Annotated in this window: 56 protein-coding genes (1 of these 56 running past the window's edge); 18 read left to right on the top strand and 38 right to left on the bottom strand. The window is 43.9% G+C overall.

The genetic code is table 11. From position 1 onward, the window contains the following. The 5 genes from glnG to typA form a co-directional block, all read right to left on the bottom strand. Positions 1-136: the 5' portion of a nitrogen regulation protein NR(I) gene (glnG, locus tag IEY48_RS04170; protein WP_188917570.1), read on the bottom strand. The gene continues 1,277 nt to the left of window position 1, outside the view; the window shows 136 of its 1,413 coding nt (coding positions 1-136); the start codon lies at positions 134-136; its stop codon lies beyond the left edge, outside the window. A 35-nt stretch (positions 137-171) separates the two neighbouring features. Then, positions 172-1,209 carry a nitrogen regulation protein NR(II) gene (gene glnL, locus IEY48_RS04165; RefSeq protein ID WP_188917567.1) on the bottom strand — a complete coding sequence of 346 codons (1,038 nt, stop codon included), beginning with the start codon at positions 1,207-1,209 and terminating at the stop codon, positions 172-174. A 137-nt stretch (positions 1,210-1,346) separates the two neighbouring features. Continuing rightward, positions 1,347-1,874: a DUF4124 domain-containing protein gene (locus tag IEY48_RS04160; RefSeq protein ID WP_188917565.1), complete on the bottom strand. Its 528-nt coding sequence runs from the start codon at positions 1,872-1,874 to the stop codon at positions 1,347-1,349. Between the two features lie 141 nt (positions 1,875-2,015). Continuing rightward, on the bottom strand, positions 2,016-2,327 hold the full coding sequence (gene ppnP / locus IEY48_RS04155; protein WP_188917563.1) for a pyrimidine/purine nucleoside phosphorylase: 312 nt from the start codon (positions 2,325-2,327) through the stop codon (positions 2,016-2,018). A gap of 194 nt (positions 2,328-2,521) precedes the next feature. Next, a complete protein-coding gene (gene typA / locus IEY48_RS04150; RefSeq protein WP_188917561.1) occupies positions 2,522-4,333 on the bottom strand; it encodes a translational GTPase TypA in 1,812 nt (603 codons plus the stop codon). 575 nt (positions 4,334-4,908) lie between these two features. On the opposite strand from typA, the gene glnA reads away from it, so the two are divergent. The 4 genes from glnA to IEY48_RS04130 all read left to right on the top strand — a co-directional run bounded on the left by glnA (position 4,909) and on the right by IEY48_RS04130 (position 9,355). Further along, positions 4,909-6,318 carry a glutamate--ammonia ligase gene (glnA, locus tag IEY48_RS04145; protein WP_188917559.1) on the top strand — a complete coding sequence of 470 codons (1,410 nt, stop codon included), beginning with the start codon at positions 4,909-4,911 and terminating at the stop codon, positions 6,316-6,318. A gap of 209 nt (positions 6,319-6,527) precedes the next feature. Further along, positions 6,528-8,111, top strand: coding sequence for a sensor domain-containing diguanylate cyclase (locus tag IEY48_RS04140; protein WP_188917556.1), 1,584 nt, complete (start codon positions 6,528-6,530; stop codon positions 8,109-8,111). 29 nt (positions 8,112-8,140) lie between these two features. Continuing rightward, complete coding sequence (locus IEY48_RS04135) at positions 8,141-8,680, top strand: type II secretion system protein (protein ID WP_188917546.1); 540 nt, start codon at positions 8,141-8,143, stop codon at positions 8,678-8,680. A 201-nt stretch (positions 8,681-8,881) separates the two neighbouring features. Continuing rightward, positions 8,882-9,355: an Lrp/AsnC family transcriptional regulator gene (locus IEY48_RS04130; protein WP_229786323.1), complete on the top strand. Its 474-nt coding sequence runs from the start codon at positions 8,882-8,884 to the stop codon at positions 9,353-9,355. A gap of 76 nt (positions 9,356-9,431) precedes the next feature. Here the strand turns inward: IEY48_RS04130 and IEY48_RS04125 are convergent, their stop codons facing one another. Next, a complete protein-coding gene (locus tag IEY48_RS04125; protein ID WP_188917542.1) occupies positions 9,432-10,079 on the bottom strand; it encodes a DUF2959 domain-containing protein in 648 nt (215 codons plus the stop codon). 61 nt (positions 10,080-10,140) lie between these two features. Further along, the gene (locus IEY48_RS04120) at positions 10,141-10,365 is read right to left on the bottom strand and encodes a hypothetical protein (RefSeq protein WP_160051946.1); all 225 of its coding nucleotides are present in this window, start codon (positions 10,363-10,365) and stop codon (positions 10,141-10,143) included. Between the two features lie 105 nt (positions 10,366-10,470). On the opposite strand from IEY48_RS04120, the gene IEY48_RS04115 reads away from it, so the two are divergent. From IEY48_RS04115 to IEY48_RS04090, 6 genes are all read left to right on the top strand, one after another. Then, positions 10,471-11,475, top strand: a complete 1,005-nt coding sequence (locus tag IEY48_RS04115; protein ID WP_229786313.1) for a virulence factor BrkB family protein — start codon at positions 10,471-10,473, stop codon at positions 11,473-11,475. 85 nt (positions 11,476-11,560) lie between these two features. Further along, the gene (gene dtd, locus IEY48_RS04110) at positions 11,561-11,998 is read left to right on the top strand and encodes a D-aminoacyl-tRNA deacylase (RefSeq protein WP_188917540.1); all 438 of its coding nucleotides are present in this window, start codon (positions 11,561-11,563) and stop codon (positions 11,996-11,998) included. Positions 11,999-12,031: 33 nt separating this feature from the next. Next, positions 12,032-12,514, top strand: coding sequence for a thioesterase domain-containing protein (locus IEY48_RS04105; RefSeq protein WP_229786312.1), 483 nt, complete (start codon positions 12,032-12,034; stop codon positions 12,512-12,514). A gap of 135 nt (positions 12,515-12,649) precedes the next feature. After that, positions 12,650-13,243 carry an FMN-dependent NADH-azoreductase gene (locus IEY48_RS04100; protein ID WP_188917538.1) on the top strand — a complete coding sequence of 198 codons (594 nt, stop codon included), beginning with the start codon at positions 12,650-12,652 and terminating at the stop codon, positions 13,241-13,243. A 263-nt stretch (positions 13,244-13,506) separates the two neighbouring features. Beyond that, a complete protein-coding gene (locus tag IEY48_RS04095) occupies positions 13,507-14,118 on the top strand; it encodes an SCO family protein (protein WP_188917536.1) in 612 nt (203 codons plus the stop codon). Positions 14,119-14,126: 8 nt separating this feature from the next. Next, the gene (locus IEY48_RS04090; RefSeq protein WP_188917534.1) at positions 14,127-15,629 is read left to right on the top strand and encodes a methyl-accepting chemotaxis protein; all 1,503 of its coding nucleotides are present in this window, start codon (positions 14,127-14,129) and stop codon (positions 15,627-15,629) included. A 385-nt stretch (positions 15,630-16,014) separates the two neighbouring features. On the opposite strand, the gene IEY48_RS04085 is transcribed toward IEY48_RS04090, so the two are convergent. The 30 genes from IEY48_RS04085 to gmk all read right to left on the bottom strand — a co-directional run bounded on the left by IEY48_RS04085 (position 16,015) and on the right by gmk (position 46,308). Then, complete coding sequence (locus IEY48_RS04085; RefSeq protein ID WP_229786311.1) at positions 16,015-16,785, bottom strand: hypothetical protein; 771 nt, start codon at positions 16,783-16,785, stop codon at positions 16,015-16,017. Between the two features lie 29 nt (positions 16,786-16,814). Then, positions 16,815-18,041 (bottom strand): beta-ketoacyl-ACP synthase, encoded by a 1,227-nt coding sequence (locus IEY48_RS04080; protein ID WP_188917532.1) that lies wholly within the window; start codon positions 18,039-18,041, stop codon positions 16,815-16,817. Continuing rightward, positions 18,038-18,763 carry a 3-ketoacyl-ACP reductase FabG2 gene (locus IEY48_RS04075; RefSeq protein ID WP_188917530.1) on the bottom strand — a complete coding sequence of 242 codons (726 nt, stop codon included), beginning with the start codon at positions 18,761-18,763 and terminating at the stop codon, positions 18,038-18,040. Before IEY48_RS04075 ends, IEY48_RS04080 begins: the two co-directional genes overlap by 4 nt. A 29-nt stretch (positions 18,764-18,792) precedes the next feature. Beyond that, positions 18,793-19,290 (bottom strand): hotdog family protein, encoded by a 498-nt coding sequence (locus IEY48_RS04070; protein ID WP_188917528.1) that lies wholly within the window; start codon positions 19,288-19,290, stop codon positions 18,793-18,795. Between the two features lie 4 nt (positions 19,291-19,294). After that, a complete protein-coding gene (locus tag IEY48_RS04065) occupies positions 19,295-20,512 on the bottom strand; it encodes a beta-ketoacyl-[acyl-carrier-protein] synthase family protein (RefSeq protein WP_188917526.1) in 1,218 nt (405 codons plus the stop codon). 26 nt (positions 20,513-20,538) lie between these two features. After that, on the bottom strand, positions 20,539-21,135 hold the full coding sequence (locus IEY48_RS04060) for a DUF3261 domain-containing protein (protein ID WP_229786310.1): 597 nt from the start codon (positions 21,133-21,135) through the stop codon (positions 20,539-20,541). Continuing rightward, positions 21,128-22,390 (bottom strand): NAD(P)/FAD-dependent oxidoreductase, encoded by a 1,263-nt coding sequence (locus tag IEY48_RS04055; RefSeq protein ID WP_188917524.1) that lies wholly within the window; start codon positions 22,388-22,390, stop codon positions 21,128-21,130. The genes IEY48_RS04060 and IEY48_RS04055 overlap by 8 nt, the downstream gene beginning before the upstream one ends. Further along, positions 22,391-24,790, bottom strand: coding sequence for an MMPL family transporter (locus tag IEY48_RS04050; RefSeq protein WP_188917522.1), 2,400 nt, complete (start codon positions 24,788-24,790; stop codon positions 22,391-22,393). Beyond that, a complete protein-coding gene (locus tag IEY48_RS04045; protein ID WP_188917519.1) occupies positions 24,790-25,560 on the bottom strand; it encodes an outer membrane lipoprotein carrier protein LolA in 771 nt (256 codons plus the stop codon). Before IEY48_RS04045 ends, IEY48_RS04050 begins: the two co-directional genes overlap by 1 nt. Beyond that, positions 25,560-25,991, bottom strand: a complete 432-nt coding sequence (locus tag IEY48_RS04040; RefSeq protein WP_188917517.1) for an acyl-CoA thioesterase — start codon at positions 25,989-25,991, stop codon at positions 25,560-25,562. The genes IEY48_RS04045 and IEY48_RS04040 overlap by 1 nt, the downstream gene beginning before the upstream one ends. Next, the gene (locus tag IEY48_RS04035; RefSeq protein WP_188917515.1) at positions 25,992-27,551 is read right to left on the bottom strand and encodes an HAL/PAL/TAL family ammonia-lyase; all 1,560 of its coding nucleotides are present in this window, start codon (positions 27,549-27,551) and stop codon (positions 25,992-25,994) included. Positions 27,552-27,555: 4 nt separating this feature from the next. Next, positions 27,556-29,346 carry a glycosyltransferase family 2 protein gene (locus tag IEY48_RS04030; RefSeq protein WP_188917513.1) on the bottom strand — a complete coding sequence of 597 codons (1,791 nt, stop codon included), beginning with the start codon at positions 29,344-29,346 and terminating at the stop codon, positions 27,556-27,558. Next, positions 29,343-29,741: an ApeI family dehydratase gene (locus IEY48_RS04025; RefSeq protein WP_188917511.1), complete on the bottom strand. Its 399-nt coding sequence runs from the start codon at positions 29,739-29,741 to the stop codon at positions 29,343-29,345. The genes IEY48_RS04030 and IEY48_RS04025 overlap by 4 nt, the downstream gene beginning before the upstream one ends. After that, the gene (locus tag IEY48_RS04020) at positions 29,734-31,101 is read right to left on the bottom strand and encodes an AMP-binding protein (protein WP_188917509.1); all 1,368 of its coding nucleotides are present in this window, start codon (positions 31,099-31,101) and stop codon (positions 29,734-29,736) included. Before IEY48_RS04020 ends, IEY48_RS04025 begins: the two co-directional genes overlap by 8 nt. Next, positions 31,094-31,645 carry a COG4648 family protein gene (locus tag IEY48_RS04015; protein ID WP_188917507.1) on the bottom strand — a complete coding sequence of 184 codons (552 nt, stop codon included), beginning with the start codon at positions 31,643-31,645 and terminating at the stop codon, positions 31,094-31,096. Before IEY48_RS04015 ends, IEY48_RS04020 begins: the two co-directional genes overlap by 8 nt. Next, the gene (locus IEY48_RS04010; protein WP_188917506.1) at positions 31,645-31,893 is read right to left on the bottom strand and encodes an acyl carrier protein; all 249 of its coding nucleotides are present in this window, start codon (positions 31,891-31,893) and stop codon (positions 31,645-31,647) included. Before IEY48_RS04010 ends, IEY48_RS04015 begins: the two co-directional genes overlap by 1 nt. Before the next feature lie 8 nt (positions 31,894-31,901). Further along, on the bottom strand, positions 31,902-32,156 hold the full coding sequence (locus IEY48_RS04005) for a phosphopantetheine-binding protein (RefSeq protein ID WP_160051926.1): 255 nt from the start codon (positions 32,154-32,156) through the stop codon (positions 31,902-31,904). Continuing rightward, the gene (locus IEY48_RS04000; RefSeq protein WP_188917504.1) at positions 32,156-33,016 is read right to left on the bottom strand and encodes a lysophospholipid acyltransferase family protein; all 861 of its coding nucleotides are present in this window, start codon (positions 33,014-33,016) and stop codon (positions 32,156-32,158) included. The genes IEY48_RS04005 and IEY48_RS04000 overlap by 1 nt, the downstream gene beginning before the upstream one ends. Continuing rightward, positions 33,009-33,740 (bottom strand): beta-ketoacyl synthase chain length factor, encoded by a 732-nt coding sequence (locus IEY48_RS03995; protein ID WP_188917502.1) that lies wholly within the window; start codon positions 33,738-33,740, stop codon positions 33,009-33,011. The genes IEY48_RS04000 and IEY48_RS03995 overlap by 8 nt, the downstream gene beginning before the upstream one ends. Before the next feature lie 240 nt (positions 33,741-33,980). After that, on the bottom strand, positions 33,981-34,871 hold the full coding sequence (locus IEY48_RS03990) for a DUF3014 domain-containing protein (protein ID WP_188917500.1): 891 nt from the start codon (positions 34,869-34,871) through the stop codon (positions 33,981-33,983). 150 nt (positions 34,872-35,021) lie between these two features. Continuing rightward, positions 35,022-37,097, bottom strand: a complete 2,076-nt coding sequence (gene recG, locus IEY48_RS03985; RefSeq protein WP_188917498.1) for an ATP-dependent DNA helicase RecG — start codon at positions 37,095-37,097, stop codon at positions 35,022-35,024. Between the two features lie 132 nt (positions 37,098-37,229). Then, the gene (locus IEY48_RS03980; RefSeq protein ID WP_188917496.1) at positions 37,230-37,829 is read right to left on the bottom strand and encodes a response regulator transcription factor; all 600 of its coding nucleotides are present in this window, start codon (positions 37,827-37,829) and stop codon (positions 37,230-37,232) included. Continuing rightward, complete coding sequence (locus IEY48_RS03975; RefSeq protein WP_188917493.1) at positions 37,826-38,917, bottom strand: histidine kinase; 1,092 nt, start codon at positions 38,915-38,917, stop codon at positions 37,826-37,828. Before IEY48_RS03975 ends, IEY48_RS03980 begins: the two co-directional genes overlap by 4 nt. 64 nt (positions 38,918-38,981) lie before the next feature. Further along, on the bottom strand, positions 38,982-39,662 hold the full coding sequence (locus IEY48_RS03970; RefSeq protein WP_188917491.1) for a tetratricopeptide repeat protein: 681 nt from the start codon (positions 39,660-39,662) through the stop codon (positions 38,982-38,984). A gap of 177 nt (positions 39,663-39,839) precedes the next feature. Next, the gene (locus IEY48_RS03965) at positions 39,840-40,769 is read right to left on the bottom strand and encodes a calcium/sodium antiporter (RefSeq protein WP_188917490.1); all 930 of its coding nucleotides are present in this window, start codon (positions 40,767-40,769) and stop codon (positions 39,840-39,842) included. A gap of 141 nt (positions 40,770-40,910) precedes the next feature. After that, positions 40,911-42,566, bottom strand: coding sequence for an AMP-binding protein (locus IEY48_RS03960; protein WP_188917488.1), 1,656 nt, complete (start codon positions 42,564-42,566; stop codon positions 40,911-40,913). 245 nt (positions 42,567-42,811) lie between these two features. After that, complete coding sequence (gene ridA / locus IEY48_RS03955) at positions 42,812-43,195, bottom strand: deaminase RidA (protein WP_188917486.1); 384 nt, start codon at positions 43,193-43,195, stop codon at positions 42,812-42,814. 28 nt (positions 43,196-43,223) lie between these two features. After that, positions 43,224-45,332, bottom strand: a complete 2,109-nt coding sequence (gene spoT, locus IEY48_RS03950; protein WP_188917484.1) for a bifunctional GTP diphosphokinase/guanosine-3',5'-bis pyrophosphate 3'-pyrophosphohydrolase — start codon at positions 45,330-45,332, stop codon at positions 43,224-43,226. Between the two features lie 13 nt (positions 45,333-45,345). Then, on the bottom strand, positions 45,346-45,624 hold the full coding sequence (rpoZ, locus tag IEY48_RS03945) for a DNA-directed RNA polymerase subunit omega (protein WP_160051914.1): 279 nt from the start codon (positions 45,622-45,624) through the stop codon (positions 45,346-45,348). 60 nt (positions 45,625-45,684) lie between these two features. After that, positions 45,685-46,308: a guanylate kinase gene (gmk, locus tag IEY48_RS03940; RefSeq protein ID WP_188917482.1), complete on the bottom strand. Its 624-nt coding sequence runs from the start codon at positions 46,306-46,308 to the stop codon at positions 45,685-45,687. 373 nt (positions 46,309-46,681) lie between these two features. On the opposite strand from gmk, the gene IEY48_RS03935 reads away from it, so the two are divergent. From IEY48_RS03935 to yjjG, 3 genes are read left to right on the top strand one after another with little or no spacing between them, the layout of a single operon-like run. Further along, the gene (locus tag IEY48_RS03935; protein ID WP_188917480.1) at positions 46,682-47,965 is read left to right on the top strand and encodes a DUF805 domain-containing protein; all 1,284 of its coding nucleotides are present in this window, start codon (positions 46,682-46,684) and stop codon (positions 47,963-47,965) included. Positions 47,966-47,989: 24 nt separating this feature from the next. Then, positions 47,990-49,057: a phosphotransferase enzyme family protein gene (locus IEY48_RS03930; RefSeq protein WP_188917478.1), complete on the top strand. Its 1,068-nt coding sequence runs from the start codon at positions 47,990-47,992 to the stop codon at positions 49,055-49,057. Between the two features lie 40 nt (positions 49,058-49,097). After that, entirely contained in the window at positions 49,098-49,790 is a 693-nt protein-coding gene (yjjG, locus tag IEY48_RS03925; protein WP_188917476.1) for a pyrimidine 5'-nucleotidase, read from the top strand. A gap of 72 nt (positions 49,791-49,862) precedes the next feature. Here yjjG and IEY48_RS03920 read toward each other — a convergent pair whose 3' ends face one another. After that, a complete protein-coding gene (locus IEY48_RS03920; protein ID WP_188917474.1) occupies positions 49,863-52,457 on the bottom strand; it encodes a penicillin-binding protein 1A in 2,595 nt (864 codons plus the stop codon). A 185-nt stretch (positions 52,458-52,642) separates the two neighbouring features. Here IEY48_RS03920 and IEY48_RS03915 point away from each other — a divergent pair, with 185 nt between their 5' ends. Genes IEY48_RS03915 through IEY48_RS03895 form a run of 5 tightly spaced genes read left to right on the top strand, consistent with a single transcriptional unit; the run spans position 52,643 to position 57,496 of the window. Beyond that, positions 52,643-53,722 carry a pilus assembly protein PilM gene (locus IEY48_RS03915; protein ID WP_188917472.1) on the top strand — a complete coding sequence of 360 codons (1,080 nt, stop codon included), beginning with the start codon at positions 52,643-52,645 and terminating at the stop codon, positions 53,720-53,722. After that, positions 53,710-54,294: a PilN domain-containing protein gene (locus IEY48_RS03910; RefSeq protein WP_188917470.1), complete on the top strand. Its 585-nt coding sequence runs from the start codon at positions 53,710-53,712 to the stop codon at positions 54,292-54,294. The genes IEY48_RS03915 and IEY48_RS03910 overlap by 13 nt, the downstream gene beginning before the upstream one ends. Next, entirely contained in the window at positions 54,291-54,908 is a 618-nt protein-coding gene (locus tag IEY48_RS03905) for a type IV pilus inner membrane component PilO (RefSeq protein WP_188917468.1), read from the top strand. Before IEY48_RS03910 ends, IEY48_RS03905 begins: the two co-directional genes overlap by 4 nt. Then, complete coding sequence (locus tag IEY48_RS03900) at positions 54,908-55,426, top strand: pilus assembly protein PilP (protein WP_188917466.1); 519 nt, start codon at positions 54,908-54,910, stop codon at positions 55,424-55,426. Before IEY48_RS03905 ends, IEY48_RS03900 begins: the two co-directional genes overlap by 1 nt. Positions 55,427-55,447: 21 nt before the next feature. Next, positions 55,448-57,496 (top strand): type IV pilus secretin PilQ, encoded by a 2,049-nt coding sequence (locus IEY48_RS03895; RefSeq protein ID WP_188917464.1) that lies wholly within the window; start codon positions 55,448-55,450, stop codon positions 57,494-57,496. Positions 57,497-57,671: the final 175 nt, after the last annotated feature.

Below are 57,671 nucleotides of genomic sequence, written 5' to 3'. Positions count from 1 at the left end.
ATTCTAGCGCTTGCCACAATGATTCGGCGGCGGCAAAGCTTGCAGTTGTTAATGATGCACCTTGAAGTGCTTTTTCTAATACCCATCGGATCGAACTGTCATCATCGAGGATCCAAACTTGTTCACTTATGTTCATGTTAAAACCTCTTTCTGCCGACAAAGGCATGCTAATTATTGTAATGGCAGGGTGATAATAAATTCGGTGTGTCCAGGTGCAGATACGCAATCAATTCTGCCACCGTGGAGACGGGCAATGTTATGTGCAATCGATAAACCTAACCCTGAGCCTTCGTCGCGGCCTGTCACCATAGGGTAAAACAAAGTATCAACCAGCTCAGACGGTATGCCTGGGCCGTTATCGATAATCGACAACGCTAGCACCAACTTATAACGTTGGGTGCCAATAGTGACTTGATGTTGAGTGCGGGTTCTAATCAAAATATCCCCGCCAGCAGGCTCTAATGCTTGGATGGCATTTTGGACAATATTGAGTACAGCTTGCTGCATTTGATCAGGATCCATTTGGGTGTCGGGTATCGATGGATCGTAATCGCGTTTTAAGTGGATATTGCTCGGCAATGCCATTTCAACCAGCTTTAATACTTTTTGCACCACTTGATGAATATTGTGCTCAGTATGTTGAGTTGGTCTCTGTGGCCCTAAAAGCCGGTCAACCAAATTACGTAGCCTATCAGCTTGTTCGATGATCAAGCTGGTAAACTCTTTTAAATCAGGAGAGGTTAATTCTCGTGACAGTAATTGTGCCGCGCCTCGTAATCCACCTAATGGATTTTTAATTTCGTGGGCTAAATTTCGCACCAAAAACTGTGCCGCTTGCTGTTGAGCATCCATGTTAAGTTGCTGATGAATACGACGTTGTTGGTCAACTTGGCGTAATTCTAAAATGCTTGAGTTGGTTTCACTCTCAAGTGGCATTAACGTTATGTCGACGGTATGGTGCTGGCCATCAAGAGTAATTAATGCTGCTGTGTTAACCGTTATTCCTTGGCCTGCACGAATAGCATCTCTGAGTAATTGTGGCTCTACACCCATTAATTGATATAGCTCAGGCAAAGGTTGTTCTAGCAGCTTGTTATTACCTATGCCAAGTAATTGTGCAGCCGCGGCATTGGCATAGCTTGGCTTGAGCTCGGTATCGATTACCAGCACCGCTGTGACTAAATGATTGAGAAGGTTATTTGTGTCCATTAGCCGTCCTAGTAAGGGTTGCACTAACATGGTGCACCAAGTTGGTGCGCGCTGCAACCCGTTTCACACAAACAGCAATAACGACGAAAAATGAGGAATTTATTTTTAAACCATTGAATTTATAGGTTTATAAATTTCTAATTAGACTTTTTTGCCGGTCCTAGTACTGATGCTTGGTGAAGAAAAATCTTTCTTGGAGAGCTAGATGCAAGGACTTTGCCGTTTTGTGCCACAGCGTTAACGACAATAGTGTGCTCGCCTCTAAAAATACCTGACAAGGTAAAGATTGCTGAGGTTTGTGGACCTTCGGTAAGTACTCCATCTACTAATAACGTGAGCATGGAGCCGCGAGGTAATTGCGGGGAAACACTAACATTAACGGTTAAATCACCGTTATTATCGCGGATGGTGGCTTCTTCTTTGGGAGAGGTTATTATAATGGTATATCTGACTGATGCTTTATCTTCTTTAATCGTTACATGGGCTTTGGGTGGTGTTTTTATACTGATTTCATTCTGTGTATTTTCATTTAATTCAACGGCTTCAGCATTGGCTTTTGGCTCATCTGAATAATGCACTTTGCCATTTTCATCGACCCAACGGTACACAGTTGCGAGGCTATTACAGCTTATTATTAACAAGCTTATGAGTAATATAAGACGCATGACACACTCCTTAAAAACCAATATTTTCATAGAGTAGACGGTTTTAGCTAAAAAATCAGCTTAATCTGTTGCGATTAAGCTGATTAGTGTCAATGACCATGATGAAGCCGCTTGCGCCTTGTGGAGGCTGCAATTTTACACTTAGATGTAATGACAGCAGTATTCTGAGATGATGGTGTTGCGTAGGCTAAAGCTCACATTTGGTGCAAGCTCAAATTGGCTGCCAGCGCTGAATGTTTTCCACTCTGTTTCACCAGGTAAAAGCACTTCAAATTCGCCAGAAGTCACTTGCATTATCTCGCCTTCCGCGGTGGAAAACTCATATTCTCCAGGTAACACTACACCTAGTGTTTGTCTTGTGCCATCGGCAAAGACAACGCTTCTACTGGTGACTTTACCATTAAAATATACGTTGGCTTGTTTGGCCACACTAACATGTTGCAACATACTCATATCGACTCCCAAATTATTGTTAACTATTGTGGATGAGTATTACAGACCTTTAATGGAACCACCTAGTAAAATGTTTTCATGTTGTTACAAGCAGGCTTATTGACGCGTCCAGTTTTAGCGAAAAGGCACAAAAAAACCCAGACATTGTCTGGGCTTAATTTGATTCAACTGCTGGTGCAGTTTAACTGAACGAATTAACCGCGGCTAGCGCGCTTACGGTCGTTTTCAGTTAAGAATCTCTTACGAACACGAATGTTCTTTGGCGTTACTTCTACTAATTCGTCATCATCGATGAACTCAAGCGCTTGCTCAAGAGACATGTTGATTGGCGGAGTCAGTACTTGCGCTTCATCTGTACCAGATGCACGCATGTTGGTTAGCTGCTTGCCTTTAAGACAGTTAACTGTCAAATCGTTTGAGCGAGCGTGAATACCAACTACTTGACCTTCATAGACTTCGGCCGCATGGCCAATAAACAGACGACCACGGTCCTGCAGACCAAATAGTGCGAATGTTAACGCTTTACCTGTCGCGTTTGAAATCAATACGCCGTTAGCACGTTGACCGATGTCACCGCCTTTATGTGGACCGTAGTGATCAAATGAGTGGTAAATCAAACCCGTACCTGACGTTGCTGTTAAGAACTCAGTTTGAAAACCGATTAGACCACGGCTTGGGATGATAAAATCGATACGTACACGACCTTTACCATCAAGCTGCATGTCTTTCATTTCAGCTTTACGAGTACCTAATCTTTCGATCACAGTACCTTGATGTTCTTCTTCAACGTCAACAGTAACTGTTTCAAATGGTTCACATAGCTCATCATCGATAGTCTTAAGAATAACTTCTGGACGCGATACAGCTAACTCGTAGCCTTCACGACGCATGTTTTCAATTAAGATTGATAAGTGTAATTCACCACGGCCTGATACGCGGAAACGGTCAGGGCTGTCAGTTTCTTCAACACGTAATGCAACGTTGTGCACTAATTCCTGCTGTAAACGCTCAAGGATGTTACGTGAAGTAACGTATTTACCTTCTTTACCAGCAAATGGCGAGGTGTTTACTTGGAAAGTCATGGTCAATGTTGGTTCATCAACAGACAATGGTGGTAAAGCTTCAACTTCATTAACAGCACAAACTGTGTCAGAAATCTTAAGTTCACCAAGACCTGTAATCGCAACGATGTCACCGGCGTTAGCGACTTCAACTTCAGTACGTTCTAGACCCATGTAACCTAATACTTGGCCCATTTTACCGTTACGCTTTTTACCGTCAGCACCGATTATAGTCACTTGTTGGCCAGTTTTAACACTACCACGCTTAATACGGCCTACACCGATTACACCCACATAAGAGTTATAATCTAATTGTGAAATTTGCATTTGGAATGCACCTTCCGCATCAGCGTCAGGGAAAGAAACTTTCTCTACGATGGTTTGGAATAGTGGTGTCATGTCTTCGCTAGTTTCTTCTGGATCTAAAGTGGCGAAACCATTTAATGCAGAAGCGTACACGATAGGGAAATCTAACTGTTCGTCAGTTGCACCTAAGTTATCGAATAGGTCGAATACTTGGTCAATAACCCAATCAGGACGTGCGCCTGGACGGTCAATTTTGTTGATTACAACAATAGGCTTTAGGCCTTGAGCAAATGCTTTTTTGGTTACGAAGCGAGTTTGTGGCATTGGGCCATCAACTGCGTCAACCAATAGTAAAACTGAATCTACCATAGATAGAACACGCTCTACTTCACCACCGAAATCGGCGTGACCAGGGGTGTCTACGATGTTAATACGGTAGTCATTCCACTTGATGGCAGTGTTCTTTGCCAGAATGGTGATCCCACGTTCTTTTTCAAGATCGTTAGAATCCATAACCCGCTCAGTAGCTTCTCCACGAGATGCAAGGGTTCCTGACTGCGCCAACAATTTGTCTACCAAGGTTGTTTTACCATGGTCAACGTGGGCAATAATGGCGATGTTACGTAAATTCTCTAGCACGGATAAACCTCTAAACCATCAATAAAAAAAGGGGGCTTTATAACGACTGTGTAATTATAGACGTCATAAAAAAGCGTGCCATTCTACTTCAGAGCGGCTTTTGTAGATAGGATTATTTTTGAACAAATAGCATTTTTCGTGCTCTTGTGGCCAAAAAACACCTGAAAACGTTTATTTAAATAGAATGTATTATGCTTTTTTTCACTTTTTGCAGCAGATAAATGCTTTCTATATAAGTGGTAATATTCATTTTTATTGCGCTACTGCTTTTTAGCGTAACAAGCTTGTCATGCAGAAATGTGACACTAACAAAAACTTTCTTAATTTGCTGGCGCACCACAATGGACTTTTGCACCACATTGCAACATAGTGGTGCACTGCACTGGTGCAAAATGAGATTTTGTGCAGGCTGCATTATTTTCAACGTTATAAAAATCAAACGGTTAGCTAGTTGGCATGATTATCGCTATATTGCAGACAATCGAACAAATGCTAATTCGTTCTCCAGATAAATTGTCTGGCGAATAACCAAATTATTTTAAGGGATAACCCTTTACCCTACCGGAGGCTTGAGAATGTCAGTTGAATCAGTTTTAAAGCAACTTGAAGAGTTAGAAGTTAAGTTTGTTGACTTGCGCTTTACCGATACTAAAGGTAAAGAGCAGCACGTTTCTATCCCATCTCACCAAGTAGATGAAGATTTTTTTGAAGACGGCAAAATGTTTGACGGTTCTTCAATTAATGGCTGGAAAGGCATTAATGAATCAGACATGGTGCTAATGCCTGATCCAACTACTTTCGTATTAGATCCTTTCACTGAAGAAACGACGGCACTAATTCGTTGTGATATTTTAGAACCTGGCACAATGACAGGTTATGACCGTGACCCACGTTCAATCGCTAAAAAAGCAGAAGAATACTTAAAGTCTACAGGCATTGCAGACACAGTATTAATTGGTCCAGAGCCAGAGTTCTTCATTTTTGATGACGTACGTTTTGGTACTGATATGTCAGGCACTTTCGTTAAAATTGATGCGAAAGAAGCTGCATGGAACTCTGCTAAGAGCTATGAAGAAGGCAACACCGGCCACCGTCCAATGGTTAAAGGTGGTTACTTCCCAGTCGCACCTGTTGACTCTTCACAAGACTTGCGTTCAGCAATGTGTTTAGTGTTAGAAGAAATGGGTCAAGTTGTTGAAGCGCATCACCACGAAGTGGCTACAGCGGGTCAAAACGAAATCGCAACACGTTTTAACACGCTTACTAAGAAAGCGGATGAAATCCAAATTCTTAAGTATGTTGTGCACAACATGGCACATGCTTATGGCAAAACTGCGACATTTATGCCAAAACCAATCGTTGGCGACAACGGTAGCGGTATGCACGTTCACCAGTCTTTAGCAAAAGACGGTGTTAACTTGTTTGCGGGTGATAAGTACGCGGGTTTAAGTGAAACTGCACTTTACTACATTGGTGGTATTATCAAGCACGCTCGTGCATTGAACGCGTTCACTAACCCAAGCACTAACTCTTACAAGCGTTTAGTGCCTCACTTTGAAGCGCCTGTTATGTTAGCTTACTCTGCGCGTAACCGTAGTGCTTCAATTCGTATCCCAGTGGTACCAAGCCCTAAAGGTCGTCGTATTGAAACGCGTTTCCCAGATCCACATGCAAACCCATACTTAGGTTTTGCTGCCTTGTTAATGGCTGGTCTTGACGGTATTCAAAACAAGATCCACCCAGGCGAAGCAATGGACAAAGATTTGTATGACTTACCTGCTGAAGAAGCGGCTGAGATCCCACAAGTTGCAACTTCACTAGAAAACGCACTTGAAAACTTACAAGCTGACCATGACTTCCTATTAAAAGGTGACGTATTCAGCAAAGATTTCATCGAATCTTACATCGTACTTAAATCAGCTGAAGCTGAGCGTGTATCACGCACAACTCACCCATTAGAGTTCGAAATGTACTACAGCTTATAATAAGCAGGTCTATGCAGACCTTTTAGTAAGACAAAAATACCAACCTCGATAAGCAATTATCGGGGTTTTTTGTTGTGCAAAAGTTGTATGTTTGTTGCAAATGTAACTAAATATGTTTAATGTGTCGCCTTTGTCTTTTTATGCACGACATTACCCTATTTCAACCAAGAACAAGGCGTTTGTTTCAAAGTGCGACATATGAGAGTTAAATGAAATTATCGTTTCGGTATCTATTGTTAATTGCCATGAGTGTGGTTTCATTAATCCCCATTTGTGTTTTAGCTTTGTGGACCAGCCATAATGCATTAGACAATGAATACCGCACGGTTCAAGACAAACATTTATTGTTGGCGAAAAACCTATCACAAGCATTAGACCGTTATAGTGTTGATGCCTTATCTATTTTTAATCGCGCTACAGATTCTGTTATCAAGCAACATATTCCTGCTGAATTTATCAAACTGTTTAATGATATCGATGTTGAATCGGTCGGTGAATATGATGCCAAAGGTAATCTGGTTAATGTGTTATTTGGCCCCACACAATTACAACCCGGCTCGTTAACCCAAGATGAGAATATTTTTGAACTTTCACAATTATCAACGGCTAGGTTTACTGACGTGCATATAGTGGGAGGCGTTAATCCAACTTTGTATATGATCCGTAAAGACCAACAGCAACGAATTTGGCTGGCGGTGATGAACCCAGAATTTATTACTTTACTACAGTCAGCGGTTAAATTTGGCAAAAAAGGCCATGCAGCCATTGTTGATCGCCAAGGTAATATATTGGCTCACCCAAACAAAGAGTGGCAAGCCAGCAGCAAAAACTTATCAAACGTCAGCATAGTGCAACAAATGATGGCAGGTAATACCGGTGTGATGGAGTTCTACTCGCCTGCGGTTAAGCAAGATATGATAGCGGCTTATACTATGGTGCCGACAACGGGATGGGGAGTGATGATCCCGCAACCTTTGGACGAGCTGTATGCAAGAGCAGAGTCTGAGATTAACACTATTTTATGGGTAGCTACTTTGTCGTTTTTCGCCTGTTTGTTACTCAGCTGGTGGATGGCAGGGTTAATTACTCGACCTATTGCAGCGCTTACCGAGCAAGCTTGCGCTTTAGCTGAGCAACAAACGCAGCTCACACCTTGGGCTAAGCAGCGCATCGAAACCACAGAGTTTGTCGCCTTGTTTGACCGTTTTCATTGTATGTCTAAACAAGTGATAAGTAGTCAGGCTGATTTGGCGAAGCGCGTCAAAGATAAAACGGCAGACTTAGCCAAAGCACAAGCGGAAGCGTTGCATTTAGCTAATCATGATCAAGTGACAGGGTTGGCTAACCGTATGTCGATAAGAAATACCATCCAGCAACGCATCAATGCTAAGCAAGCCTTTTCACTATTATTTATTGACCTTGACGGCTTTAAACAAGTTAATGATACCTATGGCCATGGTATTGGTGATAGCTTGTTGATGAACATAGGTCAGCGAGTTTCAAGCAATCTAGAGGCGGGCGATATTTTTGCCCGTTATGGTGGCGATGAGTTTGTACTACTTTTACAGCACGATAACCTGTGTGATATTGTTAATCATAAAGCTAAGCGTGTATTAGAATTAATTAAGCAGCCTTATCAAATTAACGGCCACCAGTTAAACGTGAGTGCCAGTATTGGTATCGCTCAATATGATAGCGCAGATAGCGATACAGACAGCCTTATCCATCGTGCTGATGTTGCCATGTATCAGGCCAAGCATGCGGGCAAAGATCTGGTGATGCATGCGTGTTAACCAAACGTATTAAGGATTAAGATTCAGTAATGACTCGATTAGCTCAAATAACTCACCACACACAGGTTAGACCTAACGGTTTTACCTTAATTGAGTTAGTGGTGGTGATCATTATTTTGGGTGTGTTAGCGGTTGTTGCAGCCCCAAAATTTATCAGTTTAAAAAGTGATGCTTATGCCAGTTCAATGCAAGGTGTTGCTGCTGCCATTAGTAGCGGTAAAACCATGGTGTATTCAGCATGTGTGATGAGTACCAGTTGCGATGAAACTGCACCTGCCACAACGGGCAATAGTTTGGGTAACAGTATTACCGTTCAAGGCCAATCGATTACGCTCGCTTATGGTTATCCTCGTCATACCGCGACTGCAGGTATTGCAAGAATGATTAATATTGCTGATACCTCTGCTGGTGGCGAATTCGAATTAACCACTTATACCTCATCAGGCCGTTCTGGCTTACGTATTCGCCCTGATGCCGACTACGATGCAAACAAGTGTGAAATCCGTTACTCACAACCATTAGCAGCAGGTGAGCAACCGCTTGTAGAAGTGGATATAGACGACTGTTAATACGGTTAATGTCACAAGGTAAAGCCAATGCCATGAAGATAACGTCATGGCATTTTTGTTGGTAGCAATGATACTTGCAAGTACCATTGCAACTTGTTGGATAATTCTCTTAATCGTTTTGATTCGAAATCAGATTTGTAGAGGATTTCACTCAAAAATATGATATTTATATCAATAATCACTCAGCATAAAGCGATCTGTATAATGGATAAGAAAGACCTCAAACTACTTGAAATATTACAACGTCAAGGCCGAATGGCGGTTTCTGAATTAGCTGACAAAGTGAATATGTCTGACACCCCTTGCTTACGTCGAGTCAAAAAGCTGGAGCTTGATAAAGTGATTGTAGGTTATGGTGCTCAGGTCGACCCTGCAAAAGTTGGTTTGAATGTGGTGGTCTATGCGTCGGTGCGTTTGAGCGAACATTCTGACGAGTCTACCGCATTATTTGAAAGCACTGTGGCACAATTACCTGCAGTAATGGAGTGTTCAGTGGTGACGGGGTCGCACGATTATTTATTAAAAATCGTCGCAAAAGACTTAGTGACTTACGAGCAGTTTATTAAAAAGTCTTTGGGTAACTTAAAATACGTATCTAATATTGAAACCACAGTGGTATTAAAACAAATATTTAGCCATAACGTATTACCTGTGGATTCGTCACCAATAGAGTAGTGCGCTTAAGTGGTATTGGCTATGCTCAGATAGCCAATACTTAAATCACTTAATCGCGATGCCGCAGTTAAAGCGACTAACCTTGTTCCATTGACTCAATAAACTTGTTCGACTCTTCAATCGATTTATTCATTTCATTAATCAAGCTTGAAATGTCAGTTTGTAAGCTGGCAAACTCACCTTTAATCGCGCCAATCGCTTGCGCATTTAGATTATGCTTTAGATAGAGCATATTATCTTTCATGGCGGTTAAAATCGGCGGCATTTTAGCTTCTGCACGACGCATACTTTTTACGAGCGATGAGTAAGCTCGTTTGGTTTCGTTAAGCTTATTGGTGCTATTGCGACGTAAGCTGGCTTTGCTGATTTCGGTGATCTCATCTTGCCATTCGTTAAATAATGCGTCGGCGACATCTTCTACTTTATCAATGCGGCTGGTGACTTCGTCGGCTGCAGTTTGGGCTGACTCATATTCGTCTTTGGCTTTGTTGTAGGCATCTTCTAAGTCGCCGCCATCAAATGCGAGCAGTGCTTGCATTTCTTCTAGGGCTGAACTGAATTGCTCTTGAGCTTCTTCTTGTGACTCTTTGGCGTTTTGAACCCGGTCTACCATAATGTCGCGCTTGTGATAGCCGACTTTTTCCATGGCACCGTAATAGGCGCTTTGACAACCGCTCAACAGTAAACTGCTACTTAATAGTGCCAGTGATATCCATTTTTTCATCAATGTGTCTCTTTATTGTTTGAGGCGACAGCAATCTATGTGAGATTAACTATCTGATTATTTAACTGCCTGACTTAAATTTTGCAGCGTCGATAATGCTCCATAAATGGAACAAGCCACCAATAATGGCGGGGATTACTAAGACGAAAAAGAAGTAGCACGTGGCAGTGATACAGAAAAACAACAATGCCGCTAAAATTCGTCCTTGTAAAAGCTGGCCTAGGCCAGGAAAAAATAAACTTGCTACTGCTGCGAGGACATTACCCGCCGAACCTTGTTGAGACATTAATTTGCTCCATTCTTTTAGCGCTAATATGTTATAACATTGTACGAAGTTAGTGGCTTAATACAAATGTTATCTCCACTAACGGACTATGAAATAAGGATTATTATGCCCAAGAAGTTTGATTTCAGACCATTTGTCGAGTTTTTTACTGGTATTGGCCAGTTCTTACTGCACCTTAAGCAACGCCTCGCCGAAGACCAAATTAATATTCGCGCAGGCCATTTAGCCTATGTGACTTTGTTGTCGTTAGTGCCCATGGTTGCCGTGACCATGTCGATGTTATCGGCGTTTCCGGTGTTTAAAGGCATTAGAGGTAAGATTGAAGGGTTTATTTATAACAACTTTATTCCTGCAGCCGGTGATACGGTGCAAGTGTATATCAACGAGTTTGTCGCTAACGCTTCTAAGGGTACGTTTGTTGGTATTATCGCATTAGTCTTTGTCGCCATCATGCTGATATCGGCCATCGACAAAGCGTTAAATAATATTTGGCGGATTACAGATAAACGCTCGTATGTGGTGTCATTTTCAATGTACTGGATGGTACTCACCCTTGGGCCTGTATTGATTGGTGCCAGCCTAGTTGCTACATCTTATGTGGTGTCGCTCGAGGTAGTTATAGGCAGCGAATTATCGGGCATTGTGCCGTGGATTGTTGAACGTATTCCACTGTTGTTTTCGGTGGCCTCAATATTGCTGTTATACATGGTGGTGCCCAACAAAAAAGTCCATTTTTTACATGCGCTACTCGGGGCGGTTGTTGCGGCGGTATTGTTTGAAGCGGGTAAAAAAGGTTTTGCTTTTTATGTGACGCAGTTTCCGAGTTATGAAGCGATATATGGCGCGTTAGCGGTTATCCCGATTTTATTTGTGTGGGTGTATTTGTCGTGGATGATTGTGTTGTTAGGGGCAGAAATTACCGCCGCATTGCCAGAATATTTAGAAGAACTGGCGGTGATAGCAGAAGAAATGAAAGCCGAAATTTTTACCGAAGGTGAAGCATCAAGCACAACAGATAAAACGCAGAAGATGAATGTGCATGATCCTGTTGTTGCGTCATCACAGTCACATGACAAAGCAGTAAGCGACTCATCAATAGAAAAGTCTTAATGGGTTTTTAGGGCGTGTTTATCTTTGTTGATAAAAAATAAACAAAGATAAACATCCTTTTTATATTCAATAATATTAGGTTGTTATGATTGCATTAATTCAACGCGTCAAGCGTGCGTCTGTTACGGTAGATGACGAAGTGGTCGGTAAAATTGATCAAGGTTTACTGGTGCTATTAGGTGTTGAGCGAGAAGACAATGCCGAAAAATTAGCTAAACTGGCGACCAAGGTCATGAACTACCGGGTGTTTAGCGATGACAATGGCAAGATGAACCTCAATTTATCGCAAGTTGGCGGTAAGCTGTTAGTCGTGTCGCAATTTACCTTAGCAGCAGATACCGCAAAAGGTTTAAGGCCGAGTTTTTCATGTGCAGCAACGCCAGATCAAGCTAAGCAATTGTATCTCGACTTTGTGGCTTTTTGTCGCCAACAAGGGGTTGAGACTGAAACCGGTCAGTTTGCTGCCGACATGCAGGTAGAGCTGATTAATGATGGTCCTGTGACCTTTAATTTGCAGGTTTAGCTTTAAGTAAGCCATAGGTGATAAGGAGTGGTAATGTCACAAGACAATGTAATGCCAATCGGTAGTGGTTTTAGCGAACTGTTATCTCAATTACAAAATACATGGCATAGCACGATCCCTTTGAGCCAGTTTATGCAGGTTAAGCCGCTCAGCTTTAGTGGTACCGAACTGCAGGTCACCGCGCCATTAGCACCAAATATTAACCTGCATAACACCATGTTTGCCGGCAGTATTTATACCTTAATGACCCTAACCGGCTGGGGGATGCTGTGGTTACAGCAACAAAGGTTAACATTACAAGGTGACATTGTTATCGCAGATGCAAGCGTCAAATACATCAAACCCATTACCGCAGAGCCCGTTGCTAAAGTCATTTGGCCTAACACAGATATCTCTAGTTTAGCCGAGGGAGTGCGCGCGCAAGTGATGTTGGATGTTGGGCTGTATTGTGACGACTTACTGTGTGCTGCGTTTACTGGCCACTATGTCTCTATTCCTAAAACACCATCAAATTAAACCTTTCTATAAAATCGAACTTAATCGCTAAATTATTCCGCTATTTTTCTTTTTTATCGTTAAATATACTGATTCCATTGGTCGATCATGTAGAGACCTCACTGAATAAACATTACCAGACAGGTGGAATTACCGATGAAAAAAGTACTAATGTTAAAATCGAGCATTTTAGGCGAATACTCACAATCTTCATCACTGGTTGATTATGCAAATCATCAGTGGAGCGAACAAGGCGTGGAAGTGACCGTGCGTGATATTGGCAGCAACCCAGTGCCTATGTTAGATGGCGAGATTGCTGCAGGTTTACGTGGCGGCGACAATTTGTCAGAGCGCCAACAAGCTGCAGTGGCATTGTCGAACGAATTAGTCGCTGAAATTAAAGCCAATGACACCATTGTGATAGCTGCGCCTATGTACAACTTTAGTATTCCGACCACCTTAAAAAGTTGGATTGATTTTATCGCTCGTGCAGGTGTGACGTTTACTTATACTGACACAGGTCCAGTGGGATTAATTGAAGGTAAGCGCGCGATTATTGTCACCACGCGTGGCGGCGCACATAAAGGCGGTACAACCGATCATGTCGTGCCTTATTTAACCACGGTACTGGGCTTTATTGGTATTACTCAGGTAGAAACTGTATACGCTGAAGCGCTGAACATGGGCCCTGATGCGGCCGAGGCGGGTATTAGCCAAGCTAAACTGGCTATCGATGCGATTGCCTTGTAAGTGTAATCATATTCACTAATGTATAACGCCCAAACTTAACCGGTTTGGGCGTTTTTGTTTTTGGGCGCCCAACACTCTTTTTAATACTTGCGAGCTTTTATTGATCCAAGCAGTAGTTTTCAGCGTATCAACATTCCACTCACAGCCACCTTGGCAATATTTGCACATGGCACCCTCAGTGTAGAGCCATTGCAATTGAGTCAATTCAGCTATAATTATATTGTTGAGTATGACGGTCACAAGACACAACAAGGCGTTAACCTATGCAGTTAAATAAAGTGGTTATAGCGTCGGTATTAATTTGTATGTGCTTAGGAACGATCCCTATACTTATGGTGTTAAGCCAATGGTATCAAGACGATCAAGCTTACGGCATTAATATTAACGACAGCCAACATTTACGCTTTACTTGGCAAGACGTTGAACAGCAGTCGCATCAGTTTCCTGCGTCCGCGGGCAAATATACTTACTTATTTTTAGGGTTTTTATCGTGCTCTGAAATATGCCCGATACGGGTCCAACAAATGATTCAATTGGAGCAACACATACAGCAGGATGCTTTGCTAACTGGAGCTGAGGTGCAATTTATGTTTGTGACGATTGACCCCCAAAACGACACTCCAGCAGTGCGGAAAAGTGTAGTTGATGATCGATCGCCTCGCTTTGTGAGTGCATCATTATCAGATGATGAGTTACAGCGCCTCGATCGGCAATTATCTGAAAATATCAATCAAGAACTCCGTAGCATCAATCATGTCGGTAAACTATTTTTAGTGTCCCCGGATGGACAACTTGTAAGGATATATACCGCCAGGCAACTTTCAGTATCAAAAATGTTGCTTGAGCTTAAACAAATTATTTCATCTGATCTTTAGGCCTGTTTATGAATGATAATCAAACCACCACCTTGCTAAAAAAGCATGATTTATATATTTACCAGATTTTAATGCTGCAGGCACCGCTGCTGTTTTTGAGTGGCTTTTTTGGTGCGCAAGTGCTGACTTTTAGTAGCTTTTCTGCCATCGCCATTGTGGTGTTAGTGCAGTTAAGTTATAGCTTACTGAGAGGTACAGAGCTGTTTGCTATTGTGGCAGCGGTGATCATGATGACCGTATCGGCATTATTGATTCAAAGCCAGATGGGCATGCTGGAGATGCATTTTCATATTTTTGCCTCAATGGGGGTGTTGCTGATTTATTTACGCTGGCAACCCTTACTGGCGGCATTATTAACGGTAGCAGTGCATCATATTGGTTTGACCTATATCCAGCTGCAAGGCGTGAGCCTTTTTGATACGCCAGTGATGATTTTTGCGGGTGAATGTAATTGGAACATAGTGTTTGTTCATGCACTCTTTGCTGCTGCCGAGACCTTTATTTTAATCCGCATAGGCTTATTTATGCGTACAGATGCCGTGGCTAATCAACGCATTGCTGGCGCTATTGAAACCATTTCAGCCAATAAAGATTTGTCTGTGCGCCTACCATCGGCAGACACCCCTGCAGAAAGGTCGTTTAACGTCATGCTTGAAGAGCTGTCTCAGTTGTTTCACGATTATCGTGATATAGCTAAAAAAATGGCTAACACCTCAGATAATTTAATGGGTTTAAGTGATAAGGCTCAGCATTCTGTAGAGCAGCAAACCCATCAAGCTCATGTGATTGCCGATACCACACACATGGTGATCGAGCAGTTTCAACAAATGGCTCACGACAGTCAATTATCGGCAGAGCAAGCCAAAGACGCAGCAAGCTCAAGCATTAGCGACAGCCAAAGTGCCTTAGGCATTATGAAAGACATGCAATTGCTTGAAACTGACACCACAGAGGTGACAGAGTCATTAACAGAACTGACCAAAGATGTAGGTGCAATCACCTCATTGCTACAAGCTATTCGCAGTATTTCAGAGCAAACCAATTTACTGGCGCTCAATGCCGCGATTGAAGCGGCCAGAGCGGGTGAAAGTGGTCGCGGATTTGCAGTAGTTGCTGATGAGGTCAGGGCGCTTGCACAGCGTACGAGTCATTCAACCGATGAGATTGAGAAGGTACTAAGCCGATTAAATACCAGTATGCTCAAAACTGTCGACTCAATGGATCAAGGTAAAAAACGCACTTCAGAAAACGTGCAGCATACCAATAATATTGCCAAAGGCTTAGCGCAACGCGCTGCACAAATTGGCCAGGTCTCTACCTTAAGTAACAATGTTGCCAATGGCACTCAAGAACAAGCCAATAAACTTAATCAAATTGGTGCTGAAATTTTAGAAAATGCTAAAGCGGTGGTTGTGTTGTCTGAGCAGGTGCAAAAGCTTGCTGTGGGCGCGGTAGACATGAAGCGTATTACTGAAGACTATCAAGCCAAGGCGGCAGCCTACAAAGTGTAGCGTGTAGAGCAGGTAGACTTTGAAATAAAACAGATGTCAGCATGACGGCTCACATCTGTTTTTTATTTTATCTTAGATAGAAACATCTAAATATTGGTATATACCCAAACAACCTGAAGATGCTCGATTTCAGCAAGAATTTACACGCGTTTAGACAAGGCATTGATAGCGGGTAATGGTTATTCCCTTTCCAAAATCAATAACGCAGCATAAACGCGTGTAAAACTTGCCCTTTGGGAGTTTCACCGTGTTTCCCTGATTATTAAATCAAGAGCGTTGTTGCGCTAATTTATAAGGTACCTACATTACCGCATTAACGCGCCTAGTATTGAAAACACGGTGAAGCTCTGAAACACGTCTCTTCAAGTTGATTGGGTATAAGCACTTAAAAATAGGTTTTTAAATACTTTTTGGCATAGCTGCGCAGTTTTCTGTTAGTTGCGTTGTTAGCCATATCTTCAATGACTGCTTTAAACTTATCGTTACCAGAGCTGGCCAAGGCTTTGGCTAACCAGGCATAGGTATCAATGGCTAAACGGCTGTCGTCAAGCAGGCGCGGCTGAGTGAGTTGTTCACTGAGCTGAGTTAACATTACCTCGCTATATTCACGCTCATACATGATCCGCTTAGCGGCGATGCGGATTAATATCAGGTCATCACTGGTTAATGCATTGCTGTATGCATTTAACCGTGGCGATAAATCGACATGCGTTTGCGCGTGCAGTATGGGATTCCAAATGGCGTACTGGCTAATGTTGCTGATGCCCTCGTTAGCATACTTACGTAATTTTTTATGGTAATCACCCTCTGCGATTTGAGTTAACGTAGCGCGATATTTCTCGTTACCAGAATAGCCTAAACCCTTTGCCAGCCAGGATGAATAATCGATAGCCTTTTTGTCAGTCGCGCTGGTTAAACTCTGTTTAAGCGACGCTTCTATCGCATCATATACGGCGACATCTTGCGGCCCTGAAATAATTAAGGTTTCAATGGCCTGTATTTGTTGAGCGTGATTGTCGCCTTGAAATATCGCCTGGTATTGCTGTTCTTGTGCTATCGGTTCTTGTGCGCTGACTAGTGGGGAGAATAACGAGCTCAATAATCCTGCGGCGATCAGTAATCCGCTGATAGCCATACTTGCTACATTTTTTGTCATGCTATGTCCTTTATCATGTGAGTAGTTTCTTAGTTCCAGCGTTTAAAAATCAGTGAAGTATTGATGCCACCAAAGGCAAAGTTGTTGCTCATGATGTATTGGGTATCAAGTTGGCGAATATCGTCTTTGATATAATCTAGCTCGCCACATTCAGGGTCGACATCATCAAGGTTTAATGTGGGTGCGAACCAGCCTTCATTCATCATTTGGATACTGGTCCAGGCTTCGAGTGAGCCACAGGCGCCAAGCGTGTGGCCGGTATAGCTTTTAAGTGATGATATTGGCGTGTTTGCACCAAAAACTGCATGAGTTGCTGTGGTTTCGGCAATGTCACCACGGTCTGTCGCAGTACCATGCGCGCTAATGTAGCCAATGTCTTGCGGCGACAGCTTAGCGTCTTTTAACGCTAAACGTATGGCCACTTCCATGGTGTGTGCATTGGGCTGGGTCACGTGTTGACCATCTGAGTTGGTGCCAAAGCCAACAAGCTCTGCATAGATTGTTGCCCCACGAGCTTGAGCGTGTTCTAACTCCTCGAGTATTAACGTGCAGGCTCCTTCTCCTATGACTAAACCATCGCGCTGACTGTCAAATGGGCGTGGGGTTTGCTCGGGAGTATCATTTTTAGTGCTGGTGGCAAATAAGGTATCAAATACCACGGCTTCCGTTGGACACAGCTCTTCACCGCCGCCGGCGAGCATAATGGTTTGCATACCGTATTTAATCGCTTCGTAAGCATAACCTATGCCTTGGCTGGCAGAGGTGCAGGCGCTACTTGTTGTGTGGATACGGCCTTGCAAGCCAAAAAACACCCCGATATTTACCGCCGTAGTGTGGGCCATCATTTTGATATAGCTGGTGGCGGTCAGTCCCGACATTTCGCCGGTTTTAAGCATGTCACCAAAGCCCATGATAGGGTCGGTACTGCCGGTGGATGAACCATAAGCTACTCCAACCTGGCCTGAGCTCAATACAGGGTCATTTAACAGCCCTGCGTCTTCTAGCGCCAGTTCGCTTGCGCGGGTTGCCATAAGCGACACCCGACCCATGGAGCGGATTTTTTTACGTGAGTAATGTGATGGTGCTGCAAAATCACGCACGGGCGCCGCGAGGCGAGTGTTTAAGTCTGGATAGCGATCCCATTCATCCATGCGAATAACACAATTATGCTTGGCTAATAAACTGGCCTTAACTTGCTGCCAATCCTGACCTAGAGCAGAAATCCCGCCCATACCAGTGACGACTACGCGCTTCATATCATGCCTCCATTGACCGAAATCACTTGGCGGGTGATGTATGCGGCATCCTCTGACAATAAAAAGTTTGCCAGACCGGCAATTTCATTGGGTTTGCCCATGCGTTTCATCGGCACCATTTGGTTGACTAAATCGGTTGGGAAGTCACTCACCATGTCGGTTTCGATTAACCCTGGAGCAATGCAATTCACGGTAATTTTTCGTTTGGCTAGCTCAAGCGATAATGCTTTAGTGGCACCAATAATACCTGCTTTAGAGGCGCTGTAATTGACTTGGCCGCGATTACCGGCAATACCCGAAACCGATGCGAGGGTAATAATGCGCCCACCTTTACGGGCTTGCACCATCGGCATGATGGTGGGGTGAATCACATTGTAAAAACCGTCTAAATTGGTGTGGATAACACTGTCCCATTCGTTTTCGGTCATGGCGGGGAAGGCGGTGTCGCGGTTTATGCCAGCATTTAAAATCACCCCGTAATAAGCACCGTGCTCGGCAATATCGGCTTCAATGGCTTGTTTTGCAGCAGGACGATCGCTGATATCAAATTGTAATAAACTCACATTAACGCCAAGGGCGCTGAGTGTTTGTTGCACCTCTGCCGCTGCGCTATGGTTGCTGTGAAAATGCAGTGCAATATCAAAGCCATTTTCAGCTAATTTAATGGCAATGGCTTTGCCGATCCCCCGGCTTGAGCCGGTAATTAATACTCTGTTAGTCACAAGTCTCTCCATGATCTACTGTTTTATTATTATGAGTTAGGGCTTGTTTGGTTTTCGTTGATATATGCCTGGGTATCTTGTGGTTGAAACACATTGACGTTTGCCGAGGCGACCACATGGCCCTGATGAGATATTTGGCAATCAAATACCGCTAAACCAGATGGCTCTTGATAAAGGCGGCTCACCCTAGTGTGGTAAGTTTGCCCAAGGATAAAGTGGCCTATGTGCATTTGTAATTTACGGCTCCCCAGTAAAAAACCGACGCGTACTTTGTCACCCATTAACTTGGCTTCAACGCCTGCTAATGCGGCAATGCTTTGCGCCATATATTCAATGCCGACGTAATTGGGTACGCCATTGATTGTGTTGTCAAAGTAAGCGCTTGCTTCGTTAATATAGATAGCCGTAAGTAAGCTGTCAGGTTGATGTTCTAGGAGGTTATCAATCAAAATCATTGGTGCACGATGCGGCACAAACTCGCTAATATCGTGGGCTAATAGTGTGGCGTCAGCAATAAGGGTCGACATGGCTCTAGGCATCCTTTTTACAAAAAATAACGCTGGCGTTGCTGCCACCAAAGGCAAATGAGTTACTCATAATATAGTTGAGTGACTTTGCTGGTTGTGAATTGGCAAGCTGTGAAGCGTTGGTGTTCACTAAGGGGATGCTTGGGTCATTATTGTCAGCCTGGCCGTCCCATATATGCGGTGGCAACTGCAAAAGCTGATTATGCTGGCTAAGCAGCAAATAACAAAATGCCGCTTCAATGGCGCCAGCAGCGCCCAAGGTGTGGCCTGTTAAGGGTTTGGTTGAGCTACACGGCGGTATGGCAGGGCTAAAGACCTTGGTGATGGCACGTGATTCCATCGCATCGTTTTTTGGGGTGGCGGTGCCGTGCAAATTAACATAATCGATTTGTTCTGGCTTAATATTTGCCGCAGCTAATGCGCTATTCATGGCGGCAATGGCGCCGAGGCCTTCAGGGTGCGGCGCTGAAATATGGTGGGCGTCGGCAGATTCGCCTATACCCGCTAGCATGACGTCGCTTTGGCCACGCGTTAAGGTAAATAGCGCAGCGCCCTCACCAATATTAATGCCGTCGCGGTTTAGGCTAAACGGATTACAATGTGCTTTAGCAATAGACTCTAGCGAGTTAAATCCATTTACAGTTAATTGGCATAAACTGTCTACGCCGCCGCCGATAACCATGTCACACAAGTTTGCGTGCAGTAATCGTTGTGCGCTGGCAAACACTTTGGCACTTGATGAACATGCTGTCGACACTGTGTAGCAAGGGCCTTCGAGTTCAAATAACTGCTTGAGGTAGTCGCTAGTGCTGCCCAGCTCTTGTTGTGAGTAATGGTAACTCGGTGGAAAGTGACCATGCTCGAGTTGGTATGCTAATGCGGCTTCACCTTTGGAGATCCCCGAGGTACTGGTGCCTAATACTACGCCGATTCTGCCTGCCCCATAACGCGCTTTAGCCTTGCTCACAGCCTCAGCAATTTGCATTGCTGCGATATGGAGTAATTGATTATTTCGACAAGCAAACAGCTGTAAATGCGCCGGAATATCAATCAGGCTGTCATCATTTACGCTACCGACAATCGTTGGGCCGCTAAACAATACATCATCACGATATTGCATGGCACTGGTGTCGCCATTGACCAAGCGCTGCAACACTGTTTCAGGCGAGTTGCCTAAAGGCGTACAAAGTCCGATATGGGTAATTGCGATTCGGTTATTCATATTGTGTGCTCAGTCTGTGTCATTGGTTACTCGAGTGGCGTAATGTGCAACAAAATGTCGGCTGATTTGATGGTGACGCTAATATTGGCTTGCCACGGGTTGAGCTCACTATAGCTAATACTGATTTGCTCGCCATCGGCATCGACTAACTGTTTACATAATGCACTTGCGCAAGGTGTATCCAGCAACTGAGCATCTGTGAGTTGCTGATTAACTTGCTGCGTTGGCCAGTAGATAAGCTGCATGATGGCCATTAAATACTCGGCATTAAATGTATCGCCTAACAAGCGACTTTGCTCACTTTGTAAGGTGTGGCCATCGTACACTAGGGTAAACAATGCCTGGCCCAATGGCGCGAGCCCCACTAAGGTCATACGTTGTGAGGTGAGCTCTAATTGAGTCAGTAACTCATGATTATCCTGGCCATGGCTCATGCTGATCATTTGGCTTAGGCTGATATCGCTTTGGGCATTCAATGCATTCACTGTCGGCGCAAGACAATATTGAGCCTGACTGCTTATCGCCATACAGCTTTGCCGGGTAAATTGTTGGCTACAACTTGCTAATGCGCACAGCAAAAACACTGCGCCAATTACTTTGATAACACGACTACACTTAAGCAACGTCTAACTCCCGACATAACTCAACGATGGTATTAAGGCGACGCTCTGACTCTTTCACAAACGGGTTTTTAGAGTCCCATGCGTAACCTGCCAATATTGAGCAAATCATTTGTTTTACATTCTTATTTGCCTGTTGATAAAAAATCACATCCTGAAAACGGCCGTCATACCAGGCCTGAACATAAGTTCTAAAGGTATTAACCCCAAGCATTAACGGCTCGGCGTAATCGGCTTGCCAATCGACGGTTTCGCCTTTGAGTTGCTTATCCAAACTTGCGCACGCCATGGCGGCCGACTGCATAGCAATAGTAACTCCAGATGAAAATACCGGGTCAAGAAACTCACCAGCATTACCCAATAAAGCAAACTTGTTGGTGGCAAGTGTGGTCACATTGGCCGAGTAACCCTGGAGCGTGGCACAGGGTTGCACCACTTTGGCATTGACGAGTAAACGCTTTAAATCAGGCTCCTGCGCAATAATCGCCAGCAACTGTTGCTCCAGGCTGCCAGTTAAATGTGCTAATAAATGGGGCTCGCCGACAACACCAATAGAGCAGCGGTTATTGCTAAAGGGAATGAGCCAATACCAAATGTCTTTATGTTCGGGATGAACACTGATGAGGATTTTATTGCGGTCAAATTCGCTATCGCTAATGTTGTCTTCAATATGGGTAAAAATAGCGCTGCGTGATGGCAAGTTTGATGGTCGTTCAAGGTCTAATAACCGGGGTAATACCCGGCCAAAACCACTGGCATCGACAATAAATTTGGCATTGATTTGATAAGGCTGACCTTGCTCATTAGTAATTTGCAGTGTGGGTTCGTTGCTAATATCGACCGCATTAACCTGATGACCAAAGCGAATATCAACCCCCTGGCTGATGGCCGTGTCAGCCAATAATTTATCAAATTGGCCGCGCTGAACTTGAAACGTAGTGCCCGGGCCAGGGGTGAACTTATCGGTAAAGTCGAATGTGGTGTAACGGCCTTGATGGCGAAATGCGGCGCCATTTTTAAATTGAAAGCCAGCCTGATTAACCGCATCTAGCATGCCGGCTTGTTCAATAAACTGCATACAACAAGGCAGTAAACTCTCGCCGATAGAAAAACGCGGAAACTGCTGCTTTTCAACCACCACAACCTTATGGCCTTGTTGGCGTAATAAACTGGCTGCAATCGCGCCAGACGGGCCTGCACCAATAATGGCAACGTCGACGTCCATGTTGTTAACTGTGCTTGTTTGATTGCTTTGCATTTACAGTGACTTCCTTGTAAAAAATGAAATAAACGGCGCTAATAAAAAAGCAAAGCTGATGCCAAATAAAAGCGTCAGGCCGAAAAAGTGAATCGCATGGGTTTGGCTCAGCGCCAATAAACCAAAGGCTAATAAGGTTGAGCAGGCCGACATAAATATTGCCATCATCACTCCATGACTGGTGTGTTTGGCTTCGGCAAAAAATAAGCTGTAATCAATACCAATACCCAGCACTAAAATAAAGGCTAAGGCATGAAATAAGCTAATGCTTGAGCCAACTAAGCCCAAACAAGCCAAAGTAAGCAATACGGCAAACGCCGGTACCGCAACAATGGCAAGCGCCAGTTTAATGCCATATTTAACGCTAAAAACAATACAGGCAAGCGCAAACACCCACATTAACAACTGAAACGTCAGTTGGCGATACTGGCCCATAATGTTGGATATATCGCCAACCTTATCAATCACTCTAACTTGCCCTAAAGGCCAACTCTGGTTGGTGAGTCGCTGGGTTAACGAGGGCAGAGAATGAATGCCGCCTAGTAATACAATGGCGCCAAATTGTGTCGTATTGTCAGCGCTTGCAACATCACCCAGCCACAAGGCTTTTAAGTCATCATTGGCGTGCTTAAGCACCGTTTGAGGTATGAGCCATGCTGAGTCAGCCTGATGAAGCTCGGCCATTAAACTTGCCTTTATGCTGTCATCTAGGCTCATTTGCTCAATGATTTCAGCTAAGTGTTGTTGGTAAAGCTGTTGCTGTAGTTGGTAGTGATACTGCTGACGCGCCATGCTTGGCATAAAGCGACTGAGGCTTACTGCTTGAGCGATTTCATTGTCTGCGATGGCGGCATCTAATACAGGGGTTAGTTGCTCAAGTGTTTGCAGTAAGTTTTGTTCATTAGCGCTACTGACCAAAATAAATTGGTTATCTGTGCCGCCGCTGAGCAATTGCCTCAGCTGGTTTTCTTCAGTGGTTATCGACTCTGGGCTTTGCTGCAGTTGCCGAATGTCATCGTTGCTAGTAAGTTGCGACAATCCGAAAAACAGTATGGCTAACACAGCAACAGGCAGCAACATGAGTACTGCTTTTTGTACAGTTTGTGTTGGAGTAAATACGCGCTGTAACCCGTTTAAATATGCCTGAGCAAACCCAAGCCCTTGAGTGTGCTTGAGTGAATGATTTCCTAAAAGTGGGAATACTAACAACAAGGTGAGATACGCGCCTATTAAGCCCGCAGCGCAAAATACCGCGACTTGTTGCATCCCCGGGAAAGGCGTAAAACCAATGGCGATAAATGCACTGGCGCTGGTGGCTAATGCGAGCGTTAGCGCAGGAAAGATACGTTTGATGGTGTCGCTGGCATTGTCATTGGGATGGGCTTGTTTTTCACAATAAAAATGAAAACTGTAATCAATGGCCACACCAATTAAGCTGGTGCCAAACACCAATGTCAGTAAATGCAATTCACCAAATAAGCTAAGAGTAGCGACAAAAGCAAACACGACTCCTGTGGATAAGGTCAATGTTGCAGCCACTAACGGCATTACCGAGCGAAATGCCAACCACACCAGTAATACAATGCCCAGCAGTGAGATTAGGCCGATTTTGCTGATCTCTTGTTTGGCTGATTCGGTTGCGGCGATAGCATGAAACAGTGCGCCGGCTTTGAGAAAACTGATTTGCGGATGCAGCTGGTTTACCTGGCTAAATGCAGATTCTAGCGCCAGTATTTGCTGTTGCTGTGCAGTGGGGCTAAACGCACTGTCGCGGCCTTTGGCCATAACGATAGCGGCAACTCCGCTATCTGTATCGGTGAGTAAAATACCCTGTTGGCGACGAAGTTTGCTATTAGGCGAGAGTGCCAACAAGTTTGCTGGAAACAATAACAGCGGGTCGCTCGCTAACAGTTGGCTGTTAGCAAAACCAAAGGCGCTATACAGCTGATTTTGCGCGCTCGCTAACAGCTCATGCCAGTTATCTGTTGCTAGCGCATGTGCTTGCTGGTGGGTGAGTAAACTAAAGCGATGCTCAAAATACACTTTGGCTAACTCTTCTAACTGATTGTCAGCGCCACTTCTTATGGCGTTAAAAGCTTGTTGTGGCTGGCTTTGTAACGAGGTCATTAACTGCTGAGCGGCATTAACGGCCTGATTTTCGCTGTCTGCTAATATGGCAATATACACTTGATTGGCGAGTCGTTGCTCGACGGTGTTTAATGCTGTTTCAGTGAGTTTGTCTTGTTGTAAATGAGGCAACATGGCCAAAATATCAGTTTGGATCCGTGCGCCTTGCTGCCATTGCCACGCGCCGCCAATTAACATGGCTAGCAGCAATAATAGCCATAGGGCAAAGCGGCTCTTGGCTGAGGTTAACGCATTAAACGGGCCGCGGGGCATTACTGAGCTAACCCACTGCTAAGGCTAAACAGTGCAAGTTCGCTGTCACTCAGCGGGCCTTGCTCTGTGTTGGTAAATTGTATGTAGGTGTAGTCGCTGATGTCCGTTTGCTGGCTGGTCATGATGAGTGAGCGAATATGCTTGTCACCACTTAAAGTAATGTTACCCATAGCGGCATGCACTTGCGGATCTTTTGCTTGTAAGCCGAGTTGCCACACTGAGCCTGTTGTTTCTGTGGGCATAAATAATCTAAAGTCAGCGCTGAGCGCGTTTATGTCGCCGGCCATGATGGCTTGCAATAAACGCGGCAGTTGCTGCGCGATGGGATTGCCGCTGGCTGCTGCGCTGAGCTGTTGCACTTTTCCCTGACTGTTTTGCTGAATTAATTGCTGATCTTTAAGCACCATCAAGCTGTTAAAGGGTTTAAGCTGTTGCCAAACCAAACCCTGACTGGGGCTGAAAATAAACCGACCCTGGCTTTGTAACGGTTTTTTGAGCACAGCTAAATGACGCTGTTGCAGGAATTGACCGCGGGTATCGGCTTGTAAATTCAGTTGCTGCGCTAATGCCTCAAGAGCTGACGAGCTAGCCGGCTGTTGGTACAAATTGTTAATTTGCGCCAATTGAGCTTCTGTTAGTTGAACCCCTGTCAGTTGCAGCTTGCTCTCAGCCGTTATAGGTGCCGGGGTTGCATTTACACTAGCAGTCAGTGCGCTGGCGCAAAGCACCAAATACATTAATGTTATCTGCAGCGCCTTAATTACTGGCATCAGGCTTGGCTCTCATCTAATAACGGACGAATTTTTTGCTGAAACACCTCTGGCGTTACAAAGCATAACTCCTGGGTGGTAATGTCTACTGCAGCTTGAATGGTATAACCCTTGGTAATACGCGCATTGGTTTGAGCATCGACAATTTGATAGTTAATTCGTAAACGGTTTTCCCATTCAACAATGGCGGCAATCACTTTGACTTTTTGATCAAAGGTGCTGCTTTTAACATATTTTATTTGTACGTCGACAATCGGCCAAGCGTAGCCTGACTCAAGCATGGTGCGGTAGTTATAGCCGAGTTTATCAAGCAACTGGCAACGCACTACTTCAAAGTAACGCAGGTAGTTACCATGCCAAGTTATGCCCATGGAGTCGACATCGTGAAATGGGATCACCATTTCCATTTCGGTAAGCAGTAAACCTTTCATTTAGCACACCTCCCATTGACCGAGTTGAATTTTTTCAACCGTTTGGCGCAGTACTGATTCTAAAGGACGGTCTTCAGTGAGCAGATCACAAGCCTCACTCACTTGCTCAAGGGTTTTAGCGAGCGATGGGGTTAATGACTGCGGATCTAACTCTTGCTGTATCACCCGTAGTTGGATCCCCTGGCTCATGGCTAACAAGGCCGCTGCTGCCACTTGTTCAGTAAGTTGCAGCACGCGCATGCAATCTCGCGCGGCAATGGTGCCCATGCTGACTTTATCTTGATTATGGCATTCTGTTGAGCGTGAAAATACACTGGCAGGCATGGTGTTTTTTAGCGCTTCTGCGGTCCAGGCCGACACACCGATTTGTACCGCTTTAAAGCCGTGGTTAATGGCGCGGCGCTCGCCGGTTGCCGCTGATAAATTAGCCGGCAAACCATTATTAAATTTCGGGTCCATCACTAGTGCCATTTGGCGATCGATTAAATCGGCAATATTGGCCACTGCATTTTTCAGTGCATCCATGGCAAAGGCAATATGCCCACCATAAAAGTGGCCGCCATGAAGTATGTGCTCGCCTTCGGCATCCACAATCGGGTTGTCGTTAGCGCTGTTGAGTTCGGTTTCAATAAACTGGCGCATAAACGGCAGAGCATCTTGTAACACCCCGATAATATGCGGTGCACAGCGGATTGAATAACGGTCTTGTAGGCGGTCTGAATTACGCGGGTGGGTATGGTGGTTTAAGTCTTCACGGATCCAACTGGCAATTTGGTTTTGCCCTGGGTGAGGTTTGGCGGCAAACAAAATGTCGTCAAAATGGTTGGAGTTACCTTTAAGGGTTAACGACGCCATTGCGGTTATACGGCTCGATAAACGGCTTAAGTATTGCGATCTGTCATAGGCTAAGCACGCAAGCGCTGTCATGACCGCGGTGCCGTTCATCAATGCAAGGCCTTCTTTTGGGCGTAATCTCAGTGGCACTATGCCAAGTTGTAAATACACATCTTTAGTGGCTTGGCGTTTACCTTGATACATCACTTCGCGCTCGCCGACTAATACCGCTGCAAGGTAAGACAGCGGGGTTAAATCACCACTGGCGCCAACTGAGCCTTCTTGAGGAATGATAGGCGTGATGTCGTTGTTTAATAGCCATTCAATACGTTGCAATAGTTGATAGCTCACGCCAGATTTACCCACGGCCAATGAGTTGAGGCGGCACGCCATTATGGCGCGAGATTCCATTGGGCTAAAAATGTCGCCTAAGCCACAACCATGAAAGCGGGTTAAATGCAGCGGTAATTCGTGGACTAAATCTAAGCTGACATTGACGGTGCAAGAGTCGCCATAGCCGGTGGTGACGCCATACACTACGCCTTCTTCATGCAATAAACTGTCAATGAAGCGTGCGCCTTTTTGAATATATTCAACGTAGTCAGTGGTGTCAGTCAGTTTAACCTGGGCGCCTTTGGCTACCGCAACCACTTGCTCTAGGCTGAGGTACTGTTGACCAAAATGCACTGTGTTATCGGTCGTGTCTGCTGAAGATGTGTGGCTCATGAGATTATCTGTCCTGACTGGGTAATGGGGCTGCACTTGATTGTGAAGGCTGGTTGTTACGGGTAACTAGCTCGTCCTTGCGCCAAAAATCGAAAAAGTTAAACCATTGCATTGGCGCGAGTTGCGCAAAATGGGCTAAACGCTGGCTATATTGGGTCATTGCATCGGTTAGGCGTGCTGTTCTGCCGGCTCGAGGGCCTTTTAGTGTGTCGCTTAAGTGTTCAACATGGACTTGATAACGACCATGTTGGCGAATGCAAAATAGGGTATACACCGGGCAATCTAATAAACTGGCCAAAATAAATGGCCCTTGCGGAAAAGCGGCCTCCTGACCTAAAAAAGGTAAATAGGTCACACGCCCTTGGCTGCTTGATGAGGTGCGGTCTGCTGCAATCACCACTATTTCACCTTGATCAATCTTTTGTTGCAACAGCATCGCAGTGCTAGGGTCGAGTTCATTTACATGGATTAAATTCAGGCTACTTTGCGGGTTAAGTTGCTGTAGGACTTTATTAAAGTTCTCCGCATGCTGGGTCAGCACCATCACATTCACTTTGACTTTTTGCTGGTGGATGGAGATAGCACGGCACAGTTCCATATTGCCTAAATGCGACACAATCAATACTGCGCCGCGTCCCGTAGCCACTTGATCTGCCAGAATATGACGGTCGTTAAAGTCGACTTGGGCGAGGTTAATTCTGTCGCACCAGGCATCTATTCGGTCGAGTGCGGCATTACCAAAAGCAAAAAAATGCCTAAGGCTGTCGCGCCAACCTACTGGACGGTTTAACTGTGGATGGTTAGGCTGTTGCTGTTGTACTCGATGCAAAAAGCCCAATGACGCATCACGAGCGGTTTTTCCGGTAAGGAAGAAATAACAAATCACTGGATACATCACAGCACGGCACAACCAATGCCCGCCCAGGCGATAGCATTGAGCTAAAAATTTAATACCCCAAAAGCTGCCGCGCTCGCTCATGGCTGACCAATGCTTAGTCGTTGTTTGAGTTGACTGATGTTGTTGATTCGGCTGATTTGAATCTTGTGTCGCTGGGTTATTTGGCGCTAAATGCGGCTTAGTAATAATGCGTGGCAAGCGGGTTAACATGCCAAAAAATAGCTTGGTGTGCATCCAACTAATACGCACATTATCTTTTACGCCTTGGAAGTGGCTAATGCCATCTTCTGGATAAATGACTTTGGTTGGCACATGTACCACAGGTGTCCCTTGCCAGTGCAGTTTTACCATGACTTCAATATCAAAATCCATGCGCTCGCCCAGCGCCTGTTGGCTAAATAACTGTTCGGTAGCCGCAAGCGGATACACTCTAAAACCACACATAGAATCTTGAATGTCAAAGCTGAGGGTTTCTACCCACACCCAAAAATGGGTGATGTAACGGCCATATAATCGCCCTTTGGGCACCGACTCATCGTATTGTGGTTGGCCTGATATCAAGGCTGTAGGGTGCTGCTCGCTGGTGGCGATCATCAAGGGGATGTCGGCTAAATTATGCTGGCCGTCAGCATCAACTTGTAAAGCATGACTAAAGCCATCTCGGTAAGCCTGGCGTAATCCGCTCATTACCGCCGCGCCTTTACCGCGATTATAAGGATGTTGAATTAAGGTCACCCAACTAAACTTATCGGCTAGCGCTTGCAGCACGTAACGGGTTTGATCGTCACTGCCGTCGTCGACCAAATAACAAGGTAATTGGTACTGGGCCAAATCGGTTAAGGTTTTTTCTATGGCGATATGGTGGTTGTAGTTAGGGATCACTAACGCCAATGTCATGAGGCACTCTCTGTATTCATGGCGGTGTTCATATCAGTATTAATACTGGAATTAAGGGCTATTCGACCAGAAGCAAAGCGTTTGTCGCCATCACGGTAACTGAAAATAAGTTTCGATTTGTGTGCCTGATGTTCGATGATTAAATCAACATAGGTATTGGGCAAAATGAGTTGCTGAAACTTAAGCACTTCGAGCGTGGCGACATTGGCATTATAGCCAAAGGCGTTACAGCCTAACTTAACGGCCCAATCTAATTGCGTTACGCCTGGCAGTACGGCCTGCTCAGGAAAGTGGCCGTCAAAAAAAGCCAATTCGCCACTAATGAACAAGCGCCAATGGCATTGTTCACCCTCGGCGTGTTGATGAATAATTTGCGGTAATACTGATTTAATCATGAATAAATAAAGCTGCTATATCGGCTGAAGTACGTTTGCCCTGGCTGTTCAGCGGCAAGGTGTTTGGGTAGCGCCAGCGCTTAGGTAACGTGATGCGCTCAAATTGGCTCAGTAAGTGATTTTTTAGGGCGGTGTTAATCGCTAACTTACCTTCATCTTTAAGGGTTTGTCTGCCAAGTTCATTTAAGCATACCGCCGCGCCAAGCATGGTGCGTGGTTGTTCTAATACCGTGACTGCCGCGTCACTGACAAACGGATGGGTTTGTAGCAAGTGCTCCAATTGCGCAAGTGATAGGCGCTTTTCTTCTATTTTGACAATGCGATCTAAGCGGTGCAGTAAACGAAATTGACCATTTTCAAGCAACTCGATTTTGTCATCGCATTTTACCCAGGTGTCTGGATTGTCTAAGTAAACCGACTGCAACATTAATGCCCCATCGTGCGGATCAGCATTCACGTTTACCCGTTCAAACGGCTGCCAGGTTTGTTGTTGCTGGTGCTGACGTCGATAAGCGATACCGCCGGTTTCGGTACTGCCAAATACCTCAATAGGTAATTGCTTAAAGCACTGTTTAACCGCTTGTGCTGACTCAAAATTTAACGGTCCACCTGAGCTGAAAATTAAGCTTGGAGTACGCTGTTGTGGTTGGTTGTCAAGGGCGTCGGGTAAACGGGTTAGCTGCGCCGGACTGCTGATTAAACACAGGTTTGGCATAATGGCGAGGTAATAGCTTAGGGTTTCTGGAAAGTCTATTTGTTCGCTTAAAAAAGCTCGACTTGCCGCTAACGGCCATAAAATTTTAAACAATAAACCATAAATGTGCTGATGCGATACCGTTGATACCACAGAGCAATGTGGCAAGTGCTGGGCAAAGGTATGCTCTAAAATACTGACTTCGGCATCAAGTTGCGCAAGGGTTTTGGTAATGGCTTTGGGCTGACCACTGCTGCCAGAGGTAAATAAAACCAGTTCACCTAAGGTGTTGGCTTTCGGCCAGTTTGCCGCGGGAAGGCTGAGTTCTTTTTTAAGGCTAACAAACTCGCCAGCTTCGCATAACGGTTTGTCGGCAATAATGGCGTCAAACTCATGGTTAAGTTGGCTTAATGTGCCGCGTTGAGTGTTGGCTGGCAGTATCACTTGCTTACCCGCAAGTAATGCTGCGCAAAGACCTGCGGCAAATAAATCACTGTTTTGGGCGGCCAGTAACCAGCGCTTGGCATCGCTTTGACTGAGCTGGTTGTGCAAGTGAGTGACATGGGCGCAAAATAACGAACCCGTCATGATGTCATGATGATCAAAGCTAATAAGCTGCTGAGCAGCAGGGCCATTGGTTAACCAGTTAAGCAAAAGTTTAGTCATGTTTTTTCAGCCAAAACTTGCGATAAATCCATTCACCACTGAGTAGCATACCGATAAGTACATAAGCTATCAGTCCGTTGTAAAGCGTCCACATTTCAATTGTTGTGGCTATTGCTGTGTAGGCTGCTATGGCGCCATTGACAACAAATAGCCCACACCATAATTTGGTTATGGTGCGTAAATACTCAATTGCTGAGTCTGGTAAATCAGGCTCTTTTATCCGAGCTAAGCGTTCAATCATACTGGGCCCATGCACCAGCGAATAACAGAATAAACTCAATAAACTGAGGTTGATGACCACCGGATAATACAGAAGCCAGTCATTACGCTTAGCAATAAAACTTGCCCCAGTTAACCCTATCCCAACAATGAGCGGCAATACCATTGCACGCACTTGTTGCTTGGTGACTATCATACGAGTAAGCAGTAACACACATAGCAATAAGGCGATGTAACCGGGCGGTAAATACTGTAATCCAAAATACACTGCTAATGGGTACGCAACAATCACTAACGTGGTAATGATCTGCAAGAATAACCGCATTAGCTTTGCATTAATCCTTCTACAGCGTTAACCACATCATTAACGGTACGCACGGTTTTAAACTCTTCTGGTTGAATCTTTTTACCGGTGATTTGTTGCAACTTAATCACTAAATCTACGGCATCGATGCTGTCTAAATCCAACTCTTCATACAATGATGCATCTAAGCTAATATCAGCTGGGTCTATTTCAAACTCATCCACTAAAATGGTGCTGAGCATGGCAAGAATTTGATCACGGTTTTGCATGCTGGCTCCTAAACACGTTGTGATTCAATAAAGCTAGCCAGGCTAGCCACACTGAAAAAGTGTGCTTTGGTTGCGTCTGAATTGGCTTCAATTTTGACGTCGAATTCTTTTTTGATAGCAAGACCCAGTTCTAGCGCATCTATAGAATCTAAACCTAGGCCTTCACCAAATAGTGCGGCATCTGTATCGATATCATCAATGGTGACATCTTCTAGGTCTAAGCTGTCAATGATCAGCTGTTTAATTTGATTGTGTAAGTTCATTATTTTCGTTTCTTATCAGTATGGCTATCAATAGGGATTGATAGGCTGTTTAAATAAAACTGTTGTAAATCTCGGGTGAGTTGCCGAGCCATTTTTGCTTCGTTACCTTGGGTAATCTCATCGTCATGGTGCAGTACGCTATCGGCAATTTCAACCGACATGTTGATGGTTTGCCGTGGTATTTGGTACCAAGACTCTTGTTTAGTTAAGCCCGCTACATCAGTGCGAAGTACCACTGGTAAAATATCACTTTGAGTACGGATGGCAATATTAGCCGCCCCGCGCGCAAATGGGTTGATGACATTGCCAACCAGTGTGCGGGTGCCCTCAGGAAAAATCACTAAGTTTGTGGCGTTATTTAACACTTGCTTACAATCTTGCAGTAGTAGGTTGGCGCTGCGATTGGGGATATAGCCCACGCTAGATAACACCCCACGAATAAACGGATTACGCCATAAGCTTTGTTTTACAATGCAGCCCGCATTTGGCATTAGGCTAATGAGTACCACGACATCCACCAGGGTTGGGTGGTTGGCAATCACAATATGGCCTTGAGCTTGTTGTAATAAATGCAGATTTTTGGTGCTGACATTAATCACACCCACTGCGGTTAACATGGCAACAAAACCTTTAAACATTAGACTCACGGTTCGTTGCACTCGTGCTGTGCGCGCTTGTTTAGTGCCCGGCCAATAACGTAATACTGGCAGTATGGTTAATGAACTGAGCAAACCGCCAAGACCAAACACCATGTAACACATTGCGCCACCTATCCACCGCGGGATATACCTAAACCCAGTTAATTTTGGGGCTAAGCTTTGTTGAGAGGAAAAGGGGGCTGACGGCTGCGAATTAATCATGATGCTCAACAGACCAATACCAATGACATAAACACCCCTGGATGTTTTTACCTGTGGCGATGTGGTGAATTAATTGGCTAAAGCTGATGTTATCTAGATTTTGGCCTGAGATTGGGCGGTCGGATACGCTTAAGGTGACTCTTGCATTCACATCACTATTGGCAGGTGCTAGGTATAAACCTAAGGCGATGGGCAGTTCAACTTCGTGGGTAAACTCACTGTAAACAGGCGGTACAGGGTCATCGCCAAACACCATCAATAATGGGCTAGGGTCTTGCGCCAGTTGCGCGTAAGCTTCAATTAATGCTTGGGGGAGGGTCTGCTCACCTGCAGCGATGGATGTTGAAGCGGCTGTATTATGAGTCACGATGCCGAAAATACCACTGGCTGTGTTGTGTACTGATTGGCTAAAAGCCATAGGCGAAAGCGGCTGTTGTTCGGTGATATCTTTTAGTAGCCCAAGGGTACGGGTCAGCTCGCCATGTCGTGATGAAAAAATGCTGCGAGTTTGCGACGCGACCTGGCATTCGTGCGCTGCCATTAACATCATTTTGGTGAGGCGACTAAAGCGGCGGCGTTGCATTGCTGGGATGTGCGATAAGGCAGGCGTTGCTTGGCTAGCAGACACACTTGTGTTTGGCTGTTGCCAATGTTGCCAGCTTTCAATGGTTTGAAAGTCTGGAGACCATGCGCCCCATGAGAGAAGTTGAAATGTTAAGTGCACTACTTTGCCTCTATAACTGCCTAGCTATCCTTATCTAAGTGTTAAAAAATAATCATCTATTTGCTGACTATTCGTTAACGGCGGTAATTGTACACCTAACAGGGGTTGTTTAAGAAGTCACGCAAAAGAAAAAACGATTTTTTAGATTATTTACTCAACAATATCGACTCAAAACATCAGTAAAAAAAGCGCGGCTGGTTAACCACGCTATTTAAGGTATTTAGAATATAAGTTAAATGATTACTGTGTTGGAAAGTTGGCCTGAAGTTTTTTAACCGCAGCTTTTATTTTGCGGGTGTTTTCAGGTCCCATACGAATTAGCAATTTTTGCGCGTTAGGTAAGGCTTCTAAATTAGGATCCGCAAATTGGTAATTGACACTGAAATAAGACAGTTCAATCGGGTCTTCGATAATCGGCGCATTTGCCACCATAGTAAAGACGGATTGCATGCGTTTATCAAAATCGACATCGCTATAACCTAACTCAGCGAAAGCCTCTGCAAATAGAGGTTTAAGCTCTGTGTAGGTTGTGACTAAATCTTTCTCATTTAAGCCAGCAACAAAGTCTGCATACAAATCGTAACGATGGTAGCTGTCAGGATTTAAGAAGGTTTTATTGGTGATTTCGCTAACCGAAAACGCAGTTTCAGGGCCTTTTAACGGACTCGCCTTACGCACCAACTCGCCTTGCGCTAGGTTGTCGACAAACACCACAAATTGACGGGCAATGTCTTTTTTCAAAATCATTGGCGCAATGTTCATTCCGTTAGCGATGGCTAAGGTTTTGGTTTCAACAAAGTCGTCTGATTCTGTTAGCGCGGGTAATGGCTCAGCGGCAACGGTTTCGTTGTTTGTTTCAGGTTCGCCAGTCGGCACAACATCATCGATATTTGATTCGATTTGTTGTGGTTCTTCAATCGGAGCCTGTTCAATAGGTGCTGCCGGTAGCGGCTCAGGAAGTTCAACTGGGGCCATGACGGCTGGTTCAAACTCTTCGCGCTCATCACTGGTAAAATAAAAATAGCTACTTGCAGCTAATAGAGCGATCACCGCGATGGCGATAAAGGCAATATTGCTACCTGACTTTTCATCAGATTGAGGGCTGATTCTGTCTTCTTCATTAACTTGCATTTCAATTCCTTGGCGTGTTTGCTAGCGATATAAATATCTAGATGGAGTCGAAAAATACTGCATGGTCGTTATACCATTTTGCAATATTCAACAGCGTTGTCTAGTGATAACTGATGATCATCTACAAAAATTCATTTTATGCTCAAGCTTTTAGGCTTGGACATACTGTTGGCGGTCTCCTAGCCATCGTTCAATGATAGCGTCGATGTTTTGCGGTGCCTGTTGGTTGATGTGCACTGCCAATTTTTGAGTCGGGGCGATGAGGTGCTGATCGCGAATTAAGTCGGCAATTTTAAGGTCAGCTAAACCGGTTTGTTTTGTGCCAAGCACTTCACCTGGTCCTCTGATTTCAAGATCTTTTTGTGCAATAACAAAACCGTCATTGCTGTCTCTCAACACTCCCAAGCGTTTGGTTGCCGTTTGCGATAGTGGCGCCTTGTATAGCAACACACAATGGCTGGCTACTGCGCCACGACCCACTCGACCTCGTAGCTGATGTAATTGGGCAAGCCCTAGTCGCTCTGGATTTTCAATAATCATTAAACTGGCATTGGGCACATCAACGCCGACTTCTATGACGGTAGTGGCCACCAATAAGTTCAACTCGCCTGATTTAAACTGTGCCATGATGGCTTGCTTTTCAGCACTTTTCATCCGGCCATGGACCAAACCGATTTTTAATTCGGGCAGTGCGACACTCAGTTCTGCTGCAGTGTCTTCTGCAGCCTGGCATTCTAATACTTCAGATTCTTCAATTAAGGTGCACACCCAATAAGCCTGACGGTTATCGTTTATGGCGGCATGCCTGACTCGTTCAATGATTTGCTGCCGACGCGTATCGGCAATGGCTACTGTGGTAACAGGCGTTCGCCCCGGTGGGAGTTCATCAATAATCGAGGTGTCGAGATCGGCATAGGCTGTCATCGCGAGTGTGCGCGGTATTGGGGTGGCCGTCATAATCAGTTGATGTGGATGAAACCCCTGACTAATGCCTTTTTCACGCAAACCTAGACGCTGATGTACCCCAAAACGGTGTTGTTCATCAATGATGATTAACGCCAGTTTGTTAAAGACCACGGCTTGTTGAAAAATGGCATGAGTGCCAATCACCATTTGTGCTGCGCCAGATGCAATGTCTTCAAGTGATTGCGCTCTGGCTTTGCCTTTTAGTTTACCGGCTAACCAGCCGACTTTTAGGCCTAAAGGTTCAAACCATGTGGCAAAATTAGCCGCGTGTTGCTCCGCTAGTAATTCCGTTGGCGCCATCATCGCCACTTGATAGCCATTTTCAATAGCTTGCAGTGCAGCAAGTGCTGCCACTAGGGTTTTACCTGAGCCTACATCGCCCTGCACAAGGCGCATCATTGGTATGGGGTGTTGTAAATCTTGGTTGATTTCAGCGACTACACGCTGTTGCGCACCCGTTGGCGAAAAGGGCAGTTGAGCCAAAAATGGCTGTAATAATTGCCTCGTTGTTGGCATAGCAACGGCCGCATCTTGATTGCTACGCTGACGTAATTGCAACATGCTGAGGTTATGGGCCAGAAGCTCTTCTTGTATTAACCGTTGTTGAGCGGGGTGTTGCCCTTGCTCTAACTCATAGGGTGACACAGAATTTGCTGGACGGTGCAGAGTATGCAGCGCATCGCGCAGGCTTATATTATTAGGCTGCAAATTGGCCGGGAGTAATTCAGGTAATCCGCCTTGGTCTAGCATGGCCAATGCTTGTTCAGTTAAGCGTATCCAACTGGCTTGTTTTAGGCCTTCTGTTGTGGGGTAAATCGGCGTGAGAGTGTCACTTAAGTTGACGGTTTCACCTGGGTGAATGATTTGGTATTCAGGGTGAATGATTTCTTTGTGATGATTACCGCGTCTTATTTCGCCATAAGCCCGAATAATGGCACCGTTTTCCATGCCATTTCGTTGCGCCATCGAAAAGTTAAAAAAGCGCAGGCTCATGATGCCGCTTTGGTCGCGGACATTACACACTAACATGCGACGCTTACCCTGCATGATTTGAGTCGATTGAATTTCAGCTTCTATGGTGCCGTAACTCGCTGGAGGTAAAGCGGCAATGGGATAAATTTGCGTGCGGTCTTCGTAGCGCAGCGGTAAATGAAACAACACATCTTGTACTGTTTTAATCCCAAGCTTAGCCAGTTTTTCAGCGACCTTTTTGGCAACGCCTTTAAGGTCTGTGATTGGAACTTGATCCAGTCGTAGCAAATTGCGTGCACCTAAAATTGATAATTAAAAAGTAAAAACAACAGTGATTTCAATCGGCCCCAATTAATCACTGTAATTATATACAGATGTTTAGGTTATCTTAGCAGAGTTTACCCACAAGGCAATATGCTATTACAGCCAGCCCTTTTGCTTGGCGATTCTCGCTGCATCAATACGATTACTTGCACTGAGTTTATTGATGGCTTCAGATAAATAGTTGCGCACCGTGCCTTCGGCGATAAACAATTTTCCGGCAATATCTGCGGTAGATAATCCTTCACTGGCTAGGCGTAATGCACGGCGCTCTTTATCATTAAGCGGGTCAATTTCACCAATGGCACTAAATGCTAACTCTGGGTCGATAACCCGTTTGCCAGCCATCACTTGTTTTATGGTGCTGATAAGTTCATCTGATGGAGCGTCTTTCAATAAAAAACCACTGACACCATATTCTAAAGCTCGTTTTATGTAACCCGCACGTCCAAAGGTGGTGAGGACTATAACCTTGGTTGAACTGGCTTGTTGTTGCAACCATTGGCTGAGTTCTAAACCTGACTTACCGGGCATTTCGATGTCGGTTAATAATAAGTCATAGTGCTGTGATTTGAGCATTTTTAAGGCGCTGTCGCCGTCTTCTACTTCGGTAATCTGCATGTCATCGTCGGTGAGGGTCAAAAGGGCTGCGAGTGCACCGCGGACCATTGCTTGATCTTCTGCTAATAAAATATTCATGTCGGCTCTGTCAGTGGCAAGGTGATGGTGACAATAAACTGTGGGCTAAACTGGTATTGCACATCGGCATGCAATAACGCCGCACGCTCTCTAATACCTTTTAGACCGTTACCCTCAGTTAAGGCTTTTATTGAAGTATTTTCAATATATTGCAGCTGTAATTGGTTATCTATGGTTTGGATTGCCACCTTACAGTGGTCAGTTTTGCTGTGTTTAAGGGTGTTATTCACCAGCTCGGTTAACATAAGACACAATTGTGATTCCGCAAGATTATTTAATTTTGGCCATTGCCCTTCAATGGTGACCGCAATGGATTTGTCTCGCAACATTTGGCTTAGCGTATGAGTAGTTTGGCTTATGCCCTGGTGTTTGTAATCGGTCACGGTATGACGTATTTGGCTCAAACAGTCACGAGTTATTTGGCTGACTTGGTTAATTTGCAGTTGTGCTTGTTCGGTTTTACCTGCGCTAATAAGCTTATCTGCTAGTTCCGCTTTTAATGCAATTGAAGCTAAGTGATGGCCCATAACATCATGTAAGTCGCGGGCAATACGTTCGCGTTCCAGCGAGGTGGCAAGTTGAGTGATTTCGTCATTAGATTGCTGCTGCTGACGTTTTATTTGTTGGCGCTTTCGTTCAATAACACCAAATACCCCAACACCCAAACAGATCCCCATGCCGTAAAAAGTAAAATAATAGCCAGAGTAACCTACCCAAAGGTTTATGGTTAACAGGAGAATACTAATACCAATAAAGCTCAATATCGCGGTTCTAAGTGAGTAGAAAAAGCCGATAAAGAAGCAACAAAAGCTAAAAAGTGAAATTGCGCCACTGGTTAACCACCCCGCTGCAATCGCGATGATTAACATGAACAAAATGGGTTTGTAGGCGTGTTCTGTTGAGTTGTTATAGGCCCAAAAGTAGCCAATAACAAAAGGGATTAACAAGGCCAAGGCTAAGGTTATTTTTAACCATTGACCATCCATAAAAAACAGTGGGATAAAATAAAAACCTAAGTTTATAAGATAAACCCATGCGGTTTTTTGTTCGTAACTTTTTTCATTATTAGGTGATAAGCAAGATGTCATTGTGCCTCCCAGCGCAGTTAATCATAGAGTAACTGCGCGTTAACTCAAGAAAAAGCAAAAGGCATTACTGTTTTACAGCCTGTTGGCTAGATAAAAATATAGCCCAGCCGTAGTGTGGATCTATGTCTATTGCTGCTTGCCAGTCTTCCAATGCACCGGTTAAATCACCTTGCTCCTGTTTGGCAAGTCCTCGCCATGTATAGGCTTCAGCATGCCCCCAACAAATGGTGTCGCAAGGTAGGTCGTAAAGCGTAATAGCTTGGCTTGCGAAGGATTGGGCTTTTTCTAGTCCGCCGCCAAATACGCTCGGGGTGTAAAATGCATTGATTGCTTTGACTAAACTGACTCTTGGGTTGTTGGGCTCTAGCTCTGTGGCTTGTTGTAATAGTGCGGCAGTTTTCATACCGTACTCAGCACCTTTGTTGTTATCTAACGCGATTTGCATGCCATATACTGCTGCTAACAGTGCTTGTGAGTCTGCAGTTGCTTGTGCACTGAGTAAGTTTTCTAGGGTACTTTGGGCCTGGTTTAACGAATCGGCAGTCTGTTTGCGTTGACCGCTAATGTTAGCGGTGATGGCTAATCGATAAAATGCGTAGGCTTGCTCATAGTCATTGGTGTGTTGGCTATATTGCGCTAGTTGACTTATGTTCATGGTGTTAGCTGCGTCATCAATATCCTTGATATCAGCAAAACTGTGGGGGCTGACTAAACTAAGGCTAGTGATTAATAGTAGTGTTTTCATGGCTATCTCCTTATTGCCCACCCTGTGTGGGAATAACCTTAGTATGGAGAAAACCCGATTTGATTATCAGACACAAAGGTCACCCAAATAAGGTGACAAATGTCATTTTGTTTTGCTAATAAATAAGGCCAACATTGCTGTTGGCCTTATTTTATTTGCTCAAAATAAGTGAGTTGATTACACCACTTGCATGACCAAATAGCTGGTATAACCTAGGTATCCCGCAAGTAACACGCCGCCTTCACGGCGACCAATGCGTAAGCCACTCCAGGCAAATGGCAAAACCATAATGGCAAAAATCAACATGGCGATAAAATCGACCTCATTAAACCCTGCTGCTGACACCGGATGGATTAAAGCGGTTGCACCTAAAATGCCCAGCACATTGAATATGTTTGAGCCTACAACATTACCAATCGCGATGTCACTTTGACCTTTTAATGCGGCCATCACCGAGGTGACCAGTTCAGGCATACTGGTGCCAATAGCCACAATCGTTAAGCCGATAATCACTTCGCTTATGCCAAATTGTTTCGCTAAATCAACAGCGCCATCGACAAACAAAATTCCGCCACCCACTAACATGGCTATCCCTACCGCAATCAGTAGTACTGACAACAGTGGTTTTTGTGGTGTGGCATCAATGTCTAACGCTTCGGGATTATTTTTTGAGCTGACATAACTAAAACCTAAATAACCAAGCAATAGGCTAAATAAAATAGCGCCATCAATAAAGCTGACATCGCCGTCGAGTAATAAGAACCACACTAAAACTGATGCCGCGATCATGATGGGAATATCACGTTTAACCATTTGTGATTGCACAGTAATCGGACGGATAAGTGCGGTTATGGCTAAGATAAGCCCAACGTTAACGATGTTAGAGCCCACCACGTTACCCAGCGCAATACCCGGGTTACCTGCAAGTGCTGATTTTACGCTGACCGCGAGTTCAGGGGCGCTGGTACCAAATGCGACAATGGTTAATCCAATAATAAGTGGAGCAATACCTAAACGAAGCGCAACCGCACTTGCACCGTGCACTAATGCTTCAGCGCCAAAGGTTAATATGATAAAACCGCCAATAATCGATAACGCAATGAACATGATTGTTTCTGCCTTGTAAAGTTAAGCTGTACCACATTAGCACTGCCTAATTGTGCGCGTATATTGACAGAATATGTCAAAAAAATACACGCTATTTAGCGTGTATTTTTTTCGGGTCAGATTAAAAATATCTGTTGCAAATTACAACTCATCTTCCCAGCGAATTTTAGCACCGCGAACACCTTCAACTTTAGCGCTAAAGGCTTTCTCAAGCACGTGGCGTTTAATTTTAAGTGTTGGCGTGAGCACATCATTTTCGATGTTCCAATCTTCATTTACAACGACAATAGCATCAACATGTTCGTGTGACTCTAAATGCGGGTTAACGCTGTCTAGAGTTTCTTTTAATGATGATCTGACTTCTTCGCGTGGTTGCAGTTTAGAGCCTTCAGATAATTGAACCAGTGCGATAGGATGCGGTAAACCGGATCCAATAACACAAATCAGTTCTACGTGTGAGTCCTGAGCTAATCGACGTTCAATGGGCACTGGTGCAACATATTTACCTTTAGAGGTTTTGAAGTTGTCTTTTACTCGGCCAGTAATTTCAATGTAGCCATCTTCGTCGATTTCACACAAATCACCGGTATAGAAAAAGCCATCTTCTGCAAATGCGGCTTTAGTGGCTTCTTCTTGTAGGTAATAGCCTTGCATTAATCCTGGGCTTTTCACTAACAACTCACCTTGTTCACTTTTACGTACAAGGCTACCTTCAACAGGGCGACCGACAGTGCCAATTTTATTGGGATTAAATGGATAGTTGATAATCGAATATGCACTGTTTTCTGTCATACCCCATGCTTCACAAATATCAATTCCGACAGAGTTGTACCATTGTATTAATGACGGCGGGATAGGCGCCGAACCTGATCCGTTTAAGCGAGACTGGTCTAAACCCAAACCTTTTTTAATTTTGCTTTTAACAATACTGCTAATAATAGGCAGCTTAAGTAAGTTTTTAAGTTTTTTCTCACCAATTTTATTAATAATATTAAGCTGGAATACTGTCCATAAGCGCGGTACAGAGAAAAATACCGTCGGACGGCAGCGTTGAATGTCGTCGACAAATGAATCTAGGCTTTCAACAAAGGCAACAGTAGAGCCTGAATAATATGATGAGCCTTCAATGGCAACACGTTCAGTAATGTGAGCAAGCGGTAAATAAGATAACAGACGGTCGGCGGTGTTGGTTTTTAAATCGCGTACCACGGCTTCACATGCCCAGCCATAACTGGCGAAGGTTTGAATGGCACCTTTAGGTTTGCCCGTCGAGCCAGAAGTATAAATAAGGGTCATCACCTGGTCGGTGGTTGGAAATGGTGCATCAACTAATGGCAGACCCAGTGTTAGCAATTGTTCCCAGTGATATTGTGCTGGCATGGTGTCGTACGGCATGGCTAAACGAAGAATGTCGCCCCCAACAGCGGCCTCTTGTTCTGCCCAATGATCAAGTTTGCCGCTAAAAATAGCTTTGACACCGCTGTGCTCAACCACATACCGAATGGTTTCAGCATTGGCTGTGGGATAGATAGGTACACTAATGTAGCCGCCGTACATTAAGGCTAAATCGACAATAAACCACTCGGCGCAGTTTTTAGACAATACGGCAACCTTGTCGCCTGGCGCTAGGCCTAAGTGACGAAGTGAGCCGGCAATTTGTTGCATTTTTTGCTGGACTTCGCGCCATGTGAAATCCACATATTTGCCGCCAATTGGCTGGCGAAGGTAAACTTTGTCACCTTGAGTTTCTACCCAATGAGACAACATCTCCACGGGAGTTTTAATTAAATTTTCCATCGACGCTTCCATGTTCTTTATTGTTATTGTGGATTTTATAGTTGAGTAAAACACCAACTTAGTATGGCCATTTTTGTGCATTGGCGCAAACAATTTGCACATTATGCGTGCAAGGTCACACTAGGATAAGTTAACAGAATTTGTTGAATAAACAATAAGAGTCGAGCAAATGCTCTATGAAATGGAAGTGAAAAATAATAAAAAAGGCACCCAAGGTGCCTTTATCGAATCTTTAACATTGGCGGTTAAATTTCCATTATGCCGTCCATTTCAACCAGTGAGCCTTTAGGCAGCTCTTTGACACCAATCGCTGCGCGAGCGGGGTAAGGTTGTTGAAAGTAACGACTCATAATTTCGTTTACAGTAGCAAAGTGAGATAAGTCAGTTAAAAAGATATTTAATTTAACGATATCACTCATTGTGCCGCCAGCCGCTTCGCACACAGCGGTTAGGTTTTCGAACACCTGCACAACTTGCTCTGAAAAATCATCGCTTATCATGGTCATTGTTTTTGGGTCTAATGGAATTTGACCAGATAGATAAACGGTACTGCCCACTTTAACGGCTTGCGAATAAGTGCCAATTGCTTGTGGGGCTTTGTCGGTTGCGATAATGATCTTTTCAGCCATTTGGGTACTCTCTTATAATTAGCAGTAATTAACGGTTACGCGATGTGCGCAATACTTCAGGTAACACACGGATCCGGCGCATAACGTTGGCTAGATGGACACGATCTTTAACTGAAATACGTAAATTAATCAAATACACACGGCCATCTCGTTCTTCTGTGCTGAGGTTGTGAATATTCGAACCTGCAGAGGCAATAATAGAAGTGATTTTAGCTAATGCACCATGGTGGTTAACAATTTCAACCCGCAAGTTAGCTTGGTATTCAGCACCCTCAACGTTATCCCAATGCACTGAAATGTACTTGTCTGGCTCGCCTTGATAACCACGAATATTGGCACAGCTTTCCATGTGAACCACTAGGCCTTTACCTGGGCTGACATGGGCGATGACCGCATCACCAGGGATAGGGCGACAGCAGTTAGCGTAAGTCACTAACATGCCTTCAGCACCACGAATTGGCATTTGTGGTTTTTCTTTGGTGTGATCTTGCGAGTCAAACTGCTCGCCAACCAAGCGTTGGGCAATCACAATGCTCATGGCGTTGCCTAAGCCAATATCGGCCAGCAACGAGTCAAGCGAAGTGTGCTTGGTTTCTTTAATCACTTTTTCGAGCAATTCTGGTGGAATGGTTTCTAGCTTAGTATCACCTAACGCATGGTTTAATAAGCGCTTACCGAGTGCGATGGCGTTATCACCTTTGAGACTCTTTAACACCTGGCGAATTTTACCGCGTGCCTTACCTGTAACCACAAAATTGAGCCATGCAGCGTTGGGTCTTGCACCTTTAGCGGTAATAATTTCAACCGTTTGCCCAGAAATAAGCGGTTGGCTTAATGGGTATGCTTGACGATTAACGCGTGCACCAACGCATGAGTTACCCACATCGGTGTGAACTTCATAGGCAAAGTCGACTGCGGTAGAGTTAACAGGTAGCTCTAAAATGCGGCCTTCTGGTGTAAATACGTAGATTTCTTCTGGGAATAATTCGGTTTTAACATTTTCAACAAACTCAAATGAGCTACTTGCACTTTGCTGAAGTTCAAGCAAGCTTTGCATCCACTTGTGGGCGCGAACTTGAGTCGTATTTTGTTTAGCTGCATCGGTGCTATTTTTGTACATCCAATGCGCAGCAACCCCTTTGTCTGCCATTTGATCCATTTCTTCGGTGCGAATTTGCACTTCAACAGGCACAGCATGTGGACCAAATAAAGAGGTGTGCAGAGATTGATAACCATTGGCTTTGGGAATGGCGATATAATCTTTGAAGCGACCAGGGCGAGGTTTATATAAGCCATGCATCGCACCAAGCACTCGATAACTGGTGTCTATGGAGTCAACAATAATTCTAAACGCGTAGATGTCCATCACTTCTTGAAACTGAAGCTCTTTGCTGCGCATTTTACAGTAAATAGAATAGAGGTTTTTTTCACGGCCTTTGACTTTTGCTGGAATGCCAGCTTCTTCAAGGCGAGACTCAATTGCTGATTCAATACTGTTTATTAACTCTTTGCGATTGCCTCGTGCGGCTTTAACAACTTCTCGTATCACTCTATGTCGCATAGGGTAATAGGCTTGAAAACCTAAGTCTTCAAGTTCGATTTTAATGTTGTGAATACCTAATCGATTGGCAATTGGCGCATAAATTTCTAAGGTTTCGCGAGCAATACGACGACGCTTGTCTGGGCGAAGTGCCCCAAGTGTACGCATATTGTGAGTACGGTCAGCCAATTTAATGAGAATTACTCGAATATCTTGAGTCATTGCCATCATCATTTTGCGGAAGTTTTCCGCTTGGGCTTCTTTTTTGTCGCGAAACTTAATTTTGTCTAGCTTAGAGACACCTTCGACTAATTCCGCAACCGTAATACCAAACAGCTCGGTGAGCTCTTCTTTGGTGACGGGAGTGTCTTCAATGGTGTCATGGAGCAGGGCAGCCATAAGCGACTCGTGATCGAGTCGCATGTCCGCCAAGATGCGGCTTACCGCAACGGGGTGGGTAATGTAAGGCTCGCCACTTGTGCGCATTTGCCCTTCGTGGGCATCACGCGCAACCAAATAGGCCTGCTTGAGTAATTCGACTTGCTCCGGCTCTAAATAGCTGGACGCTGACTCTTTTAGACCTTCAAACAGATACAAGTGGCGCTACTCCTTAAACTACGCGGCCTTCTGCAATAGCTGCAACAGCTGCGATTTCAGCTGCTTCACGTTCACGCACAGTTTGGCGTTCGTCAGCATCTAATGTGTTTGAGGTGACTAAACCAAGCTCGATTTCGCGCAATGCGATAACCGTTGGCTTGTCGTTCATCTCCTCAACCATAGGATCTTTACCTTGCACGGCGATTTGGCGTGCGCGACGCGCTGCAACCAGGATCATATCAAAACGGTTGCCGATTTTGTTTACGGCGTCTTCTACAGTTACGCGAGCCATGTGTTGAAACTCCAGTGTTATCTATGGGAAAAAATGACGCAAAATTGTACACTATGACAATTAATCTGCCAAGAGATCAATAAGCATACCATTGTGGGTATACTGCTGACTAGCACAGGTTAGCCTTTGGCTACGAATAATTGCATTTAAGTCGGTCAGAGCCGTATCAAAATCATCATTTACAATCACAAATTCATATTGTGCATAATGTGACATTTCAGATACCGCTTGTGCCATACGCGAATCAATGACTTGTTGGCTGTCTTGGCCTCGACCAGTTAATCGACGCTCAAGCTCTGCTTTTGATGGCGGTAAAATAAATACTCCAACAGCATAAGGCATGAGTTTTTTGACTTGCTCACCACCTTGCCAGTCGATATCTAAAAATACATCGATACCTTTTGCTAGCGTTTGCTCTATTACGGTTTTTGATGTGCCGTAATAATTACCAAATACTTCAGCCCATTCAATAAATGCATCTTGTGCGATTAGTGCTTTAAATTGCTCAACATCAACAAAATGATAATGTTGGCCGTCAACTTCACCCGGGCGAGGTTGGCGAGTGGTATGCGATACAGAAACCTGTTTATCGCTGGGTTTATCTTTTAACAGTGCCGAGATAAGAGAAGATTTACCTGCGCCGCTAGGGGCTGACACAATAAAAAGATTTCCACGAGTGCTCATAAATTGGGTTTCTCATTGGTTATTCATTAAGAAAGCTTAATATTATACTCGTTAACAGTAAGGTTATGCTAGCGCTATAAGTACACAGATAAACTGCGCTCAAGCTCGTTAATTACGGCTCAATTTGATATGGGTACTAGGGCATTATTTCGATAAAATAATTGCTTAACACACCCATAGGGTCTGGCTTTATAAGATAAATTCTGTAGGCTTTGCGCTATTGTGCTCAATGGTGTTTTTTTGTTATTAATTTTGCGGGTAGATTGACATCCCTTAGAGCGTATTTGTCACAAATTTTAAGTTTAACCATCAGTATTGGATTGTATTGAATAAACCCAGCTAAATAAACGTAAACCAATTATAGGAATGTTTGATGTTAGTAAAAACCCTGCTGTGCCGCGAAGGTCGTGACACAGGTTTAAGGTTAATGGCCATCGTATTTGCTGCTTTTGCTTTGTTGAGTATTGCGGCTTTGGTGTTTCCTGCAAGTATCATCATTTTAATCGCCACGGTTGTGTCGCTACCTATTGTTGGTTTATCGGCAATGCGCCGCTTACATGATGCGAATAAAACCATTACATTTGTGCTCGTTTGTTTATTGCCTGTACTTATTTTTGGTGTCGCGGCTTATTTTGAGGCGCCACTTGGCGCGTTAGCTGGTGTGTTTTTATTTGGGTTGGCTTGCGGCGGCTATTTAAGCTTTTTACCTGCGAAAAATCCTATTCAATATGCTCTAGGATATTATGGGCCTCATCGGGTAATGAATAGCGCACAAAGCGCGATGCATCGACGCCAAGACCCGGTGATGCAAGGTCAAGCGGTTAGCGTGTCTGTTACAGAGAATCCATTTGTTAATCAGGAGGCTCAGCCACAAACGGTACAAAATGACGCTGACACAGCAGATGTGGCTTATCAAGCGGTTAACACTGATGTTGAACCTACCCAGAGCCCAAAGCATGATGAGCCCTATGTCACTCAGCAGTTTGACACTGATAACGAACATGACACTGCTAACAGCACATTTTCCGCTAAGCGTGAGCGTAATAACCAACCCTTATATGTTGATCAAGATGCATTACAGTCAGGTTCGATAACTGAACTTGCCAAATCTTGGGTTAATGTGGCTAAGTTGCATCAACAAAAATTGTTGTTAGCTGGCAAAATTTTGGCCGCTGTTTTTGTGCTTGGATTGCTGATTTATCTGGTGATGGCGTTAATTAATGCATTTTCAAGCTCAGAAGATTCAGATGTCGAGGCAGAAATGAGCCAAGGTGTGATTGAACCCGTTAATATGAGCAGACAGATGGTTAAATTACCTGATGGCTTTTGGTTAGCCTTAGAAGGCGACGTGCTTATTTTACGTTGGTTAGGTGATACTGGTGATGCGCAAAACCTGTGGCGACTAGCCAGTGCAGTTGGCGATAAAACCTGTGCCGAGCTTGAGTTTAATGATGGTAGTCAATTTAGACCCATGACTGTCGATTTACTTGCCGATGGTGCCACTGAGGCCAAGTTTACCCCGCTGGATAAATATGTGATGGTGAACAACATTGCTTTGCGGGGCGATTTTAAATTGTGTGGTTATAAGTTTAGCTTAAAAGGCAGCCAGGCAGCGCTAATGAAAAATCCACAGTTTGAAACATTGCTAAGCCAATAATATTGGTGCAAATGGAGCATGTGATTGATTGAATTTATTAAACAAACTGTGTTGCCGCAGTTTGGTATTCATTGCGCTAATGCGTCAATTAGTACTTTGGGTAATGGGCATATTAACCAGACATTTTTAGTGACCGATGGCGCTAAAAAAATCGTCTTACAACAAATAAATACCCAGATATTTACTCAGCCTCATCTGGTGGTTAGCAATGCAGCTCGTATTAGCCAGCATTTAACCGCAAAGCACCAGCAGCAATACTATTCGCTACAAGTTGTTAGCCCAGTGGCTACTGTGGCAGGCGATTTATATGTCGATCTTAAAGAGCAAGGTTTTTGGCGTGCTATCGATTATTTAGAGCATAGCCATACGATTGAGTTAGTCACACAAACTGAACAAGCTGAAGTTGCCGCTTATGCCTTTGGTCATTTTGCTGCCGCACTCAGCGATATGCCATCAACAAACATTGATGATGTTATTACCAACTTTTTAAATCTGCCTGAGCGGATGCAGCAATTAACCGATGCGGTGAATGATGATGCTTATTCAAGGCTTAACACTTGCCAGGAATGGGCTACGTTTGCATTGTCACAAACCGCATTGCTCACTCAATTAGCTGAGTTTGAACGCTTATTACCACGACGAATTTGTCATAACGATACCAAAATCAACAATATGCTGTTTGATAAGCGCGATATGTCTAGTATGGCGATTATTGATTTAGATACCTGTATGGCGGGTTATTTGATGTATGACTTTGGTGATATGGTCCGGGCCTTTTGCTCGCCAGAGCCCGAAGATTCAACACATTTAGCTGAGGTGTATGCTCGCCCACAAATCATTTCAACGGCGACGATGGCGTATGTTGATTCCCTTGAAGGGATCATTACGCCACTTGAAAAGCAAAGTTTATGGTTAGGTATAAAAGCCATGACGTTAATGCTTGGGGTGCGATTTTTAACAGATTATTTAAAGGGTGATGGTTATTTTTCAATTAAATACCCGTTACATAATCTAGACCGAGCAAAAAATCAGTTAACTATTTATCAAAGTCTACTTAAACAAGAGCCGCAATTAATCAAGTTATTTGATTAAAAGAAAACCGTGCTTAGTTTTAACATTTAAGGTTGTTAGGATGTCTAATTTAGTCAGTAAATATAAATGGATTTTATTTGATGCCGATGAAACATTATTTCATTTTGATGCTTTTGCTGGCTTAAAGTTAATGTTCTCACGTTTTAACGTGGAGTTTAGTCTCGACGATTTTGCAGCTTACCAACAAGTTAATAAACCACTTTGGGTGGATTATCAAAATGGTTTAATCAATGCCGCTCATTTACAACATACGCGTTTTACCCATTGGGCCAATAAATTATCTGTTACACCTCAGCATTTAAACAGTCAGTTTTTAGCCGCTATGGGCGATATTTGTCAGCCTTTACCGGGTGCGCGTGAGCTCGTTGACTCTTTAAGCGGTAAGGTTAACTTAGGGATCATTACCAATGGTTTTACTGAGCTGCAAAGTATTCGTTTAAGTCGCACGGGGTTTAAAGATGCATTTAGTCCGGTCGTGATTTCAGAACAACTTGGTAAAGCAAAGCCTGATGTGGCTATCTTTAATCATGCTTTTAGCTTGATGGGGGAGCCAGAAAAGCACCAGGTGTTAATGGTTGGCGATAACCTTCACTCTGATATTTTAGGTGGTATTAATGCCGGCATTGATACTTGCTGGTTAAATCATCATGGGGCCGCGGTGAGTGACGATATCTCACCGAGTTATCAGGTTAGTAACTTAACAGAGTTACAGCAATTACTCCTACTAAGCTAACCCGTCATATTCGCACACTGCAGTGACAAAAAAGCCATTCGACTGAATGGCTTTTTATTTGATTCAAATAAGTTATTGGAATAAGTCTTCGGCAGCATTGTCGATAAAGATATCGCCACTTTGCTGTGTTTCTGTGACGTATTCTTTAGGTTCAGTACCTTCAACAAAATATTCAAATGCTGTCGTATGATCTGTCTTACGGGTTAATTTCCCTGTCGCTAAATCAATCCGAGCAGATACAATGCCTTGTGGCGGAATAACAGGATGTTCTGGCTTGCCCGCTAATGCTTTATTCATAAAGTCATTCCAACCGGGCCCCGCCGTTTTTGCACCCGCTTCAGCCCCTGATATTTGGTCTGGTTCGCCGTTTGCCATCCAGCTAGAGCGACCTAATTGACGACCATGATCATCAAAGCCGACCCAAAATGTAGAGGTGAGTGTTGGATTAAAGCCACTAAACCAAGTGTCTCGAGACTCGTTTGTGGTACCCGTTTTACCTGCTATATCATGACGCTTAATGAGTTTAGCTGCACGCCAAGCTGTACCGTTCCAGCCAGTGCCTTTGCTCCAATCACCGCCGCCCCAAATTACACTTTTGAGAGCCTCGGTGATAAGAAACGCTGTTTGCTCAGAAATAATCTGCTTAGCGAATCGTGCGTCAGGGTTACTACAGATATTATCTTCAGCGGTGAGCTGCGTGGTTTGGGTTTCGACATCATAATTAGGTTCAACGGCATCGTCTTGTTCAATGACTGGCTGTGACAGTTCATCTGCCATGGCGGCAAATGGGTCATCAACATCGCTAAATGTCTGCGTTGTATCTTGTGGTTTATTACAAGCAATAGCAGGGATAGTTTGCTCAATCAAATTGTCATAACCGTCAGTGACATGATCGATAAAGTAAGGCTCAACTAAATAACCGCCATTTGCAAAGACGTTAAATGCCGTAGCCACTTGTAACGGTGTTACCGAAGGCGAACCTAATGCCAGTGATTCATTGCGTGGTAGATCATTAGGGTCAAAGCCAAATTTAACCAGCTCTTTAATGGTGTTATCTAACCCAGCATGACGCATAGCGCGTACCGACATCACGTTAATCGATTGAGCTAACCCAACACGTAAACGCGTTGGGCCACCATAAATGTCAGGTGAATTTTTAGGGCGCCATGCTGTGCCCTGACGTGTATCGGGTTTATTAATTGGCGCATTGTTAATTAATGTCGCTAAGGTGTAATCTTTTTCAAGCGCTGCGGCATAAATGAATGGCTTAATGTTAGAGCCTAACTGACGTTTAGCCTGGGTGACACGGTTAAACTGGCTTTGACTAAAGCTAAAGCCACCGACTAAGGTTCTAATGGCGCCATCATGGGGCTCAAGTGACACGGTTGCACTTGATACCAATGGTATTTGCGACAACTGCCAATATTTGCCGTTATCACGGATCCAAACTTGTTGTCCCGCGGTGAGAATGTCGCTGGCTTGTTTTGGAGGTAAGCCTTGACGCTTGTCGCTAATAAATTTACGTGCCCACTTCAGGCCTTTCCATTCCAGTGTAATCAGTTTACCTTCAGCGTCGAGCACTTGAGCTTGTTGCTCGCTCACGCTCATTACCGCTGCTGGGATGATGCCTTGCATAGGTGAAGTGCGTTTGAGCGTGGTGATGATTTCATCGTGAGTTAATGGCGTCTCTGTCCATAACTCCTTCACGGGGCCACGATAACCATGGCGTTGGTCGTAGGCAAATACATTGTCACGTAAAGACTCTTGAGCCATTAGCTGCAGATCAGATGAAATGGTGGTGTAAACGTTAAAGCCATTGGTGTACGCTGCTTCTTCACCGTATTTTTGGATCATGTAGTCGCGTGCCATTTCAGAAATATAAGGTGCGTACAAATCGATTTCCGCCCCATGATATTTGGCGGTAGAAGGGCTGCTGATGGCTTCTTCGTACTCGGCTTGTGTAATGTTACGCTTTTCAAGCATGCGGCTTAATACCCAGTTACGGCGGGCGATAGCGCGTTCTTGGTTACGAATTGGGTTAGCGGCAGAGGGCGCTTGAGGTAAACCGGCAATCATTGCCATTTCTGGGAGCGACAATTGATTTAACTCTTTGCCGTAATACACTTGCGCGGCTGCACCCACGCCATATGCACGGTTTCCTAAAAACGAACGGTTTAAATAGAGCGCTAAGATTTCTTTTTTAGACAGTGCCTTTTCAATTTTTAATGCTAAAAAGATTTCTTTTACTTTACGAATATAGGTCTTTTCATTTGATAAAAAGAAACCTCGGGCAACCTGTTGAGTAATAGTACTCGCACCCTGGCTTTTTTTACCTGTGGTGATCAAAATGGTTGCTGCGCGAATAATACCAATGGGGTCGATGCCTCTGTGTTCAAAGAAACGTGCATCTTCGGTGTCGAGTACGGCATTGATCAATTGCACCGGCACATCATCGTATTCCACAGGAATACGACGTTTTTCACCAAATTGTGAGATAAGTTTGCCGTCTTGGCTGTATATGCGAAGCGGGGTTTGTAATTGAACCGTTTTTAATGAATTAACATCAGGTAAGTCTGGCAATACATAAAAGTATGCTGCTGCAATGGCGGCGACACCTAAAAGTGATAGGCTAAAAAAGGCGATTAATAAACGTTTAAACCACTTCACTCGATAATTCCAAAAAACAAAAATAGTGGCGTTAGTATATAAGCCGAAGAGTTTTTGGTGAAGTAAAACATGATTAAGTTAAAATAGTATTTGTAAAATGCAGAAACATTTTATACAAATACTTATAACGAGTTGATTATGTGCTAATCTCTTATAAAATAATAATAGAATTGTGATGACGGACTATGCTTTCTAAACTGTGGAAGCGGCAAGCACCTCAGATGGTTGGGATTGATATCGGGTCTCATGAAATAAAAGCCATTTTGTTGAGCAAGACTGCTGATGGATATAAAATTCAAAATCATGCATCAGTTCCTGTTAAGAAGGGAGCTGTAGTCGATCATGATATTCGAGATTCTGAAGCTGTAATGGAATCATTGCGACAGATTAAGCGCATTTTGCCTAAATCGGTAAAGTTTGCTGCTGTTGCTGTTTCCGGCTCAGCCGTTATGACCAAAGTCATCTATATGGATGCGGCATTAAACGAAGAAGAGATGGAGGCTCAGATTGAAATCGAAGCTGACAACCTCATTCCTTATTCGTTAGATGAAGTTAGCATCGATTTTGAGCGACTCAGCCCTAATATTACCGACCCCACTAAAGTTGATGTATTACTCAGCGCATGCCGCAGTGAAAACATTGATTCTCGCGTTGATGCGTTAGATGCCGTCGAGCTGGATGTTAAAGTCGTTGATGTTGAAGCGTATGCGTTAGGCCGCTCAGCTGAATTGATTTACGGCCAGTTACCTGAAGGCGCTAAAGAAAAATCAATTGCCATGGTCGATATTGGTGCGAACATGACCACATTTTCTGTTGTCGAAAAAGGTGAGACCACCTTTATTAGAGAGCAAGCTTTTGGTGGTGAATTGTTTACCCAATCTATTTTGTCATTTTACGGCATGCCGCATGACGAAGCTGAGCGCGCAAAAGTCACCAATCAACTGCCTCGAAATTATATGTTTGAGGTATTGTCACCGTTTCAAACTCAATTATTACAACAAATAAAGCGTACTCTTCAAATTTACTGTACTGCAAGTGGTCGTGAAAAAGTTGACTACATCGTACTTTGCGGCGGCACGGCTAAATTAGAGGGAATGGCAGAGTTACTCACCAATGAGTTAGGTGCTCACACCATTGTCGCCGATCCTTTCCAAGGCTGTTTACACGCAGATGACACCATGAAAAGCCAACTTCAACCCACTATGAGTAAGTATATGGTGGCATGTGGTCTTGCGTTGAGGAGTTATGCTCAATGGCGAACATAAACCTTTTACCATGGCGTGAAGAGTCAAGAGAAAAACAAAAACGCGATTACATCGGTATACTTGCGCTGGTTTTTTTAGTGACCTCTTTATTAGTTTATCTTTTTCTAAGCTTTTTAGAGTTAGTGACAGACGATCAGCGTCAACGTAATGCTTATCTTGATTCAGAAATTGCTTTGTTAAACACGCAAATTGCTGAAATTAGAAAAATTACTGAGCGTAAAAAAGACATTGAGCGTCGCACTGAAATTATTCTTAATTTACAGCAATCGCGTAATTTGCCTACTCATGTATTAGATGAACTCGTCCGCATAGTGCCCCCAGGGATTTACCTTTCTAGTATTGAAAAGAAGGGCAGTATCTTATGGATTGAAGGGCGCAGTGAGTCGAATAACAACGTCGCCAATATGATGAGAAAAGTGAAAACATCGTCTTATTTGAATGATCCTAATATGCAGTCGATTGTGACGCAAAATGAAGAGTTAAGACAATTACAAAGCTTTAAGTTACGCGTGACCATTCGTGATGATTCACAATCAACCGCTGTCGATACCAGCCAAGGAGCGAGAAAATGAATCTCGACCTCGACCAATTCAATGATATCGATTTTGATAATATCGGTGGCTGGCCTAAGCTGGTTAAAATTGTGTTTGCCGCATTTTTATCTTTATGTGTTATTGGTGCAAGTTACTATTTGTTTATTTCAGATACCCTTGATGTCATGGAAGCTGAGCAGCAAAAAGAGATACAATTACGTGAAGATTTCGAAAATAAATATCGTTTAGCTGCAAACTTAAAACTGTACCGTGAGCAATTGGTGGTAATGGAAGCGCAGTTTGCTGAATTATTAAAAATGCTACCGTCTGAAAATGAAATGCCGGGTCTGTTAGATGACTTAACATTTGTCGCAACGGATGCTGGACTTCGTATTAATAGCCTAGATTGGGACGACGAAATTGAGCGAGATTTTTATATTGAGTTCCCAATAAAAATGGCTGTTCAAGGTGATTACCATAAAATAGGTAATATGGTAAGCGGTGTTGCTAAGTTACCACGAATAGTAAGCTTGCATGATTTTGTGATTAAGCGAAATGACGCTGGCGGATTATCAATGGATATTCTTGCAAAAACTTATCGCTTTAAAGAAGGTGCTGAGTTACCACCACAAGCAAATAAGGGGCAGAAATAATGAAATTACTTCCTCTTTTTGTGATTATGTCGTTTTTATTAACAGGTTGTATTGGCGATCGTAGCGATTTAGAGCTATTTGTTACTACTACTAAGGCGCAACATGTCGCACGTATACCGCCTTTAAAAGAAACGCCTAAGTTTGAACATTTTGCATATCAAGCAGAACTGATGCGTAGCCCTTTTGTTCCGCCTTCAAGGGAACTAACAGAAGAAGTCATCGATACGTCAAAGGACTGTTTACAACCAGACTTAAAACGTCGTAAAGGTCGCCTAGAGACTTATGCGCTCGACAATTTAAGAATGCGTGGAACACTGAGTGAAGACGGTACTATTTGGGCGTTAGTCGAATCAACTGATGCTAATGTATATCGTTTAGGTGTGGGTGAATATTTAGGGCTTTATCATGGCCGAATTGCAAAAGTTACGCCGCAATTTATCGAAATTATTGAATTAATCCCTGACGGTTCAGGTTGCTGGGCAGAAAGAGCTAGCAACTTAGAATTATCAGGAAAATAACGTGCGAAGGATGAGGGAATAATGGAATCTTCTGCCGCGATGAAAAAAGCAATAACAAACTCATCATTGTGTAAAGCGCTTATAAGCGCAGTTATGTTCGTGGCTTTAATGCCAAGTGCATTCGCTGCTAATCGCCTTATGGATGTAAAATATCATTCTGTTGTTGATCACCAACTAGAACTCGAACTTGTATTTGAGTCAGCAGTGACATCACCCACGGTTGATTTGTCTGCTGATCCTGCTGAGATTATGCTTAATTTTGCCGATACAATTTCAAACCTAAATAAAGGTGTGATACCGGTAGATCAAGTCGGCGTAGAGCAATTAACTGCGCAGCAACAGGGTGGCGATCTTCAAATTGTCGTTGCGTTAAATAATGTTAAGCCGTACCAAGGTAAAATTGTTGGTAACAGTTACCGCTTAACCATTAATGATGATGTTGCAGGTCCAGATCAAGCCAGTAACCCTTTTGTGAATGCCATTCAAAGTATCGATTTTCGTCGCAATAAAACTGGTGGTGGTGAAATATTATTTAATTTAAATAATCGCTCTGTTGCTGCAAACGTTGAACAAGTTGGTTCAAAGCTCGAAATCAAATTATATAATACTGACATTGGTAATGATTTATTGTACGTAATGGACGTACAAGATTTTGCTACCCCAGTTAATAGCTTTGAAACCTTTAAAGATGATTTAACAGCACGCATTATGGTTGATGTAGAGGGCAGCTATGATTACAACTACCGTCAAGACGGCGACGTATTTAAAGTCAGTGTTGATAAAGTAGAACGAGTGTCTGTGGCAAAAGAAGCTAAAAAATATAATGGTCGCTCATTATCATTAAACTTCCAGAATATTTCAGTGCGTACCGTTTTACAGATTATCGCTGATTATAATAATTTTAACTTAGTCACTAGTGATACCGTAGAAGGTGATATTACTTTACGTTTAGATGATGTGCCTTGGGACCAAGCTTTAGATTTAATTTTACAAACAAAAGGTCTTGATAAACGTATTGAAGGTAATATTTTAATGGTTGCGCCAAGTGAAGAGCTGGCTATCCGTGAAAGTAACGACCTTAAAAATAAACAAGAAGTAAAAGAATTAGCGCCGCTGTATTCTGAATACTTACAAATTAACTATGCAAAAGCCCTTGATATTGCCGAGTTACTGAAAACGCCAGAATCAACGTTATTATCTAACCGTGGTAGCGTTGCTGTTGATGAACGTACTAACACATTATTGGTTAAAGATACGGCTGACATTTTAGAAAACGTACATCGTTTAATTGAAGTGCTTGATATTCCAATCAAGCAAGTATTAATTGAAGCACGTATGGTGACAGTAAAAGATGACGTCAGTGAAGACATAGGTGTTCGCTGGGGTATCACTGACCAACAGGGTTCAGATGGCACATCGGGTACGCTTGAAGGTGCAAGTGATATTGCCGGTGGTACTATTCCAAGTCTAGACGACCGCTTAAATGTTAATTTACCGGCATCAGCGACCTCAGCTACTAGTATTGCTTTCCATGTTGCTAAGTTAGCCGATGGTACCGTGCTCGATTTTGAATTAAGTGCATTAGAGCAAGAAAACAAAGGTGAGATTATTGCCAGCCCACGTATTACCACTTCTAACCAAAAGTCTGCATACATTGAGCAAGGTGTTGAGATTCCTTATGTAGAATCAGCCTCTAGTGGTGCAACAACCGTAACCTTTAAGAAAGCAGTGTTATCTTTACGTGTTACGCCACAAATTACGCCTGATGACCGCGTTATCCTTGATCTTGAGATTACTCAAGATTCACAAGGTACAACCGTTGCAACAGCCACGGGTGAAGCGGTAGCGATTGATACGCAGCGTATTGGTACTCAGGTGTTAGTGAATAATGGAGAAACCATCGTACTGGGTGGTATTTATCAACAAAACCTTATCAGCAGTGTGAGTAAAGTGCCTGTTTTAGGTGATATTCCATTAGTGGGCTTCTTATTTAGAAACACATCTGACACCAATGAGCGTCAAGAGTTATTGATATTTGTAACACCTAAAATCGTAACTGAAAAACTGTAATATAGACAGGTACATCAGTAAAGATTGACCATAAAAAGCCAGCTTCAAAGCTTAATGCCGCTCGCTTAACAGTGAGCGGCTCTTTTCTTATGGGGGTAGCGTGGTGCTTTATATAGCACTTGTCTTGGAAATGGTTTCCGCTTTCTTTTTTTCGGTAGGATTAATCGCTTTCCGT

This window comes from Shewanella saliphila (assembly GCF_014648295.1).
Lineage (GTDB): Bacteria > Pseudomonadota > Gammaproteobacteria > Enterobacterales > Shewanellaceae > Shewanella > Shewanella saliphila.
The sequence above is the reverse complement of the archived record's forward strand: the minus strand, read 5'-3'. Positions and strand labels throughout refer to the sequence as shown.

What these genes read in the sequence shown, in the direction of transcription:
- glnL (WP_188917567.1), bottom strand. Translation starts at nt 1,209, where the DNA reads ATGGACACAAATAACCTTCTCAATCATTTAGTCACAGCGGTGCTGGTA.
- IEY48_RS04160 (WP_188917565.1), bottom strand. Translation starts at nt 1,874, where the DNA reads ATGCGTCTTATATTACTCATAAGCTTGTTAATAATAAGCTGTAATAGC.
- ppnP (WP_188917563.1), bottom strand. Translation starts at nt 2,327, where the DNA reads ATGAGTATGTTGCAACATGTTAGTGTGGCCAAACAAGCCAACGTATAT.
- glnA (WP_188917559.1), top strand. Translation starts at nt 4,909, where the DNA reads ATGTCAGTTGAATCAGTTTTAAAGCAACTTGAAGAGTTAGAAGTTAAG.
- IEY48_RS04140 (WP_188917556.1), top strand. Translation starts at nt 6,528, where the DNA reads ATGAAATTATCGTTTCGGTATCTATTGTTAATTGCCATGAGTGTGGTT.
- IEY48_RS04135 (WP_188917546.1), top strand. Translation starts at nt 8,141, where the DNA reads ATGACTCGATTAGCTCAAATAACTCACCACACACAGGTTAGACCTAAC.
- IEY48_RS04125 (WP_188917542.1), bottom strand. Translation starts at nt 10,079, where the DNA reads ATGAAAAAATGGATATCACTGGCACTATTAAGTAGCAGTTTACTGTTG.
- IEY48_RS04120 (WP_160051946.1), bottom strand. Translation starts at nt 10,365, where the DNA reads ATGTCTCAACAAGGTTCGGCGGGTAATGTCCTCGCAGCAGTAGCAAGT.
- IEY48_RS04115 (WP_229786313.1), top strand. Translation starts at nt 10,471, where the DNA reads ATGCCCAAGAAGTTTGATTTCAGACCATTTGTCGAGTTTTTTACTGGT.
- dtd (WP_188917540.1), top strand. Translation starts at nt 11,561, where the DNA reads ATGATTGCATTAATTCAACGCGTCAAGCGTGCGTCTGTTACGGTAGAT.
- IEY48_RS04105 (WP_229786312.1), top strand. Translation starts at nt 12,032, where the DNA reads ATGTCACAAGACAATGTAATGCCAATCGGTAGTGGTTTTAGCGAACTG.
- IEY48_RS04100 (WP_188917538.1), top strand. Translation starts at nt 12,650, where the DNA reads ATGAAAAAAGTACTAATGTTAAAATCGAGCATTTTAGGCGAATACTCA.
- IEY48_RS04095 (WP_188917536.1), top strand. Translation starts at nt 13,507, where the DNA reads ATGCAGTTAAATAAAGTGGTTATAGCGTCGGTATTAATTTGTATGTGC.
- IEY48_RS04090 (WP_188917534.1), top strand. Translation starts at nt 14,127, where the DNA reads ATGAATGATAATCAAACCACCACCTTGCTAAAAAAGCATGATTTATAT.
- IEY48_RS04085 (WP_229786311.1), bottom strand. Translation starts at nt 16,785, where the DNA reads ATGACAAAAAATGTAGCAAGTATGGCTATCAGCGGATTACTGATCGCC.
- IEY48_RS04080 (WP_188917532.1), bottom strand. Translation starts at nt 18,041, where the DNA reads ATGAAGCGCGTAGTCGTCACTGGTATGGGCGGGATTTCTGCTCTAGGT.
- IEY48_RS04070 (WP_188917528.1), bottom strand. Translation starts at nt 19,290, where the DNA reads ATGTCGACCCTTATTGCTGACGCCACACTATTAGCCCACGATATTAGC.
- IEY48_RS04065 (WP_188917526.1), bottom strand. Translation starts at nt 20,512, where the DNA reads ATGAATAACCGAATCGCAATTACCCATATCGGACTTTGTACGCCTTTA.
- IEY48_RS04055 (WP_188917524.1), bottom strand. Translation starts at nt 22,390, where the DNA reads ATGCAAAGCAATCAAACAAGCACAGTTAACAACATGGACGTCGACGTT.
- IEY48_RS04050 (WP_188917522.1), bottom strand. Translation starts at nt 24,790, where the DNA reads ATGCCCCGCGGCCCGTTTAATGCGTTAACCTCAGCCAAGAGCCGCTTT.
- IEY48_RS04045 (WP_188917519.1), bottom strand. Translation starts at nt 25,560, where the DNA reads ATGCCAGTAATTAAGGCGCTGCAGATAACATTAATGTATTTGGTGCTT.
- IEY48_RS04040 (WP_188917517.1), bottom strand. Translation starts at nt 25,991, where the DNA reads ATGAAAGGTTTACTGCTTACCGAAATGGAAATGGTGATCCCATTTCAC.
- IEY48_RS04035 (WP_188917515.1), bottom strand. Translation starts at nt 27,551, where the DNA reads ATGAGCCACACATCTTCAGCAGACACGACCGATAACACAGTGCATTTT.
- IEY48_RS04030 (WP_188917513.1), bottom strand. Translation starts at nt 29,346, where the DNA reads ATGACATTGGCGTTAGTGATCCCTAACTACAACCACCATATCGCCATA.
- IEY48_RS04025 (WP_188917511.1), bottom strand. Translation starts at nt 29,741, where the DNA reads ATGATTAAATCAGTATTACCGCAAATTATTCATCAACACGCCGAGGGT.
- IEY48_RS04020 (WP_188917509.1), bottom strand. Translation starts at nt 31,101, where the DNA reads ATGACTAAACTTTTGCTTAACTGGTTAACCAATGGCCCTGCTGCTCAG.
- IEY48_RS04015 (WP_188917507.1), bottom strand. Translation starts at nt 31,645, where the DNA reads ATGCGGTTATTCTTGCAGATCATTACCACGTTAGTGATTGTTGCGTAC.
- IEY48_RS04010 (WP_188917506.1), bottom strand. Translation starts at nt 31,893, where the DNA reads ATGCAAAACCGTGATCAAATTCTTGCCATGCTCAGCACCATTTTAGTG.
- IEY48_RS04005 (WP_160051926.1), bottom strand. Translation starts at nt 32,156, where the DNA reads ATGAACTTACACAATCAAATTAAACAGCTGATCATTGACAGCTTAGAC.
- IEY48_RS04000 (WP_188917504.1), bottom strand. Translation starts at nt 33,016, where the DNA reads ATGATTAATTCGCAGCCGTCAGCCCCCTTTTCCTCTCAACAAAGCTTA.
- IEY48_RS03990 (WP_188917500.1), bottom strand. Translation starts at nt 34,871, where the DNA reads ATGCAAGTTAATGAAGAAGACAGAATCAGCCCTCAATCTGATGAAAAG.
- IEY48_RS03980 (WP_188917496.1), bottom strand. Translation starts at nt 37,829, where the DNA reads ATGAATATTTTATTAGCAGAAGATCAAGCAATGGTCCGCGGTGCACTC.
- IEY48_RS03975 (WP_188917493.1), bottom strand. Translation starts at nt 38,917, where the DNA reads ATGACATCTTGCTTATCACCTAATAATGAAAAAAGTTACGAACAAAAA.
- IEY48_RS03970 (WP_188917491.1), bottom strand. Translation starts at nt 39,662, where the DNA reads ATGAAAACACTACTATTAATCACTAGCCTTAGTTTAGTCAGCCCCCAC.
- IEY48_RS03965 (WP_188917490.1), bottom strand. Translation starts at nt 40,769, where the DNA reads ATGTTCATTGCGTTATCGATTATTGGCGGTTTTATCATATTAACCTTT.
- IEY48_RS03960 (WP_188917488.1), bottom strand. Translation starts at nt 42,566, where the DNA reads ATGGAAAATTTAATTAAAACTCCCGTGGAGATGTTGTCTCATTGGGTA.
- ridA (WP_188917486.1), bottom strand. Translation starts at nt 43,195, where the DNA reads ATGGCTGAAAAGATCATTATCGCAACCGACAAAGCCCCACAAGCAATT.
- rpoZ (WP_160051914.1), bottom strand. Translation starts at nt 45,624, where the DNA reads ATGGCTCGCGTAACTGTAGAAGACGCCGTAAACAAAATCGGCAACCGT.
- gmk (WP_188917482.1), bottom strand. Translation starts at nt 46,308, where the DNA reads ATGAGCACTCGTGGAAATCTTTTTATTGTGTCAGCCCCTAGCGGCGCA.
- IEY48_RS03935 (WP_188917480.1), top strand. Translation starts at nt 46,682, where the DNA reads ATGTTAGTAAAAACCCTGCTGTGCCGCGAAGGTCGTGACACAGGTTTA.
- yjjG (WP_188917476.1), top strand. Translation starts at nt 49,098, where the DNA reads ATGTCTAATTTAGTCAGTAAATATAAATGGATTTTATTTGATGCCGAT.
- IEY48_RS03915 (WP_188917472.1), top strand. Translation starts at nt 52,643, where the DNA reads ATGCTTTCTAAACTGTGGAAGCGGCAAGCACCTCAGATGGTTGGGATT.
- IEY48_RS03910 (WP_188917470.1), top strand. Translation starts at nt 53,710, where the DNA reads ATGGCGAACATAAACCTTTTACCATGGCGTGAAGAGTCAAGAGAAAAA.
- IEY48_RS03905 (WP_188917468.1), top strand. Translation starts at nt 54,291, where the DNA reads ATGAATCTCGACCTCGACCAATTCAATGATATCGATTTTGATAATATC.
- IEY48_RS03900 (WP_188917466.1), top strand. Translation starts at nt 54,908, where the DNA reads ATGAAATTACTTCCTCTTTTTGTGATTATGTCGTTTTTATTAACAGGT.
- IEY48_RS03895 (WP_188917464.1), top strand. Translation starts at nt 55,448, where the DNA reads ATGGAATCTTCTGCCGCGATGAAAAAAGCAATAACAAACTCATCATTG.